A 49895-nucleotide genomic window follows, 5' to 3' on the forward strand; every position below is an offset into this window, starting at 1 on the left:
AAAACTGCTGAGCGCCTCCCTGATTACAGAGCTTCTTTGCTCGGCCTTTTTCCTCGGGGGTAAATGCGATTGCCCTGTTTCTTGCTCCTGAAACAAGAAAAACAGGTGAACGAGTGCTTGAAGCAGCGCACGCATTAGCGCCAAATTTTACAAAACGAATTTTCTGCCACCGGCTTGACGGCTTGACGGCTTGACGGCAAGGCGGGCGGCAGCGCAAGCTTCGGAAAAATTGATCTGGGCGCGTATGGCTGAAATCAATCTGGCGGCACTCCTGGGCGGCGTGGGCCTTTTCCTTCTTGGCATGACCATGATGAGCGGCGGCTTGAAGCTGTCGCTCGGACCCGCGCTGACTCGCCGTTTGCGCGACTGGACCCACGGACGCGTGCGCGGCCTGGTGTTTGGCAGTGTCGCCACCGCGCTGATGCAATCTTCCACGGCCACCACGGTAGCCACCATTGGTTTCGTCAATGCCGGCTTGTTGCCACTGGGACAGTCCCTATGGGTAATTTTCGGGGCAAATTTGGGCAGTACCGTCACCAGTTGGCTGATTGCCTTGATCGGCTTCAAATTCAAACTGGAGGCGGCCGCCTTACCAGTGATCGGTCTGGGGGTTTTGCTACATCTTTCGGGCACGCAGACACGGCGCGGCGCGGCGGGCAGCGCGCTGGCCGGGCTGGGGCTGCTGTTTCTCGGTATCGGTTTCTTGCAGCAAGGTTTTGCCAGCAGCACCGAACATCTCGATTTGCAGCGCCTCTCCGGTTACGGCCTGTGGTCGCTGATCGCCTTCGTACTCGCCGGCATGCTCCTGACCGTACTTTTGCAGGCGTCCGCTGCCACCCTTGCCATTGTGTTGACGCTGGCCGAAGCCGGGGTACTGCCCCTGAGCGAAGCAGCGGCAGCGGTGATCGGGGCGAATATCGGCACGGCGGTGGGGATTTTATTCGTGCTCGTTGGGGCCACCCCCAACGCCAAGCGTGCGGCGATTGCGCACGTCGCCTTCAATGCAGTGACTGGAATCGTCGCCACGCTGGCCCTGCCTTTGTTGTTGTTTTTCATCGAAACCTTACGCCAGGCACTGGGCATCGGCCCGCAGCCGGCGCTGAGTTTGGCGCTTTTTCATACCCTGTTCAAATTGCTCGGCGTCACCCTGATGTGGCCACTCGCCAAACCACTCACCCGTTTTCTCAAACGCCGCTTCAAAACGGAGGAAGAAAGCCTGGGCAAGCCGCGCTATATCGACCGCAGCGTGGCCAAAACGCCTTCGCTTGCGGTGGATGCCCTGCACCGCGAAATCGCCCGCCTGGGCGACATCATCCTCGAACAAAGCCGTCGACGCTGCCTGCCAGATGCGCAGAATTGGCCAAACAACAACCCCTTTCCCACGCTCGCTCGCGCCATTGTTGCCTTCGTCAATGACCTCAACCAACGCCCTATGCCGGAACACACCGCCAGCGAACTGGCGCAATTACTGCGCAGCCACCGTTACTACGATAACTGCCACGAACTCTATGGCGAACTGAACGGCCTGCACGGCCATATCGCCGCCTTGGCGCACCCAAGATTGGCAAGCGAAAGCGAAGCGCTCGCCGCGCTGGCTGCCGATCTGCTCTGGCAGCTCGACCCCGCGCGCAATGATTTCCAAGCGCCCGCCGCTGAGCTGTTACAAACTTTCGAAACCCCCTATCAAGCGCTCAAAGCCGGGCTCTTGCAAGCCGGTGCCGCCGGTGCGCTCGACATCGAGCACATGGATCAGCTGATGAATGCCTTGAGCGCCTTGCGCCGACTGCTCACCCAGGCCCACAAGGCCGCCGCCCTGCTCAGCACCCTCAGCCCGGTACCGGCGGACATTGGCGAGACGGGAGACAACGCTGACGGCAACGATAATGAAGGGCACGACAGCAGTAAACACAAAGCCCACCCCTCAGACGGAAACTGACCGATGCCTAGCGAACACGCCACAGCCCCCTCTCCAACACAGGCCCAAAAACAGCCCCAAAAACAGGCCCAAAAGTGCGCCCAGCTCGCCATTTTCATCGGCGGCATTCGCCCATTACCGCTTTCTGGCCGCCCCACCGGCATCTATAAATCGCCCTTGACCGCGCCCGTTTTGCTCGGCACGGAAGGCTTTGCTGGCGACCAGCAGGCGGATAGGCGAGTGCATGGCGGCCCGGAAAAAGCAGTGCATCTCTACCCCGCCCGCCACTATGCAAAGCTCGCAGCGCGTTTTCCAGACGCCGCAACAGCGCTGGTGCCGGGTTCGCTGGGCGAAAATTTATCGACTGCGGATTTAGACGAACACGACGTGCGTATCGGCGACATCTGGCAGCTCGGCGAAGCGCTGCTGCAAGTTTGTCAGGCGCGCAGCCCGTGCTGGAAAATCGACGAGCGTTTCGGGGTAGACGGCATGGCGCAATTCATCGAAGAAAAGCACCTCACCGGCTGGTACTGGCGCGTGCTGCAAAGCGGCCAGGTTGGACCGAGCGACGTTTTAACCCTGCACACCCCGGCCCTGCAAGCCCCCAGCCTGCACGCCGCGCTTGTCTTGTGGCAACAACACCGCCCGCCACTGGAAGCCTTCGCCGCCCTCGCCGAAACCCCGGGCATCGCCACCCGCTGGCAAGAAAAAATACGCCAGCGCTTGCACTATCTACGCAAGCTAACGTAGTGCGTCGTTATTCTTTGGACTGAGACGACGGTTGGTGCAGATATCTTTCTGAAAAATGTCATTGGCCTTGGCGGCCCAGACGAAGGACCTTAAATTCCCCTGAAAAAATGCTCATGCCACCGACTATTCGAGAGGAATTAGCAGCAGATGCCCCGGCCATTGAAGCCACCACGGTTGCGGCCTTTCTGGATGCGGCGCACACCAGTCATACCGAACAGCACATCGTCAATGCACTGCGGCACTCTGGTGCACTGACGATTTCCCTGGTTGCCGAACTTGACGGCGTACTGGTCGGCCACGTTGCCTTGTCGCCGGTGAGCATCAGCGACGGCAGCACACACTGGTTCGGACTGGGCCCAATCTCGGTCTTGCCCGCATACCAAGGCCACGGCGTCGGTTCCGCGCTGATGGCAGCGGCGCTGCTAGCCCTGCGCCAGCATACAGCCCAGGGGTGCGTGGTGCTGGGTGATCCCGGCTACTACGGCCGTTTTGGCTTTCGTGCCGCCCCTGATCTGGTTCTCCCGGGTGTGCCGCCCGAGTATTTCCAAGCGCTGCACCTTGGCACCGCGACTGCACGCGGCATTGTCAGCTACCACCCGGCGTTTGAGGTTACAAGCTAAGGTGCCACGTCAGGGCGGCTTCCCTGTTGAACACAAGATCAGGCACTTTTATTTGCGTTCAAGTGCCATCGACGGCTTCACCGGTAAGCGTCCAGCCAGCCACAATCCATCGCGCATATTGAGCCCCAGCAGGGTGATATTGGCAGCACCAGCGAGCAGTTCCAGCGCCTGCAAAACGTAGAAGGCCCCATCGAAACCGTTGATGAGGTCGGCCGCGAAAATATCCGCTGCCTGTTAATTGCTGAACGCGATCACGACGAGGCTTATGTAGCAGATTAAGCCTATTGCACCAGCGCATCCGTCCAAGCGCCTGGACGCATTCCAAGAAAAAACCGGCTCCATAGGAAAGCCGGTTTTTTCTTGCCTGCCACCCATCAGGTGGCAGGTGGGTGAGGATCAGTGGAACTGCTCTTCTTCGGTCGAACCAGTCAGTGCCTTGACGGAGGAGGAGCCGCCCTGGATGACGGTGGTGACTTCGTCGAAGTAGCCGGTGCCGACTTCCTGCTGGTGCGAAACGAAGGTGTAGCCTTGTTCGCGGGCGGCGAATTCCGGTTCCTGCACCATATCAACATAGTGCTTCATGCCTTCGCCGCGCGCGTAGGCGTGGGCGAACTTGAAGGTGTTGTACCAATTGACGTGGATGCCGGCCAGCGTGATGAACTGGTACTTGTAACCCAGCGCCGAGAGTTCTTCCTGGAAGGAGGCGATCTGCGAGTCGTTGAGGTTCTTCTTCCAGTTGAAAGAGGGCGAGCAGTTGTAGGACAGCAGCTTGCCCGGGCAGGCGGCCTGAACGGCCTGGGCGAATTCACGGGCGAAGCCGATGTCGGGCACGCCGGTTTCGCACCAGACGAGGTCAGCGTAGGGCGCATAGGCCACGCCGCGGGAGATCGACTGTTCCAGACCGTTCTTGACGCGGTAGAAACCTTCTTGAGTGCGCTCACCGGTGAGGAAGGGCTTGTCGTTCTCGTCGTAGTCGGAGGTGATCAGATTGGCAGCTTCGGCATCGGTACGGGCCAGAATCAGCGTCGGCACGCCCATGACGTCGGCGGCAAAACGGGCAGAGATCAGTTTTTCGACGGCTTCGCGGGTTGGCACCAGCACCTTGCCGCCCATGTGGCCGCACTTCTTGGCGGCAGCCAGCTGGTCTTCAAAGTGCACACCGGCAGCACCGGCGGCGATCATGTTTTTCATCAACTCGAAAGCGTTCAGCACGCCACCGAAACCGGCTTCGGCATCGGCAACGATGGGCAGGAAGTAGTCGATGAATTCCTTGTCGCCCGGGTTAATGCCACGCGACCACTGAATTTCGTCAGCGCGCTTGAAGGTATTGTTGATGCGGCGCACCATGGTCGGCACGGAATCGTAAGCGTACAGCGACTGGTCCGGGTACATGGTTTCGGAAGTGTTGCCGTCGGCAGCAACCTGCCAGCCCGACAAATACACGGCTTCCAGACCAGCCTTGGCCTGTTGCATGGCCTGACCGGCGGTAATGGCACCGAAAGCATTCACATAACCCTTCTTGGCACCGCCATTGACCTTGTCCCACAGAACCTTGGCACCGCGCTGGGCCAGGGTGTATTCCGGCTGCAGGGAACCGCGCAGACGAACCACGTCGGCGGCAGAATAGCCGCGCTTGACGAGCTTCCAACGGGGGTTTTCAGCCCAGTCTTTTTCCAGGGCGGCGATTTGCTGTTCGCGAGTGCTCATGTGTCTTCCTTAGTGATCAGGGTGGGGAAATCTCAAAAAAGTCATCGACTTCAGTGATCGACAACGTGGGCAAAGTATAGAGCGTTTTTTGCAGGGCAGCAATAGTCTTATATAAGACACAAGACAAAAAAATTTGCTTACAAATCAAGTCGATGGCTTTTTTATTTCACAATACGGAATACAAAACCCATTGGCGGAATGCAGTGCACCAAATAATCTTGCAGCAAATTTGTGGCACCTGCTTGACGACTACCCACAAACAAGTATCGTATTCGTTAATTTTTAAACATCTGGAGATTCCAATGAACTTTTTTTGGCGCCTCTACGATTGGAACGAACGCACTTTCTGGAATTCTCTGACCAAGAAATTGATGAGTTTTCTGGTGCTCTTCGTCATCGATCTGGGCTATCTACTCATCTACTTCCGCGAAAAACAGGCCATCATGGCGGAGTTGTCGCAGTCCAATGTCGCCCCGGCGGCCCTATCACGGGTGGCCGAAGGTCTGGATCATGCGTTGTGGCTCATGATTTTGCTGACCGTTGTCGCACTCTGCTGGAACGTGATGCAAATTGCTTATATCCGCTTTCTCATCCTGCGCCCGGTGCGCATGATTGCGCAAATTTTTGATGAAATCGGACGCGGCGAAGGGGATTTTTCACGCGACCTTCCCACCATTACCCATGACGAATTGCGCACGCTGGCCGAGGCCTACAACCGCTTTGCCGACAAAATGCGCGAAATCATCAGCGAGGTGCGCCGCGCCAGCGTCGACATCGCCCGCGAAGCCGTCGTGGTGCGCCGTACCGTCTCGATTACCGCCCAAAACGCTGACGCACAAAGCAGTCTCGCGCAATCGGTATTTTCTGCCAGCAGCGAGGCGATCAAAGCCATTCATGAAGTCTCCAACTCCACCGAGATGATTTCGCATGACACCGAGCACAACCTCTCGACCGCGCGCAACGCCTTGAGCGAAATGCAAAGTTTCGTCGGCAAAGTGCACCAGGTCAGCGACAAACTCACCTGCTTCAACGGCACGGTCAGCCAGTTGGCGGAGCGCTCTAACAGCATCCGGCAAATCGCCAGCCTGATCAAAGATATTGCCAACCAGACCAATCTGCTCGCGCTGAACGCCGCCATCGAAGCCGCCCGCGCCGGCGAAATGGGGCGGGGTTTTGCCGTGGTCGCCGACGAGGTGCGCAAACTCGCCGAACGCGTCGACGTCGCGACGCAAGAAATCACCGCCAACATCAACGGCATGGCAGAACTTGTGCAAGAAACGCAAAGCGAAAACGCCGCGATCAACACCGACATCACCCTTGCCCGCCAAGGGGTGGAGCAATCCGCGGCTGAATTCGAAAGTATGGTCGGCAATTTTGAACGCACCGGCGATCAGCTCAACCAAATTGCTTCCGCCATGGAAGAGCTCACCGCCACCAACGGCCAAGTGCATGATTCGGTGCATGAAGTGCAAACCTTGTCGAGCAAGGTCGCCAGCAACATGGCAGACTCCGGCTCCACTTCGCAAATGCTCAGCCAAGCGGCGGAAAGCGTGCAGGAATTGGTTTCACGATTCAAAATCGGGCGTGGCGCATTCGATTTTAACGTCGCCCAAGCGCGTAATTTCCGTGACCAGGTTCAGGAAAAACTGGCCGCGCTTGCAGCAGAAGGCGTCAATATCTGGGATCAAAATTACCAGAACATCGCCCGCACCAACCCGCAGAAATACGAAACGAGCTACTGTGCAGCCTTCGAGCGCCAGCTGCAACCCCTGCTGGAAAACACCTTGCAAAAACTGCAAGGCGGTATTTTTGCCCTGATTATCGACACCAAGGGCTATGGCGCGATTCACAATCTGAAATTTTCCAAGCCGCTCACCGGTGATTACCAGGTCGATCTACTCGGCAACCGCGCCCGACGGATCTGGGACGACCCCACAGGCCAGCGTGGCGCAAAAAATACGGCGCCGCTGCTGGTGCAAACCTACGCGCGCGATACCGGTGAGATTCTCTCCGAAATCAACCTGCCAATTTATATCGGCGGGCGGCACTGGGGCACGGTGCGCGCCGGTTGTGACAGCAAGGTATTGCTGGAAAGCTGATTTTTCCTCGAGCGCTCTGAGATTTCAGGTCGGCATCTGCAAGGGGTGACGGGCAACCAGCACCCCGTCTTCATCGGCGTAAAGCCACTCGCCGGGTGTAAAGCGCACGCCGCCAAAGCACACCGCCAAATCACGCTCGCCTACGCCTTTTTTGAGCGTTTTTTGCGGATGGGTATTGAGCGCACGCAGGCCGATATCGATGCCGTTGATATCGGCCGAATCGCGGATGCAACCGTAAACCACCACCCCTTCCCAGCCGTTTTTCTGCGCCAGAATCGCCAGTTGATCCCCCACCAACGCGCAACGCAATGAGCCGCCGCCGTCGATCACCAACACCTTGCCCTGCCCTGGTTCATTCAATAATTCGCGCACCAGGCTGTTGTCTTCAAAAACCTTGAGCGTGACGATTTGCCCGGAAAAAACCGGGCGAGCGCCATAGCGCTGGAACATGGGCGCGACGACGTGCACCGCCGTACCTAATTCAGATTCATAGTGATCACACAAATCGGGAGTTTTGAAATTCATGGTGGTTTTCAGTCCGTAAAAATTTATCCTTGGTTTAATCGGCAATGGCGATTTCCTGCGCCTCTTCGGCAAAATCCAGGCGCACCTTGTCTTCGGCGTCGACATCGACCGTTACCTTGCCGCCATTGGCCAAACGACCGAACAGCAATTCATCGGCGAGCGCCGCGCGGATGCTGTCCTGAATCAAGCGGCTCATCGGGCGCGCGCCCATCAGGGGGTCAAAACCTTTTTTCGCCAACATGTCTTTCAAGGCATCGGTGAAATGCGCCTCTACTTTTTTCTCATGTAACTGTTCTTCCAGCTGCATAAGGAATTTATCCACCACGCGCAAAATAATGGCGTGATCCAGGCTGCGAAAGGAAATGAGGCTGTCCAGGCGATTCCGAAACTCTGGCGTAAATAAACGCTTGATTTCCGCCATTTCGTCGCCGGTTTCCTTCTTGCTGGTAAAGCCCATGCTCGATTTTTGCAAGTCAGCGGCCCCCGCGTTCGTCGTCATGATGATGATCACGTTCCGAAAATCCGCCTTGCGGCCGTTATTGTCGGTGAGCGTGCCGTGATCCATCACTTGCAGGAGGATGTTGAAAATATCCGGGTGCGCTTTTTCGATTTCATCGAGCAGCAGCACGCAATGCGGTTTTTTGCTGATGGCTTCGGTCAGCAAGCCGCCCTGATCAAAGCCGACATAACCCGGCGGCGCGCCAATCAAGCGCGATACCGCATGGCGCTCCATGTATTCCGACATATCGAAACGCTGCAATTCGATTCCCAGGCAAAACGCCAACTGGCGCGCCACCTCAGTTTTGCCCACACCGGTCGGCCCGGAAAAAAGAAAACTGCCGATCGGTTTACCCGGGTTCCCCAGGCCGGAGCGCGCCATTTTGATCGCTTTTGCCAAGGCTTCGATAGCGGCATCCTGACCAAAAACGACATTTTTCAAGTCGCGATCAAGATTTTTCAGTGCGCTGCGGTCATCGGCAGAAACATGCTGCGGCGGAATGCGGGCAATTTTGGCAACGATTTCTTCAATATCGCTTTTGCCAATGGTTTTTTTCTGTTTCGATTTCGGCAAAATGCGCTGCGCGGCCCCTGCCTCGTCGATCACATCGATGGCTTTGTCCGGCAAGTGGCGGTCGGTGATATAGCGCGCCGACAATTCCACCGCCGAGGTCAGCGCTGTCGTCGAATACTTGATACCGTGGTGAGCTTCGAAATGGGTTTTCAAACCTTTGAGGATATCGACGGTTTCAGCCACCGAGGGTTCGGGAATGTCGATTTTCTGAAACCGCCGTGCCAAGGCGCTGTCTTTCTCGAAAATCCCGCGAAACTCGGTGTACGTCGTCGCCCCGATACATTTCATCTGCCCGGAAGACAGCGCCGGTTTGAGCAGGTTGGAGGCATCGAGCGTGCCGCCGGAAGCCGCCCCCGCACCGATCAGGGTATGTATTTCATCGATGAATAAAATCGCCTGCGGGTTATTTTGCAAAGCTTTCAGCACTGTCTTCAAACGTTGCTCGAAATCGCCGCGATATTTCGTCCCGGCCAGCAAAGCCCCCATATCCAGCGCATACACCTGGGCCTGCGCCAGAATTTCTGGCACATCGCCCTCCACCACGCGCCGCGCCAGACCTTCGGCAATCGCTGTTTTACCCACCCCAGCCTCGCCCACCAGCAAGGGATTATTTTTGCGCCGCCGGCACAACACCTGGATCATTCGCTCCAATTCGTCGTGGCGCCCGATCAAAGGATCGATCCGCCCGGCCTGCGCCTGAGCGTTCAGGTTGTGGGTAAATTGCTCCAACGGACCCACTTCCGTTTTATCACCGGGAGCTTCCGCACTTTCTTCCGGCACGGCCTTGGGCGCTTGCACCTTGCTGATGCCGTGAGCGATGTAATTCACCACATCCAAACGACTAATGCCTTGTTTTTGCAAGTGGTAAACCGCGTGCGAATCCTTTTCGCCATAAATCGCCGCCAATACGCTCGCCCCGTTGATTTCTTTTTTACCGGAGGATTGGGCATGCAAAATGGCCCGCTGCACGACACGCTGAAAACCCATGGTAGGCTGCGTGTCGTAATCCCCTTCTCCGTTGATGGTCGGCGTGTGTTCTGCGATGAATTTTGCCAGTTCGCGGCGCAACACCTCCGGTTGCGCGCCACAGGCACGCAATGCATCGGCAGCAGAGGGGTTATCCACCAGCGCCAAGAGTAAGTGCTCGACGGTAACGAATTCGTGGCGCTTCTGGCGCGCCTCGACAAAGGCCAGATGCAGACTGACTTCGAGTTCCTGTGCAATCATCAATTTTCCTCCATGAGGCAGGCCAGCGGATGCTGGTGCTGGCGCGCAAAGGCGCTGACTTGTTCGACCTTGGTGGCGGCGACATCGCGGGAAAAAACACCGCAAACGGCGCGCCCTTCACGGTGTACTTTGAGCATGATGCGCGTCGCCTGTTCAGTATCGAATGAAAAAAAACGTTGCAGCACGGCAATGACGAAATCCATGGGGGTGTAATCGTCATTGAGTAAAAGCACGCGGTACATTTTGGGCGGTTGCAGTTTGCTGCGCAGGGCTTCAATCTGCCCGCCTTCGAGAATTTTGCTGGCCATGCACGGATTCTAACCATTCCCGCCAGGCAAAGTGTATGGAGTCTGCGTGCGAGCTTGTTTTTTAGTGCAAAAATGCTGCGCTGCGCCATTCAATTTTGTTGACGGAAAATCCAAGTCGCGTAAAACTCCCCCCGTTCGATTCACATTGCATCGCAGGTGCATCACGTACCAGGACGCTAGGATCAAACAGGGAGACGGGGCAACCCGGCAATTCGTTCGTTTTTTGTAGGAAATCAGCACATCATGGCAATCGGTACGGTCAAATGGTTCAATGACTCCAAGGGTTTCGGCTTCATCACGCCGGACGACGGCAGCGAAGACCTTTTCGCGCACTTCTCGGCCATCAACATGAATGGCTTCAAAACCCTGAAAGAAGGCGAAAAAGTATCTTTCGAAGTGGTTCAAGGACCGAAGGGCAAACAGGCGTCGAATATCCAACGCGCCTGATCAGGCAAGACCCGCTCACCCCCCGGTGAGCCAACGCGCCTCGTAGTTTTGCTACGGGGCTTTTTTTCGCCCCTCTTTTTCTGAACAAGCTTTCTGCCAGGCGAAAAATGGGCATTAAAAAAACCCGGGGAAACCCGGGTTTTTGTCGTGAAACAGCTTCGTTCGCCCGGCTTACAAATAACCCGCACCGAACAAACCATAAACAACGAAGCCCCCCAAAAAAACGCTGAATACAGCCGCGAGATAACGCGTCTGCGTCAGTTGCCGGTTGATGGAAGCGCGTAAAAGAGCAATCTCTTCGTTACCTTGTTGTTCGGTCATGGTTTTCTCCCTGAAGCTAGGCATCGACACTTCTGTGTTTGATTTTGTCTTACATCAAAAACACAGGGACGCTTCGGACTATAGAAAATCCACCAGCATTTTTCAAGGATGCCGAACGACTTTCAATAGATCATTTCAGCATATGCAGAAAGGAATTTTCTGACAGCCTTTCCAGACCCTGAGCCAGCCTGGCTTGCGCGCAACTCACAGGGCAAAAACATGCTTACCACGCAGGGCCGGTGCGCCGTCAACAATGCTTAAGAGGCGGGCGATATTGGGATGTTTGCCGGGGTGCGCCCGCTCATCTTCGACCTGCTCGGCAAAAAGCTCCAGACCTTTTTGGGCGGCCTCACCGTTGATCAAGCCGTAGGTTTGCAAGAGGTGGTTGTAAATCGTCAGCGAGCCTTGGCTGCCGGCTTTATTTTCGATGCAGGCGACCTGCTCCCCTGCCGCGTTCAACAAATTGAGGGCCGCCACATGGGAGATTTTGGGTAATTTTTTAAGATTTTCAGCAAAACTCATCGCCCTGCTCCAATGAAAAAGCCGACCGCAGTGGTCGGCCAAAAAAGAAAGAAAACGCTCAGATCCGCTTGGCGAGCTCGGCTGCTTTACCGGTGTAATCCCAGGGGGTCAGCTTTAACAGCTCTTGCTTGGCGGATTCCGGAATGGCCAGGGTCGCCACGAAAGCCTGCATCCCCTCGCGCGAAACGCGGGTGCCGCGGGTCAGTTCCTTGAGTTTTTCGTAAGCGTTCGGCACGGCATAACGGCGCATGACGGTTTGAATCGGTTCGGCCAAAAGTTCCCAGTTGGCGTCCAGATCGGCTTTCATGAGCGGTGCATTGATTTCGAGTTTACCCAGGCCTTTGAGCAAGGAGTCGTAGCCCAACAGGGTGTAACCGAGGCCAACTCCCATGTTGCGCAGCACCGTGGAATCGGTCAGATCGCGCTGCCAGCGGGAAATAGGCAGTTTTTCGGCGAGATGCTTGAGCACGGCGTTGGCCAAACCGAGATTGCCTTCGGAGTTTTCAAAATCGATGGGATTGACTTTGTGCGGCATGGTCGAGGAACCGATTTCGCCGGCCTTGACCTTTTGCTTGAAGAAGCCGAGGGAAATATAGCCCCAGACGTCACGATCCAGATCGACCAAAATGCTGTTGCCGCGGGCAAAAGCATCGAACAGTTCAGCCAGGGCATCGTGTGGCTCGATCTGGATGGTGTAGGGGTTGAAAACCAATCCCAGCGATTCGACGAAGCGCTGGGCGAAGCCCTCCCAGTCGTAACCAGGATAAGCCGCCAGGTGCGCGTTGTAGTTACCAACCGCACCGTTGATCTTACCCAAGAGCTCGACACCGGCGATGCGGGCGCGGGCGCGCTGCAAGCGGTAAGCGACATTGGCCATTTCCTTGCCCATGGTCGAGGGGGTGGCGGGCTGGCCGTGCGTGCGGCTCATCATCGGGATGTCGGCGTAGGCGTGGGCGAGTTCGACAAGTTTTTCGATGACCTTATCGAGCATCGGCAACAGGGCTTTTTCGCGTGCGCCTTGGCACATCAGGGCGTGCGAGAGGTTGTTGATGTCTTCCGAGGTGCAAGCAAAGTGAATGAATTCACTGACTTTTTGCACTTCGGCATTGCCTTGGGTATTTTTCTTGATCCAATACTCCAGCGCCTTCACGTCGTGATTGGTCACCGCCTCTTCGGCCTTGACCTCAGCCGCCTGCGCCGGGCCAAAATTTGCCACCAAGGTGTCGAGTTCGGCGATCGTCGCCGGCGAAAAGGCGGGAATTTCAGCAAAATGCGCATCCGCAGCCAGCGCTTTTAACCACTCAATTTCCACCTTCAGGCGCGCACGAATCAGGCCAAATTCAGAGAAGTGTTCGCGCAGGGTATCGACTTTGCCGGCGTAACGGCCGTCGAGCGGGGAAATTGCAGTCAGGGGATTGAAATCCATCACGAGTCCTTGTTGTATAGCCGCACCGAAAAAGAGCCCGTCATTTTACCCGCCGGGCCGGGGGCTAGGCCATAGGTTATAATCGGCCTCCCGCATTCACGAGTCTGCAATGAAGCTGATCGGCACCCATACCAGTCCCTATGTGCGCAAAGTGCGCATCGTGCTGGCGGAAAAGAAAATGGAGTACGACTTCGTCGTTGAATCCCCCCGCGAACCCGGCAGCACCCTGCTCGACATCAATCCGCTCGGACGCGTGCCGACCCTGGTGCTCGATGACGACACCCCGCTTTTTGATTCGCGGGTAATCGTCGAATACATCGACAACATCACGCCCAACAACAAGCTTTTTCCCGGCACCAACCGCGAGCGCACCGAAGTCAAGCGCTGGGAAGCACTGGCCGATGGCCTGTGCGAAACGGCGATCAACATCGTGCTGGAAAACCGGCGTCCGAAAAAAGAGCAGAGCCCGGACTGGATCAGCCGTCAGCAAGATATCCTCACCCGCACCCTGGCCTTCATGGAAAGCCAATTGGGTGACAAGAGTTTTTGCCTGGGCACGCATTTTTCCTTGGCCGACATCGTCGTCGGCGTCGCCCTGGGTTATCTCGATCTGCGTTTTGAAGCGCTGCACTGGGCAGAAAACTATCCCAATCTGGCCCGTCTAAACGAAAAACTCCTGCAACGCCCGGCCTTTAGCGAAACCGTTCTGCACGATTGAATTTCGCATCGGTTTGCCGCTGCGCCGGCCAGACAAGCGGCGCAGCCTGCTGCGCCCCCACCTGCCTCAAACAATCACCCCACCGCCCAAGCACACCCGGCTTTCGTACACCACAAGGGATTGCCCCGGGGTGAGCGCCCATTGGGGTTCGGCGAATTCGATCCTGCCGCGCTCGGCGGATAGCTGCGCGATATGACAGGGCTGATCGGCCGTGCGATATCGCGGCTTGGCGGTATAAACCCAGTTGGTGCGCGGCGCTTGCGGAGAAATCCAGCTCAGTTGTTCCACTTCGACGTTATTTTTCAGAAGCGCCGGGTGATCGTGCCCTTGCACGACATAGAGCACGTTGTTCGCCATGTCTTTAGCGGCGACAAACCAGGCCTCGTGCTCACCGCCGCCGGCCTGGCCCTTTTCCTTCAAACCGCCGATGTGCAAACCCTTGCGCTGCCCGAGGGTGTGGTACATCAGGCCATCGTGCCGACCCAGGATTTTTTCGTCATCGAGGCGGCGAATTTCGCCTTGTTGCGGCGGCAGGTAGCGCGATAAAAATTCCTTGAACGGGCGCTCGCCAATAAAGCAAATACCGGTCGAATCTTTTTTGGCCGCCACATGCAGCCCGGCCGCCTCGGCTATTTTGCGCACCTCGCGCTTATAAATATTGGCGAGTGGAAACAGGGTTTTCGCCAACTGCGCCTGGTTCAGGCGGTAGAGAAAATAGCTCTGATCCTTGCTGCCGTCTTCGGCCATGAGCAGCTGAAATTCGCCGGCAAATTCGCGCACGCCGGCGTAGTGGCCGGTAGCGATTTTATCTGCGCCCAATCGCATGGCGTGCTCGAGAAAAGCCTTGAATTTGATTTCCGAATTACACAGCACATCCGGGTTTGGCGTGCGCCCAGCCTGGTATTCGCGCAAAAATTCGGCAAAGACGCGCTCGCGGTATTCGTGGGCAAAATTGACGACTTCGACATCGATGCCCAGGGTATCTGCCACGCTCATCACGTCGATCAAATCCTGGCGCGAGGAGCAATAGTCCTCGGTGTCATCGTCTTCCCAGTTTTTCATGAACAGACCGATCACATTCCAGCCCTGTTCTTTCAGCAAATACGCCGCCACCGAGGAATCCACCCCACCGGACAAACCCACCACCACCGTTTTCTTAGACATCAGGCCCAGCCCCTTTCTTCCAGTCTTCAAGCGGCAAAATCACTGCCGCTTCACCATTATTCACAAACCAGGTATCGACGACGAAACGCGCGGCTTTGTCGGCGTTTTGTTCTTTGTCATCGGCAATTTCTTCGATCACCGCCGACCAATGACTCGGAAAAAACAGCAAAAAGTAGCGCACATCCGGGGCCAGCACCCGATGCCAGCGCAACATACCGGCGTTCTCCAGCACATGCAGCAAACGCGTGCTCGAAATGGAATGATCGATGCAATCCATTTTCCCCGGCACATGGCCGTCGGCATAGTTACCGGCGCGGTCATTTTTAATCTCGGACTGCTCACCTGCCCAGCGATAGAGTAAACCCATGGCCTGCGCCAGCTGTACCCGCTCCGTGGGCGCATCGTTTGCCGCGCCCAGCAGGCGGCGGATTTCATCCAGACGCTCCTGCGAATACCCAATCTCTGCCTGCCCAACGCAAGAGTAACCGTGGCAGATGCTAATACGCGTCTCGGCCTGCGCACTCGTCGCAAAGAGCGCGGCAACCAGCACAAAACAATAAAAGGCGCGCAACATCAAGCGAAATACGCCAACACATCGAGCGGGTAACGCCGCCCGGCCAGATAATCGTCGCAACAGCGCTGCACCAGCGGGCTGCGGTGGTGCGCCGCCTGGGCAGCGATTTCTCCCAGGCTCAACCAGTGCGCAGCGATGATGCCGCTATCGAGCGCGCGCGGCAGGGCATCGCCCAATAGCTCGCCAGTAAAGGCAAAACGCAAGTAACTTAAATCCTTGTGCGGATGCCGCCACTGATAGACCCCCACCAGCGCCGTCGGACGAAAGGGGTAAGCGGTTTCTTCCAAAGTTTCTCGCACCACGGCCTCGAGCAGGGACTCCCCCGCTTCCAGGTGGCCGGCCGGTTGATTGAAAGCGCGGCCGTCATCGGTGTCTTCTTCAACCAGCAAAAACCTTCCGTCGCGCGCAATGACCGCGGCGACCGTAACATGGGGCTTCCAAACCATCCTGCGCGATCAGCCTTCTCCATACGAAGACGTTATTGTAGCCGCTGATTTCGGCTAAAATCCCCCGTTTCAACGAGAGTTTCACGGAGAGTTCCACCATGTCCATGTCGGATCGCGACGGTTTCATTTGGCAAGATGGCAAACTCGTGCCCTGGCGCGAGGCGACCACCCACGTTCTCACCCACTCGCTGCATTACGGCATGGGCGTTTTTGAGGGGGTACGCGCTTACAAAACCGAGGCCGGCACCGCCATTTTCCGCCTCAAGGAACACACTGAACGCCTTTTTCGCTCCGCCCACATCTTCCAGATGCAGATGCCGCACAGCATCGAGGAAATCAACGAAGCACAAAAGGAAGTGATCCGCGCCAACAAGCTCGAAGCCGGCTATCTGCGCCCGCTCGCCTTCTACGGTTCGGAAAAACTGGGGGTTTCGCCCAAGGGTGCCAAGGTGCACATCATCATCGCTGCCTGGCCCTGGGGCGCTTACCTCGGCGAAGACGGCATGCAGCGCGGCATTCGCATCAAGACCTCGTCCTACACCCGCCACCACGTCAATATCACCATGGTGCGCGCCAAGGCTTCCGGCAATTACATGAACTCCATCCTCGCCAACAACGAAGCGCTGGGCGATGGCTACGACGAAGCCCTCTTGCTCGACCCGGAAGGCTATGTCTGCGAAGGGGCCGGCGAGAACATCTTCATCGTCAAGAACGGCAAGCTCTACACGCCGGATCTCACGGCCTGCCTGGAAGGCATTACCCGCGCCACGGTCATGCAGCTGGCACGCGAAATGGGCGTCGAGGTGATCGAAAAACGCATTACCCGCGACGAAGTCTATTGCGCCGACGAAGCTTTCTTTACCGGCACCGCCGCTGAAGTGACGCCGATTCGCGAACTCGACAACCGCCAGATCGGCCCCGGCCACCGTGGTCCGGTCACCAAAGCCCTGCAGGAAAAATATTTCGACGTGGTCTATGGCCGCTCGGCAGCGCACGCCGACTGGCTGGCCTACGTTTAATTTCCGGAGTCCCTCATGTCCGACACCTCCATGACCTCACGCATCAACGTGACCAGCGCCGACCTGCCCGTGCACTGCCCGCCGCCCAACGCACCGCTGTGGAATCAACATCCGCGCGTTTTCCTCGACGTTTTGCACACGGGCGAAGCCGTTTGCCCCTATTGCAGCACAAGCTATGTGTTCACCGGCGAAAAACCGAAAGGTCAGCACTGAAAACCGCTACGCGTAACAGCACGGCGGGGGTTTCAGCCCGCCGTTTTTGCATCCCGAAAGCCTTTGCATGCGCCGCGCCCTGATCGTCGCCCCCAGCTGGATCGGCGACAGCATCATGGCCGAACCGCTGTTTGCCCGCCTGCAAGAACGCCACCCCGGTGTGCAGTTAGACGCCCTCGCCCCGCCCTGGGTGGCACCGGTGCTGCATCGCATGGCGAGCATCCGCAAGGTCATCGACAACCCTTTCGGACACGGCACTCTGCGCTTGAAAGCGCGCTGGCAGCTCGGACGACAACTGGCCAAACAGGCTTACGACAGCGCCGTCGTCCTGCCGAATTCATTGAAATCAGCGCTCATTCCGGCTTTTGCTGGCATTCCCCAGCGCATCGGTTTTACCGGCGAAACGCGCTACGGCTTGATCAACCTGCGTCACAAGCTGGATAAAGCCGCCCTGCCCTTGATGCTGGAACGTTTCATGCAACTTGCTGAAACGCCCGGCGCGTCGCTTACACGCCCCCTGCCCTATCCCGTGCTGCGCTCAACGCCGGAAGATCAGGCCGCCACCTTCGCCGCGCTGCGCATGGTCCGCCCGGAGAAAGTCGCCGCGTTCTGCCCCGGTGCCGAATACGGCCCGGCCAAACGCTGGCCAGCCGCGCATTTTGCCGAACTCGCCCGGCAACTCGCCGCGCGCGGCTATGTTTGCTGGTTGTTTGGCTCACCAAAAGATCAGCCTATCGCCGCCGAAATCGATGCCCTCGCGCCCGGCTGCTGCCGCAATTTGTGCGGAGCGACCACGCTGGAACAGGCGATCGACCTGATTGCTGCCGCTGATTTTGCCGTGTGCAACGATTCCGGCCTGATGCACGTTGCCGCCGCCGTCGGCCGTCCCTTGGTGGCGCTCTACGGTTCCTCTTCTCCCGGCTTCACGCCACCCTTGTCGGATCAAGCCAAAATCCTCAGTCTCAACCTGGCCTGCAGCCCGTGTTTCCAACGCGTCTGCCCGCTCGGCCACCTCGACTGCCTCAACAAACTACTGCCCGCCCAGGTTCTGGCGGCGTGCAGCGACTGGATGCCCGCATGAGTCAAATTCCCGCATTCACCACCCCGGAAGCCGTAGAAAGCGCGTTTTACGAAGCCATTGCCGCGCACGATGCCGATACGCTGATGCGTTACTGGTCAGACGACGAAGAATTGCTCTGCGTACACCCCACCGGCGTGCGCCTGACCGGGCAGGCTTCGATCTACGAAAGCTGGCGCTCGATTTTTGCCAGCGCCACCTTGCGCCTGGAATACGAAACCCTGGCCTGCTGGCAAGGTAGCGTCATGGCGGTGCACCACCTCACCGAAATCATCTACCTTGCCGACGACCCCAACCCGCACGGGCCGCTCTACGTCACGCATTACTACATGCGCGGGGCGCACGGCTGGCGTCTGGTCTGCCGCCACGCCTCGCCTGCCGACGACGGCCACCAGGCCATGGCTGATGCCCTACCCCACACCCTGCACTGATTTTACGGAGCCTCACCATGTCCAACCTGCCTGCTGAAATTTTCAAAGCCTACGACATCCGCGGCATCGTCGATCAGAGCCTGACTCCGGGCGTGGTACGCCAAATCGGCCAGGCGCTCGGCTCACTCGCCCGCGAACAAGGGCAAACGGCAATCGCGGTGGGCCGCGACGGCCGCCTCTCCGGACCAGCCTTGGCCAATGCCTTGATCGATGGCATTTGCGCTGCCGGCTGCGATGCAATCGACATCGGTTGTGTTCCCACTCCGCTCACCTATTTCGCTGCTTACGAACTGGGTTGCGACTCCTGCGTTTCCGTTACCGGCAGCCACAATCCGCCCGATTACAACGGCCTGAAAATGGTCATCGGCGGCACCACGCTCGCGCTGGAGGCCATTCAGGCGCTGAAAAAACGCATCGAAAACGCTGCTTTCACCCACGGCCAAGGCCAGCGGCGCAGTGCCGAGATCAAAGCGGCCTACATCGATAAAATCGCCGCCGACCTTCGTCTCGCACGCCCCATGAAAATCGTCATGGATTGCGGCAACGGTGTTGCCGGTGCGGTCGCGCCAGAACTGTTCAAACGCTTGGGTTGCGAGATCGTGCCACTGTATTGCGAGGTTGACGGCAATTTCCCCAACCACCATCCCGACCCCTCCAAGCCAGAAAACCTGGCCGACGTGATCCAGGCGCTCAAGGACACCGACGCCGAAATCGGCATCGCCTTCGACGGCGACGGCGACCGCCTCGGTGTGGTCACCAAGGACGGCGAAATCATCTATCCGGACCGCCAGCTCATGCTCTTTGCGGCCGACGTGCTCACGCGCGTACCCGGCGGCACCATCATCTACGACGTCAAATGCACACGCCTGTTGGCGCCGTGGATACGCCAGCACGGCGGCGAACCCCTGATGTGGAACACCGGCCACGCACTGGTGAAAGCCAAACTCAAAGCAACCGGCGCGCCGCTGGCCGGCGAAATGAGCGGCCACACCTTCTTCAAGGAACGCTGGTACGGCTTTGACGACGGCCTCTACACCGGCGCTCGCCTCCTGGAAATCCTCAGTCGCTCGGCAGACGCCAACGCGCCACTGAAAGCCCTGCCCAACGCTCCCGCCACGCCGGAACTCAACATCAAAATGGCCGAAGGCGAACCTTTCGTCCTGATCGATCGCCTGCAAAAAGAAGGCCGTTTTACCGCTGCCCAAGACATCATCACCATTGACGGCGTGCGTGTGGAATATGTCGATGGTTTTGGCCTGGCGCGCCCTTCCAACACCACCCCGGTCGTCGTCCTGCGCTTTGAAGCCGACACTGCCGCCGCGCTCGAACGCATCCAGAGCGATTTTCGCCAGGCGCTGCACGCCGTCTGGCCCGGCCTTGACCTGCCGTTCTAAGCCGCCACACCAATGCCAGCACTCCCCCAGCCCCCGGCCAGCCCGCTCGCCCGCATCGCCGCCTTTTTGCTCAGCGCCGGTCTCATTGCCGCGGGGCTGATGTTTTCCCTCGTATTTTTCATCATTGCCGCTGTCGCTGGCCTGCTCATCGGCGGCTGGTTCTGGTGGAAAACCCGCCGCCTACGCCGCGACCTGCGCGCCTTCAGTGAAAACCTGAACGCCGCCACAAGCCAAGAAACCCCCAGCTCCGGCAAAATCATCGAAGGCGAATTCCAGCGCGACAACTAAGACACAGCGCGGAGACGCGGCGCGCGGGCCAAGCAAAATAAATCACAAACAAGAACAATTCTTGTTTACAAAGCAGCAGACCACCTTTATGATGAGAACCATTCTCAACAAAGGAGGCATCATGCACAGCTTGCTACTCAACACCAGTGTTGCCGCTCTCATGCTCTGGCTGGCCTTGGCCGGCATTGGCGCCTAAAGGAGCGCGCGATGCCTCACCCCAATCTTTGGGCCGCAGTGCTCGGCCAGTTGCTGATCCACGAAGAAACCGGCTGCCGCCACTCCGCCTTGCACGCCGCCCGCCTGCTCGATCATTTGTGCGAGCAGGAAATCGACCCGCAAATCCGCCAGCTATGCGAGCGGGCCAGCCAGCGTCTGGATCACTCAGGAAAACCACATGCTTGCGCCGCTTGAAAACCGCGCCATTCTCGAGCGCGAACCCTGCGCCATGGAGGAGGCGGCAGACGCCGACAGGCAGCTGCACGATGAAAACCAGCAACTGCGCGCGGCTTTGCAGCGTGCGCGCCAGCGGCAAAAACGGCTGTTATCGCTTGGCGGGCGGCGCAGCCTCCTTTTGCAACAGGAAATGTACCGCCTCGAACAACGCTGCCGCCACTACCAGCAGCGCGTACACGAACTGGAGTCAGGGCTGGCCATCGTCGAACTGGCGCAACAAGTGATCGCGCTCAAAGAATTCATCCGCGAACTCGGCCACAGTTGCCGCCACGCACTGGCTGAAAGCCCTTAAAAAAAGCAATCAAACGATAGAAAACGACAGTTAGTTATTGACAATGGTTCTTATTTAGACAACAATACACCACCTCGCTGAACGACTCTTACCATGCCCAGCCACAGCCCTTTACCCACCCCCGCCTCTTCCGCCGCGCCACCTGCCGCACTGCCGCGCTTTGACAGCACAGAACTCCTCAAAGGGGCCACCACCGTCGAAATCCAGCATGCCGGTCAGCGCTATTTGTTACGCGTCACCCGCGAAAACAAACTCATCCTGACCAAATAGGTTTTTCTCCGAACAGGTTTTTCTCTCCGTTGTAAGACCTTTCCCACAGCCAGCCCGCCGACATGCCAGCAAGCCAGTGGTTTTTTCTGCTCCGGGCCGACAGCATCCCGATTTTTCGCCCATGAGCTACGCCCTTTCCCGCCCCAGTACCACCCAGCGCAGCAGTTTGCTGGGCATCGTCATTGCTGCCCACGTCGGCATTGTGCTGCTCATTCTCGCGGCCAAAACGATCGCTCCACAAATCATGGAGATGCCGCTCATCGTCGATCTTCTGCCGCCGCCACCGATCGAAAAACCGCCCGAAGCAAAACCCCTGCCGGTCGCCGCCCCGGTTCCCGTCAAACCGCAGCCACGCCCGCAGCCACAACCGAAAACACCGCAGCCGGTACTCGAAACCACGCAAAGCAGCGCCCCCGCCGAAAATGCACCGACGGCACCGCCCGTCGTCGAAGCCCCCCCGCCGCCTCCCGCGCCGGCCGCCGTCACACAAGCCCGTTTCGATGCCGATTACCTGCGCAATCCGCCACCGCCCTACCCGCCCTTATCGCGGCGCATGGGCGAAGAAGGCAAAGTCATTTTGCGCGTCCAGGTCACGCCACAAGGCAGCGCCTCGGAAGTCGAAATCCGCACCTCCTCCGGCAGCCCGCGCCTGGATGAGGCGGCGCAAAAAACCGTGCGCAACTGGAAATTCATCCCCGCCAAGCAAGGCGACACCGCCGTGCAAAGCTGGGTTCTCGTCCCGATCATTTTCAAGCTGGAGCAGTAAATCATGCAGGAAACCGTACAGGAAAACGCCTTCGGACTGGCCCACCTCTGGGCGCAAGGCGACACCGTTTCGCACGCCATCGCCATTCTCATCATCATCATGTCGATGACCAGCTGGTATCTGATTCTTGCCAAATCCCTCGATTGGTGGCGTCTGCGCAAAGCCTCCAAGGCGGTCGCCTCGTTCTGGGCCGCCAAGAGCGTCAATGAAGGCATCGAACAACTGCGTGCGGCCGGTGAAGACAGCCCCTACGCCCAGCTGGCCAGCCAGGCCAATTGTTGCAACTGCGACTGCGAAGCCGTGAGCGGCCGCCTGGTGTCGCAGTTCGATCCTTCCGAGCAGATGGAGCGTGCCTTGCGCCAGCAACTTGCCACCACCCAGGCCGGCATGGAAAGTGGCCTGACTTTCCTCGCCACCACCGCCGCCACGGCACCCTTCGTCGGCCTGTTCGGTACGGTGTGGGGGATCTACCACGCCCTCATCGCCATTGGCATGAGCGGCCAGGCGGCGCTGGAAAAAATCGCCGGCCCGGTGGGCGAAGCGCTGATCATGACGGCCGCCGGCCTCGCCGTCGCTCTGCCGGCCGTATTCGCCTACAACACATTTACCCGTACCAACCGCCTGATTTTGGCCGACCTCGACGCCTTCGCGCACGATCTGCACGCCTTCTTCACTGTCGGCAAACCGCTGATCGCCACCAGCGCCCAGATCCACCCGCTGCGTGCCCGCGCCGCGCAAGGAGCCGCCTGACATGGCCATCGGCAGTTTCAACGGCACCGGCAGCCAGATGCCGACCGCAGAAATCAACATGATCCCCCTGATCGACGTCATGCTGGTGCTGCTCATCATCTTCATGATCACCGCGCCGCTGATGACGCACTCGGTCAAGGTCGACCTGCCGCGTGCCTCGAGCACACCGACACCGGAAAAGCCGATGACCCTGCAGGTCGCCATCACGGCCGACAACCGTGTCTTCGTCGGTAGCGAACCGGTCGATGGCGCGCAGCTCGAAGCCCGTTTCCGCGAGGCCGTCGCCCAGGACAGCAACGTCGAATTACACCTGAAAGCCGACCGCGACAGCCGCTACGAAAGCGTCGCCGAAACCATGAGCGCCGCCCGCCGTGCTGGCCTGAGCAAGATCGGTTTCGTCACCCAGCCGACACACGAATAGGCCGTAGCGTAACGCCACACGCCCCTGGCCGCCCCGGGGGCGTCGTTTTTCCATTCCCTTAAATTTTCCTCCAACCTTTCCGCTCCAGCCAGCCGTGGCAATGCCAGCCAGAGAAACCGTATGGAATTCAAGACATGTCTGCCCACAAGGAATTTGCCCTAAGCCCGCTGACTCTGGCCCTTCTCGCCACGCTGAGCGGACCGGCGCTCGCCGACAAAGCGCTCGGTGAAATCACCGTCAGCAGCGGCAAGACGCTCGGTGCCCGGCCGGTGTTGCGTGACGAAATCATCGCCACCGAATCGATCGGTGCGCGCGAACTGGAAAAAACCGGTGCCACCATGCTCACCGAGGCACTCGACAAGCGCCCCGGCATTTCGGTACAAACCGAATGCTCGATCTGCAACGTGCGCAACGTGGTGCTGAACAACCTGCCGGGGCGTTACACCACGCTCCTCATCGACGGCATCCCCATCTTTTCCTCCGTCTCCAGCGCTTACGGGCTGGACAGCGTCAGTCTCGGCGGGGTCGAGCGGATCGACATCTCGCGCGGGGCCGGCACCAGCCTGATCGCCCCGGAAGCCCTGGCCGGCTCGGTGGACATGGTGACGCGTCGGCCAACAGCCAACGAATTCAAGGCGGTGCAGCAGTTCGGCAGCTTTAGTCAGGCCAATACCGAACTCTTCGCTGCCCGCGCGTTCACCGGCGGCGCACTCACCGCCAACCTCAACTACAACACGCACGACACGGTGGATGCCGACGGCAACAAGGTATCGGAGTATTCCGGCTACGCGCGCAAGCTCGGTGGCATCGGCTTCTTCCTCGATGACCTGGGCGGTTTCAAGATCCGCGGCCGTCTCGATCTGGTTGACGAAAAACGCATGGGCGGTGCCATGGGCGACAACTACGGCAAGGTCAAACGCGACGAAAACGGCAACCCCTTCCGTTGGAACAAGGGCAAAAATGCTTCCCCCAATCCCGGCGGCTGGCTCGCCGTCGGTGCGGACGGGGTGGTAGGCACGGCGGATGATGCTTTCGTTCCCTACAACGGCGGCAAGGGCGGCATGTCGGAGATCATCTTCACCGACCGCCAGCAGTTCGTCACCAGCGCCACACACGCCCTGGGTGCCGGCAACCTGCGTCTCGCCCTCGGCCTTGCCAAACACAAGCAGGATTCCTACTACGAACATTCGCTCTACAAAGCCGAGCAGACGCAGTACTACCTGGAAGCCAGCACCCAGCAACCCATCGGCACGACGCTCGTCACCGGCGGCCTCACCTACCGCTACGAAGACTTGAAGAGCAAGGGCGCGATGGCCGATGGCACTCCCAACGACGGCATCGACAACTACGAATACAAAACGCCGGGGGTCTTTCTGCAGGCTTACCACGCCTTTCTCGACGGCGAAGTGGAAATCAATGGCTCGGTACGCTACGACGATCACAACATTTTTGGCGGCATCACCAGCCCACGCTTCAATGTGCTGTGGAATCACAGCCACGAACTGAACAGCCGTTTTGCCGTAGGCCGCGGCTTCCGCGCCCCCACCTCCTTCTTCGAACAGGATCACGGCATCCTCGACACCTCGCGCATCGTGCGCGAAATCAAGGAAGCCGAAATTTCCGACAACGCCTCCTACGCTCTCTCCTACGCCGGCGACCGCCTGGCCTGGGTCGGCTCCCTGAATTACAACCGCATCAAGAACATGGCGCTGCTCGATTCCGGTGCCACCGACGTAATGGGCAGGCCCATCACCGTCTTCACCTCTGCGAAAAAACCCGTCACCGTCGTCGGCGGTGACCTGACCCTCACCTACAAATTGACGCCCACACTGGAAACCACAGTGGCTGGCGAACATTTCAAATACCGTTTCACGGAACCCGGCACCCTTGCCTTCGCCCGCCCGGAAACCCGCGCCTACCTACGCCTGGATTACGAAAACGGGCCGTGGACCGGCATGTTGCGCGGCACCTGGACCGGCCCGATGGACCTGAAAAAGTTTTACGACTACGCCAACACGCCGCGTTACAACTTCGACGGCACGCGCAAGATGAACAAAAGCCCGGCCTACTGGACGCTCGACCTACGGGGTGAATATCGCCTCAACAAGCAATGGACGGCCTTTCTCGGTATCGATAACCTGACCGATTTCAAGCAGTCGGACAAAGAAAGCATGTTGTGGGTCGATCGTCACGGCAACTTCGATGTCACCCAAATCTGGGGACCAAACCGTGGCCGTTTCGTCTATGGCGGCCTGAAACTGAGCCTGTAATTTGACCAAGCCAGCGCGTGAACTACTACCGAAAAGCGCTTCCTGCCGCCCTTGCCCTCGCCCTTGCCCTGAGCCTTCCAGGGTATGCCGGGGTGTCTCCGGCGCTCGATTTCGAGCTCTCCGATGGTCAGCGCTTCATACGCCTGGCAACGCTCCCCGAACGCCCTACCGTCGTCAATTTCTGGCGTGCCGACTGCCCTCCCTGCCTGCGCGAACTGCCGCTGCTCGCCGCCTTCGCCAATCAAGGCACTGCCCGCGTCATCACCATCGCCTTGCAACGCCCAAATGAAACTGCCAACGCCCCGGAGCACGTCCTGAACGCCCTGCGCCCTCCTTTACTCGCCCTGCACGGCCCCAGCGAACCGCGTGGCCTGCTGGCCCGTTTCGGCAACCGCAGCGGTGCCCTGCCCCACACCGTCATCCTCGATACACAACGCCGTCGTTGTGCCCAGCACAGTGGCGAGATCAATGCCCACTGGCTACAGCAGCAACTCGCGCTTTGCGCAGCACAGAAAGCCCCCAGCCGATGAACACCTCCACCGCCCCGGCCATCCTCCTTGTCGGCCACCCCAATGTCGGCAAGTCAGTGCTCTTTCACCGCCTGACCGGTGCCTACGTCAACGTATCGAACTACCCGGGTACGACGGTCGAAGTCACCCAGGCGCCAGCGCGTTTTGACGCCAGCGCCACGTTACTCGACACGCCCGGCGTGCTCGCCCTGCCCTCGCGCAGCGACGATGAACGCGCCACCATGCGGGCCCTGCTCAACGAACCCAGCCGCTGCCTGGTGCAGGTGGGAGACGCCAAAAACCTGCGCCGAACCTTGACCCTGACCGCACTTCTTGCTGAATTGGGCGTTCCCATGGTGCTGGCCCTGAACATGCACGACGAAGCCATGGCGCGCGGCGTGACGGTGGATATTCCGGCGCTGGCCGAAGAGTTGGCCATCCCGGTACTGGCCACCGTCGCCACCGGCGGTGAGGGCATGGGCGAACTCACCAGCAGCATCGCCCGCGCCGCCGTGCCCGACCCCCTGTTGCATTACGACCCGCTACTGGAAGAAGACATTACAACACTGGCCGCCGCCATCACGGCGCACGCGCCGCACCCCGGCCTGGCCGCCCGTGGCCTCGCCATTCTCTTTCTCGGCAATGACGCGGAGGTGGATCACTGGTTGCGCCAGCACGCCGGACCGGCCTATGCCCAGCTCGAAGCGCTGCGCCACACCGCCCGCCAGCGCGCCGAAGAAGACCTGCCCGGATTGCTCGCCCGCCAGCGTACCGAAGCGGCCGACGTACTTACCACCAGCGTCAGCCAGCGCGCCGTGCGCAGCTCACCACTGCTCGCGCAGCGCATCGGCCAAGCCGTGGTGCACCCCTTGTGGGGGATTCCCATCCTGCTCGGCGTGCTTTACGCGGTCTATCTCTTTGTCGGCGTCTTCGGGGCCACCACACTGGTCGGCCTGCTCGAGGAAGATCTGTTCGACGGCATTCTCAACCCGGCGGTCACCGATTTTGTCGCCGCGCAGATCGGCAACAACTGGCTGAGCGATCTGCTGGTCGGCCAGTACGGCCTATGGACCATGGGCATGACCTATGCGCTGGCGCTGATCCTGCCCATTGTCAGCACCTTCTTCATTGCCTTTGGCATCCTCGAAGATTCCGGCTACATGCCGCGCCTGTCGGTCATTGCCAATCGCATCTTCGCCCGCATGGGCCTCAACGGGCGCGCCGTGCTGCCGATGGTGCTGGGGCTGGGCTGCGTCACCATGGCGACGCTCACCACCCGCATCCTGCACAGCCCGCGAGAGCGCCTGATCACCATTTTCCTGCTGGCGCTGGCCATTCCCTGCTCAGCCCAGCTCGGAGTCGTGCTCGGCATGCTCGGCGGCGTCTCTTTCTCGGCCCTGCTGGTCTGGGCGCTGGCCATGGTCGGCGTACTTTTCCTGGCTGGCTTCCTGGCCGCCCGCCTAGTCCCCGGCCGGCGCATTCCCCTGGTGACGGAGCTGCCACCGATGCGTCTGCCGATTGCCGGAAACGTCCTGAAGAAAACCACCGGCCGCCTGAAGTGGTATCTGATCGAGGTCATTCCGCTGTTTCTGATCGGCACTTTCCTGATGTATCTGCTCGACCGGATCGGCGTCCTGCCGGCCATCATCGAAGCCGGCGAGCCGCTGGTCAGCGGTTGGTTGGGCTTACCCAAGGAAGCCTCTGCCGCCTTCGTCATGGGCTTTTTGCGCCGCGATTTCGGGGCCACCGGCCTGTTCATCCTGGCCGATGCCTTGAGCCCCGTGCAGGCCATCGTCGGCATGATCACCATCACCCTGTTCATTCCCTGCTTTGCGAGTTTACTCATGATGGTCAAGGAGCGCGGCCTGAAAACTGCGCTCGCCATGCTCGCCATCATCATCCCCTTCGCTTTCTTTATCGGCGGCCTGTTCAACATCGTGCTTACCGCGCTTTGGTAAACCTTTTCGCCGCCCCAAGCCTTCTGAGCCCGCCCCCATGAGCCCCCAACACGACCCCCGCCTGCCGCTCGCCTTCATCACCCCCGGCGAAGAAGTCCGCCTGACCAAGATCGGCGATGAAATCGACGCTTTGCAGCGCGAGCAACTCACCGCCTACGGGCTCGCCGAAAACCGCCCCATGCGTGTCCTGCAGCAAAAACCCATGACCGTCATCCTTGCCGAAGAAGTCGAGCTCGCCCTCGAACACAACATCGCCCGGCATATCTGGGTGGTACGCTAAGGCTTTATGCAAAAACCTCACCTCCGGCCATGAGCGGTCAATTTTCCCTACTCAAGCAAAAACGTTTCGCCCCATTTTTTACTACGCAATTTCTCGGCGCGTTCAACGACAATTTATTCAAAAATGCGCTCGTCGTGCTGCTGATTTTTCAGGCCGCGCAATGGACGACCCTGGCCCCTGAACTGCTGGCCAATCTGGCGGCAGGCATTTTCATTCTGCCCTTTTTTCTTTTTTCCGCCACGGCTGGGCAGTTGGCGGACAAATACGACAAAGCCCTGCTCACGCGCATAGTGAAAGTGCTGGAAATGCTCATCATGGGGGTGGCGGCAGTGGGGTTTTTTCTCGGCAGCCTGAACATTCTGCTCGCGGCGCTGTTTCTGCTGGGGCTGCATTCGACGCTGTTTGGGCCGGTGAAATACGCGATCTTGCCGCAACATCTGCACGACGATGAACTCATCGGCGGCAACGGCCTGGTCGAAGCCGGCACCTTTGTTGCCATTTTGCTGGGCACCCTGGCTGGCGGCCTGCTCGCCGGATCGGTGAGGCATCCGGCCTGGATCGCCGCCGGCGGCTTCATCGTAGCGCTGGCCGGCTATGTGGCAAGCCGGGGAATTCCTGCCGCGCCGCCGCCCGTGCCGCAGTTGCGGATCAGCCTCAACCCCTTGCGCGAAACCTGGCGCAATCTGGCCTTTGCGCAGAAAAACCGCAGCGTTTTTCTCGCCATCCTCGGCATTTCCTGGTTTTGGCTCTACGGTGCGCTCTTGCTTGCGCAGTTTCCGGCCTATACCCGCAACATACTCGGCGGCAACGAACTGATGGTGACGCTGCTGCTCGCCACCTTCAGCCTCGGCATCGGCGCGGGTTCACTATTGTGCGAGCGCCTTTCCGGCAAACAGCTGGAAGTCGGCCTGGTCCCCTTGGGTTCGATCGGACTCACCCTCTTTGGCCTCGATCTCTACTTCGCCTCGCCGCTCGATCTCGCCGGCAACGGCGTGCACGACAGCTTGGCGCTGCTCAGTGTGGCCGCCGTCTGGCGCGTACTCTTTGATCTTCTGCTGCTCGGCGTTTTTGGCGGTTTCTTCATCGTGCCGCTCTACGCGCTGGTGCAACTGCGCAGCGCGCCGGAACAGCGCGCCCGCATCATCGCCGCCAACAACATCCTCAATGCACTTTTCATGGTGGTCGGCGCGCTGGGGGCCGCAGCCCTTCTCGAGGCCGGCCTTGGCATCCCCGCCTTGTTCGCGCTGGCAGCACTCTTGAACGCCCTGGCCGCCCTCTGCCTCTGCGGCCTGCTGCCGGAATTTTTTCAGCGCTTCATCGCCTGGTGGCAGAAGGCAGCTTTTTTCAACTCGGGCAAAGAAGATTCTTGAAACCGCCGTCCTTCAACTCCAACTGACGCATGGCACGCGCCGCGAGCTCACGGTCGTGGGTGACCATGATGAGGCTGGCCCCTTGGCGCTCGACATGTTCGAGCAAAAGTTCGAACACCCTGCTGGCGGTATGGCTATCCAGGTTGCCCGTAGGTTCGTCGGCCAGAATGCAGGCTGGACGGCTGACCAGGGCGCGGGCAATGGCCGCACGCTGGCGCTCGCCGCCGGAAAGCTCGCCCGGGCGATGTTGCAGGCGATGCCCCAGCCCTACCGCTGCCAACATATCGGCAGCGGCAGAAAGTGCGGCAAAGCGCTCCTGGCGGCGGATCAACAGGGGCATGGCGACGTTTTCCAGCGCAGAAAACTCCGGCAACAGATGGTGAAACTGATAGACGAAACCCAGATGCCGGTTACGCCAATCCCCCCGCTCAGTTTCAGATAACTCCTGCAAAGAACGCCCCTGCAGCAACACCTGCCCGCTACTGGGCGCATCCAGACCGCCCAGCAAATGCAATAAGGTGCTTTTGCCGGAGCCGGAGGCACCGACGATGGCCAGGGTCGAGCCCGGCGCAATCGTCAAATCGATGTCTTGCAGCACCGGCACCTCCAGCTCGCCGCTGCGAAATACCTTGCCCAGGCCTTGGGCTTGCAAAATCCACTCACTCATAGCGCAGCGCCTCCGCCGGATTCACCCGCGCCGCCCGCCAACTCGGGTAGAGCGTGGCCAACAGCGAGAGCACGAAGGCAATCACGATCACCCCCCAAACATCGCCCCATTGCAGGTCGGACGGCAGATCCGAGATGTAATACACATCCTTCGCGAGGAAATGCACGCCCAGCAGTTTTTCAATCGCCGGCACCACCACGTCGATATTAAGCGCCAGCGCCACGCCGCCGACCACGCCCAGCACCAGACCGATCATGCCGACCAGCGCACCTTGCACCATGAACACCGCCATGATGGAACGCGGGCGCGCACCGAGTGTGCGCAAAATCGCAATGTCCGCTTGTTTGTCGGTCACCGCCATCACCAGCGTCGACACCAAGTTGAACGCCGCCACCGCCACGATCAGCGACAAGATGATGAACATCATGGTTTTTTCGATCTGCACGGCACGAAAGAAATTGGCGTGGCTCTTCGTCCAGTCGTGCAGATAGGCATCGGCATCGATCATGGTGGCGAGTTCGCGGGCAATGCGCGGGGCGGCGAACAAATCCTCCACCTTTAGGCGCACGCCACTCACCGTATCGCCCATCTGGTAAAGGCGCTGCGCATCTTGCAGATGGATCAGCGCCAGCCCCGAATCGTATTCGTACATGCCGACTTCAAAAATGCCGACCACCTTGAAAGCGCGCACGCGCGGCACCACGCCAGCAGGCGTTACCGTGCCTTGCGGGGCGATCAGCGTCAGCTTGTCGCCAACAAACACTTTCAGGGAACGGGCCAGGTCGCCTCCCAGGACAACACCGAAAGCACCCGGCTGCAACGCATCCAGGCTGCCGCTGGTGATGTGCTGGCGAAAATCGGCAACACCGTCTTCCAGTTCCGGCTCGATGCCACGAATGAGCGCCCCCTTGACCCCGCCGTCGACCGAAAACATCCCTTGCGATTGCACGAAGGGGGCCGCTTTCAGCACTTCCGGGTGGCGCTTGGCCTGCTCGGCGAGGGCCGGCCAATTCGACAACCCCCCGTCGATGCCAGTGATCTGGATATGCGAAGCCACCCCAAGAATGCGTGTGCGCAATTCCTTCTGAAAACCGTTCATCACCGATAGCACGACGATCAGCGCCGCCACGCCAAGGCCGATGCCGGCCATGGAAATCAATGAAATGAAGGAAATGAAATGATTGCGCCGCTTGGCCCGGGTATAGCGCAGACCGATCAGCAATTCATAGGGCAACGACATAACAAGGCCAAGAGCTGAGAAAGGCGCTATGGTACATGCTCCGGGCGCTCTGGCGAGGGTGCTAAACTCGCCGCTTTGCTTTTTTCGGCCTCCCTCTGGCCCATTTTCTCGTCGTGCATCTCACCCTCATCATTCCTGAACTGCTCTGGCCCGAACCGGGCGATGCACTGACACTCGCGGATCTGCCGGCCGAACATTTTTCCTGGCTATTTTCCCGGGCAAACTTTTCCTGCCAGCCGGCAGAGTCCTACGAAAACCTTCTGCTGCAGGAATTCCAACGCCTCGACGGACAACTCGCCGTACTGCGCGGGCGCGGTGAAAACCCGCCGCTATATTTGAACGCGCCCAGCCTGTGCGCCGATCCGGTGCATTTACGTTTTCACCAAGAACGCATCGTGCTCGCCGATGCCGGCGCCTTTGATCTCGATGCAGAAGAAAGCGCCGCCTTCATCCAAGCTCTGAATACAGAGTTTTCTGCCCTCGGCTGCTTTCATGCAACAAACGCCAAACGCTGGTATCTCGAGCTGCACAAGCCCATCCCCCATCCCGCCGCGCCGCTCTCCCGCGTCGCCGGTCGCCGCTTGGATGGCGAGGTGGACGGCAAAACCACGCCGCTCTACCGCTGGCTGAACGAGGTGCAGATGTTTTTACACCAACACCCACTCAACGCCGCACGTGCCCAGCGCGGCCAAGTGGCGGTCAACAGCCTGTGGTTATGGGGCGAACAAAAGCCAAGCGCCAGGCCGGCCCCCTCAAACGCCCCCTCCAACACAGCACCGCCCTACGATCAGGTTTTTGCCCAAGATCCCATCGCGCGCGGGCTGGCCCTGGAAGCGGGCATTTCTCTCAGCGATTTACCGACATCAGCGCACCATGTTCTACAAGAAAACCGCCAACGCCCGCTGGTTTATCTCGACACCCTGCGCCCCGGCGTGCTCTACGAAAACCCGGACGACTGGCAAAGCGCGTTCGGCCGGCTAGAACAAGACTGGCTGAGGCCGCTGCGCGCGCAACTGGGCAAACGAGTCCGCCGCCTCGATCTGATCGCCCCCTGCATTTATGGCGTTTTACGCGCGACCTTACAAGGCAACGCCCGCTGGCAGTTCTGGAAAAACCGCGCCCCCTATCAGCCGCAGGCACTTGCCCAAGGTTTGGCACAGCATTGATCCAAACCATGAGCCGCCCTAGCGCGTGCGTCATGCGCCTGTCGCAGGCTTTTCGCCGCTGCGGGCCAGGCGCAAGAGCACATTTTTACGCGCCAAATTCTTTCTCCGCGAGGACAGCACCTTGACCCGCATCACCACCCGCTCCGCACCGCCACGCACGGCCTGGCAACTCGAACAGCAAGGCGTGCATCCCCTGCTCGCCCGCCTCTACGCTGCGCGCGGCATCCGCGATAAAGGCGAACTCGATTACGACTTAAAAGCACTGCTGCCGCCCGCCAGCCTCACCCATGCCAACGCCGCCGCCGAACTGCTCGCCGATGCGATCGAGGCAGAAGCGCGCCTTCTCATCATCGGCGATTACGACTGCGACGGTGCCACCGCCACCGCCGTCGGTATCCGCGCCTTACGCGCGCTCGGTGCCGAGGTCGATTTCCTGCTGCCGGACCGCTTCAAGCTCGGCTACGGTCTGTCGCCCGCCATCGTCGATCTGGCCGCCGAACAATCGCCCGATCTCATCATCACGGTGGATAACGGCATCGCCAGCCTGGAAGGCGTGGCCCGCGCCCAGGAACTCGGCATCGCCACCCTCATCACCGATCACCACCTGCCGGGCGACGAACTGCCTGGTGCCGAATGCATCGTCAATCCCAACCAGCCTGGCTGTAATTTTGCTTCGAAAAATCTGGCCGGCGTCGGCGTGCTGTTCTACGTCATGCTGGCGCTGCGCGCGGTGTTGCGCGAACGCGGCTATTTCACCGAACGAGTCGAGCCCAATTTCGCCAATTTGCTCGATTTAGTGGCGCTGGGCACCGTGGCCGACGTGGTGAAGCTGGATCGCAACAATCGCATCCTGGTCAGCCAGGGTTTGCAGCGCATCCGCGCCGGGCGTCTGCAAGTCGGGCTGAGCGCGCTGTTCAAAGCCGCCGGACGCGATCCCAAACGCGCCACCACCTTCGATCTCGGCTTCACCCTGGGGCCACGTCTGAATGCTGCCGGGCGTCTTGCCGATATGCGTCTGGGCGTTGAATGCCTGATTACCGACGACCCCGGCCGCGCCCTCAACATCGCGCAAGAGCTGAACGCCCTCAACCAGGCCCGGCGCGAAATCGAGGCCGACATGCAGGCGCAGGCCCTCACCCTGCTCGAAACCATGGATCTGGACAATGCCGCCCCTGGCATCGCCCTGTTCGATGCCGACTGGCACGAAGGCGTGGTCGGCATTCTTGCCTCGCGCATCAAGGAAAAACTGCATCGCCCGGTATTTGCCTTCGCGCCCGGCGAAAATGGTGTCATCAAAGGTTCCGGACGCTCCATCCCCGGCCTGCATCTGCGCGATGCGCTCGATCTTTTGAGCAAACGCGCCCCCGGGCTGCTTTTACGCTTCGGCGGCCATGCCATGGCGGCGGGTACGACACTGAAAAGAGAGGATTTTCCGCGCTTTCAAAGTCTTTTCGCCGACATCGCCGGCGAACTCTTAAGCCCCGCCGACCTCACCCGCAGCCTGGAAACCGACGGCGCGCTCGAAGCGGGCTACGTCAATCTGGACACCATCCATCTCCTGCAAAACGAAATCTGGGGTCAGGGTTTTCCCGCGCCGCTCTTCGTCGATGAATTCATCGTTGAACAACAGCGCATCCTCAAGGAAAAACACCTCAAACTCACGCTGCGCAAAGGAGCCCAGTGTTTTGAAGCAATTCAGTTCAACTTCAACCAGCCCGCGCAAGACCGCACGCGGGCGGTTTTTCAGGTGCAAATCAACGAATACCAGGGGGTAGAAAACCCGCAACTGCGCATCGAACACCTGGAAAATCTGACATGAAACGCCCCGCCCGCCCTGCCGCCTTGTGGCACACTACGCGCCCTGCGCAAAAGTATTGAGCACCCTCGCTTACGCACTGTTTTTTAAGGAATTTTCATGAGCAAACTCCCTGCAAACCTGCGCTACAGCGCTGCCCACGCCTGGGTCCGTGAAGAGACTGACGGCAGCGTCAGTGTCGGCATCACCGATCATGCGCAAGAGGCGCTGGGCGACCTGGTGTTTGTCGAACTGCCCGCCGTCGGCGCACATTTTGCGGCGGATGCGCAAATTGCCATCGTCGAATCGGTAAAATCGGCCTCCGATGTTTATGCGCCGCTTGCCGGCACGGTGAGCGAAATCAATAACGAAGTGCTGGACAACCCGGAACGCATCAATGAAAACGCCTACGACGCCTGGCTCTTCAAACTGCGCCCGGATGACAGCGCCCGCGACGGGCTGCTCGATGCAGCGGCCTACCTGAAAAGCACCGGCGATTGAGCCTGGATTAAGCCTAGATTCAAGCCGGCTCTGGCGCATTTGAAAACTCGCTCAAACCCGGCCTGTGCAGGCCCTTTGACAGATTCAGGGCAAACGGGCTTGTCACGCACAGCAGCGCATTGATCCGCCCATGACCGAAACCGCAATTTCCCCCTCACGCTGGCCGCAAGTGCCGGCCTGTTACGGCTGGCTGTCGCTTGACCGGCGCGGGCAATGGCGTCTGCAGGGTGAGCCGGTCAACCATCTCGGGCTGATCGCTTTTTTGAACCAGAACTACCAGGTGGGAAAAGCAGGCGAACGCGGTGCCTGTTTCGTGCAGAATGGGCCGCAAAAAGTCTATGTCGAGCTTGCCGCAGCGCCTTGGATTTTTCAGCGCAAAGAAAAAAATTTCATCGCCCACACCGGCGCGCCGGCAGGAAAAATCCATGCCATTTTCCTCACTGCCGAAGGCAGCCTTTATCTGCACTGCGCCCTGGGTTTCGGCCTGCTCGACGACCGCGACCTCGCCAGCTTCTTAAGCGAATGCGCACCCAATGAGGAAACCCATTGGCTCACCCTGATGGCTGGGGAAGCACAGATAATTCGCTGGCAGGGGATTCAAATCACCCGCATCGAAGCCGACGAACTCGCGCAGCGCTTTGCTTTTAATCCCCAGCCGCAGGGCTGAAAAGCCAAGAAAAACTCAGCCGTCCTCGTCGACTTCGTCATTTGCCTGCAGCCACCAAAGCAGGTCTTCGCCTTGCAATGGGGTCGGAATCATCTGGTTTTTCTTCCAGCGAAAAACCGGACCAAAGGGAATGTAGCGAGCCAGCACCTGGCCTTGACGGCTCACACCAAAAAAAGGCCAGCCGGAGCGAATGGCTTCCCGGATTTGTTCGTGTGTCATCTTGAGTACCTCGGTAGAACGCTGAGGGTTTTCAGTATCCTCCGTGGGCAGCGGCTGGCGCAAGCGCAATGACGCTTTCCAGCAAATCCGCCAAAACCTGCGCCGTGCTGGCAAAACGGTCGCGATCCGGGTTGTATTCGACGATTTCGAGCGCCGTAAAACCAGGCAAGCTGGCAATCCAGGCCAAGGCCGTGCGCAAATCTTCAGCGCGCAAACCCTCCGGTTCGGGCGAGCCGACACCCGGGGCCCATGCCGGGTCGATCGCATCGAGATCGAGCGTCACGCCAAACGCTGCACCGCCGGCAGTAACGATGCCTAAAGCACGGTCCAGACCGGCCGCAAAACCTTCGCTGGCCAGTTCCGCCGCCGTAATCACCTGCACACCCAGACGTTCGAGCAAGCGGCACTCTTCCGGCTCAAAACTGCGCGCCCCAAAAACCACGCTGCGCGCCGGATCGATCTGCCGCTCGGGTAAACCGAATTGCAAAAATCGTTTATCCCCCTGCCCCAGCAGGCAGGCCAGCGGCATACCGTGCACGGCACCGGTATAACTACTGGCCGGCGTATGGCTATCGAGATGCGCATCGATCCACAACAGCCCCGGTGCCTGCCCCAAATGCCGGGCAACGCCGCTCCACGTACCAATCGCCACGGAATGATCGCCGCCAAGAACCAACGGAAACTCGCCTGCGGCCAGTGTTTCTTCAACTGCCGCTGCCAGCTTGCGACAGAGGCCGGCGATGCGCTGTGCACTCGTTCCCGCCTGCGGCGCAAACAGTGTCGCCCCCCAATGTATCGCGTGCTTTGCACTCAAGGTTTGCCAGGCCTGCGAATGGTGAAAGGCCTGCGGCCCCGCCGCGCAGCCGGGATCTTGTGCGCCCGCGCCGCTGGCCGCACCGATGATGCGAAAATCCCGTGCGGCCCTTTTGCTGCCGCGTCCGACAAGCTTTTCCACCGACTTTTCCACCGATACGCTCCGATCTGACCGGGGCTTTCCCGGTAATTTGCTTTTCCTTTGCCCTACGGCTAGGATCAAGCCTTCCACGCACCCACCCTAAGGAGTTCATCCATGAAGGTCAAGGCAACGATACAGCGGGGGACACGCTACCTGTGTACCAAAATCGGTCAAATCGTCATTGCAGTGGAACAGGTGGCCGTCGTCAAAGGCTTGGCGATGTGGGAGGTAGAACAGGAAATCGCTGCCGGCATCAAAAAACGCCTGATCGTTTCACAACGCGCCCTCCTGCCCTTGCCGGCATAAAACACTCTCCCAACCCGGCGGGGCTGCATTGACCCCGGCCAATAAAACCTGCATCTGAAACCTGCATCCGCATGCCCGCCGCCAGGCTTGCCCTTGCCCCTCAAGCAACACCGGGCAAACGCTTCATACCCCAGCGCACTGAGGCAGCCCGTGTACGACACAGCCAAAAAAATCGACACAGCCAAAAAAAAATCTTGTCAAACAAAGCTCTCACAAAAATCAAGCCTGACGCCCCCCCCTTGCATGCGGTGCTCCAGGGTGAACTGGATGCTCTTGCCGCCGCGGGCCTGCAACGCCGGCACCGCATCCTGCAATCGCCCGGCGGGCGGGAAATCGAGGTTGACGGGCGCAAACTCATCAACTTCGCCAGCAACGATTACCTCGGGCTGGCGCAGCATCCGGCGCTGGTCGCCGCCATGGCGGACGGCGCGCAGCGCTGGGGCGCGGGCAGCGGCGCGGCGCATCTATTGAGCGGCCATCTCGCGCCGCACGCTGAGCTGGAAGCGGCGCTGGCGCACTTCACCGGCTTTCCCCGCGCACTCACTTTCAGCAGCGGCTATCTCGCCAATCTTGCCGTCACGCCCACCTTGGCCGGGCGCGGCGCTGCGGTTTTTGCCGACAAACTCAACCACGCCTCCCTGATCGACGCCATGCAACTGGCGAAAACCCAGGGCGCGACGGTGCAACGCTATCCGCACGCCGATCTGGCCACCCTGGAACGTCTGCTCGCCGCCAGCACAGCCCAACGCAAACTGATCGTCACCGACAGCATTTTCAGCATGGACGGCGACCTCGCGCCACTGCCCGCCTTACTTGCGCTGGCCCGCCAGTACGAGGCTTTCCTCATCGTCGATGACGCGCACGGTTTCGGCGTGCTCGGACCGCAAGGCCGAGGCGCTCTGGCGCATTTCGCCCTGCCCGCCGACCCGCGCCTGATTCTCATGGGAACGCTGGGCAAGGCCGCCGGCGTGGGCGGCGCTTTCGTTGCCGCTTCGGAAGAGGTGATCGAAACCCTCATCAGCCGCGCCCGCAGCTACATCTTCACCACCGCCAGCCCGCCGGCGCTGGCCTGCGCCCTGTGCGAAAGCCTGCGTCTGATTGAACAGGGAGACGCTCTGCGCAGCGCGCTGTTCGCCCGCATCCAGGAGTTACGCGACGGCTTGCGCGAATTGCTCGACGCCTCGGCTAAAACCTGCGCCTGGCAGCTGCCCGCCTCCCTGAGCGCCATCCAGCCGCTCATCGTCGGCCGCAACGAGGATGCCCTGCATCTGGCGCAAGCCTTGTGGGACAAGGGATACTGGGTGCCCGCCATCCGCCCGCCGACGGTGCCGCAAGGCAGCGCCCGCCTGCGTATTTCGCTATCCGCCGCACACACGGCGGCGGACATCACCGGCCTGCTGGCGGCTTTGCAGGCGCTGGCGCAGCGAGGGATGTGAAATCACACCGGCACGCCCAGCACGACGTGGCTGGCCTTGATCAGGGCGGTGGCCGGCGCGCCGGTCTGCAAGCCCATTTCCTGCGCCGCTTCGTTGGTGATGACCGCGTGCACGACCGTGCCGCCGGCCAGGGTCAGGGCGACTTCAGTATTGACCGCGCCGGGGTTGATCCGGCTCACCGTCCCCGATAGCTGGTTGCGCGCAGAAAAGCGCACGTCGGGCGTGCCGCACAGGAGCATCACCCAGGGCGCCTTGACGTAGGCGATCGCCGCGCCGCCGACCGCCAGACCGAGCGATTCGACGCTGGTTTCAGTGACCACGGCGACGATGCGGTCGCCGCCCGGCAGGCTCAGTTCGACTTCGGCATTGACCGCGCCGTGGTTGAGGGCGCTGACTTTTCCACGAAAAACGTTACGGGCGCTGACTTGCATTTCGTTCTCTCCTGATGAATGGGTCGCCGGACTGGCGACGGCAACCACTTTAGGCAAACCGGCGTTCACCTGACAACCATAGCGCCCGCGTTTTTCGTGTGTTTTTTCGGCTACACTGCGGCTTCGCTATATACGCCGGTACATAACCCCCGATGCCTTCCTCTGCTCCTCGCCTGCGCGGCACGCTCGAAATCGAGGGCGTGCTCGGCACCTTTCTCGGCGACACGCGCATCCGCCTGCTCGAAGCCATCGACCGACATGGCTCGATCTCGCAGGCGGCGAAGGCGGTGCCGCTGTCGTACAAGGCAGCCTGGGACGCGGTGGATGCGATGAACAACCTGGCCGAGGAACCGCTCGTGGTGCGCAGCACCGGCGGCAAGCAGGGCGGCGGCACCCGGCTCACCGCGCACGGCCGCAGCATGATTGCGCTCTACCGCGCCCTGGAAGCCGAATACCAGAGCGCCCTGGAGCGCCTGACGGCCAATCTGAACCAGCACCAGCACGGCGATTTCCAGGCCTTCCGCCAGCTTTTGCAGCGTTTCGCGGTGAAAAGCAGCGCCCGCAACCAGTTTGCCGGGCGCATCGCCGGGCTGACGCCAGGAGAAGTCGATTACGAGGTGCGTATCGCGCTGGACGGCGAAAACACGCTGGTCGCAGTCATTACCGGCGAATCGGCGGAAAACATGGGGCTGTGCCTGGGGCTGGAAGTCAGCGCCCTGGTGAAATCCTCCTCGGTGCTGCTGTTCAACGACCCCACCCTGAAAACCAGCGCCCGCAACCAGTTCTGGGGCGAGGTGGCGCGCATCCACGAAGGCCCGGTCAACGCCGAGGTCACGCTGGCCCTGTCCGGCGCTCGCACGGTCTGCGCCGTCGTCACCCGGGACAGCCTCAACACGCTCGGGCTGGCCGTCGGACGGCCCGCCGGGGCGGCCTTCAAAGCCTCATCGGTGATTCTTTGCCGCCAATGAACCCATTTTTTTCATCTCACCCGGAGATATTCATGAAACGCCTGCCCGCTCTTCTTCTTTCCCTGCTCCTCAGCGCGTTCGGCGCGCAAGCCGCCGAAGTCCAGGTGGCGGTCGCCGCCAACTTCACCGCGCCGTCGCAGCAGATCGCCGCCGAATTCGAGCGTCAGACCGGGCATCACGCCGCCCTGTCGTTTGGCGCGACCGGCAAGTTCTACGCCCAGATCAACAACGGCGCGCCCTTCGACATCCTGCTCGCCGCCGACGACACGACGCCAGAAAAGCTCGTCAAGGAAGGCCAGGGCATCGCCGCCAGCCGCTTCACCTACGCCGTCGGCACGCTGGTGCTGTGGTCGGCCAAGGCTGGCCTGGTCGATGACAAGGCCAGCATCCTGCGCAGCGGCAACTTCAACAAGCTGTCCATCGCCAATCCGAAAACTGCGCCCTATGGCCTTGCCGCCGTCGAAACTCTAAACAAAATGAAGCTTCTCGATGCGCTGCAAGCCAAATTCGTGCAGGGCGAGAACATCGCCCAGACCCTGCAATTCGTCAGCACCGGCAATGCCGATCTGGGCTTCGTCGCCCTCTCGCAAGTGTTCAAGGACGGCAAGCTGAACAGCGGTTCGGCCTGGATCGTGCCGGCCGACATGCACGAACCAATCCTGCAGGACGCCGTGCTGCTCAACAAGGGCAAGGACAATCCGGCAGCCAGCGCCTTCCTCGAATTCCTGAAATCGCCCTACGCCCACGCCGTCATCAAGTCCTACGGCTACGCGCTGCGCTGATCCGGCGAGCCGTCACCAAAACGCCGGGCATCCCGATACCCCTTACCCACCGCCATGCTGCCCACTGCCACCGACCTGCAGGCCCTCTGGCTGACCTTCCGCCTCGCCGGCACGACCACCCTGATCTTGTTCATCATCGGCACGCCGCTGGCCTGGTGGCTGGAGCGCAGCCCGAGCTTCTGGAAAAAACCCGTCGGCGCGATCGTCGCCCTGCCCCTGGTGTTGCCGCCCTCGGTGATGGGTTTTTATCTGCTGGTCACACTCGGCCCGCACGGCCCGGTGGGCCAGATGACCCAGGCGCTCGGCCTGGGCACGCTGGCCTTCACTTTCTGGGGGCTGGTGATCGGCTCGGTGGTGTATTCGCTGCCCTTCATGGTGCAGCCGCTGCAAACGGCTTTCGCGGCAATCGGTCCGCGTCCGCTGGAAGTCGCCGCCACCCTGCGCGCTTCGCCGCTCGACGCTTTTTTCAGCGTAGTCGTGCCGCTGGCCCGGCCCGGCTTCATCACCGCCGGCATTCTGAGTTTCGCCCACACGGTCGGCGAATTCGGTGTGGTGCTGATGATCGGCGGCAACATTCCCGGCGTCAGCCGGGTGGCTTCGGTGCAGATCTACGATTACGTCGAAGCCATGGAATACGCCGACGCGCACCGCCTGGCGGCGATTCTGCTGGTGTTTTCCTTCCTCGTCCTGCTGGCGATGTACACCTGGAAACCCGGCGCGCGGCAAGGGGGCATCCATTGAATCTGCCGACCCATTCCATGCCGCCCGCAATGGGTAGCGAAAACACCCTTTGCGCGCGTTTTTGCTTGCAGCGAGCGCAATTCAGCTTGAATGTCGCCCTCGATCTGCCTGGACGCGGCGTCAGCGCCCTGTTCGGACCTTCCGGTTCGGGCAAAACCACGGTGCTGCGCTGCATCGCCGGCCTGGAGCGTACTGCCGAAGGTTTTCTCAGCTTTCGCGGCGATATCTGGCAAGACGGCGAACGCTGGCGCGCGCCGCACACCCGGCCCATTGGCTACGTTTTTCAGGAGGCCAGCCTGTTCGCGCATTTGTCGGTGCGTGGCAACCTTGAATTTGGCCGCCAACGCAACCGCCATCCCAACGGGCGCATTGCGCTCGAACAGGCCATCGAGCTTTTGGGCATTGAAACTCTACTCGAACGCAAACCCGACAAACTCTCCGGCGGCGAACGCCAACGCGTCGGCATTGCCCGGGCGCTTGCCGTCGACCCTGAGCTGTTACTGCTCGATGAACCGCTGGCCGCACTCGATGTGGCGCGCAAAGGGGAAATCCTGCCCTACCTCGAACGCCTGCGCGATATGCTGAGCATTCCCATGCTCTACGTCAGCCACGCACCGGACGAAGTCGCACGGCTGGCCGACCATCTCGTCGTGCTCGATGCTGGTCGCATCCGCGCCGCCGGCCCGCTGACCGAAACGCTTGCCCGTATCGACCTGCCGATCGCCCTCGGCGAAGATTTGGGCGTCGTCCTCGAGGCCCGCCTGGGTGCGCACGATGAACACTGGCACTTGAGCCGCATCGATTTTTCCGGCGGCAGCCTGTGGACGCGCCAACAAGCGCACGCCCCGGGCAAAACGCTGCGCCTGCGCATTTTGGCAAGCGATGTCAGCCTTGCCCGCGAAAAACCCAGGGCCAGCAGCATTCAGAACAGCCTGCCCGCCGTCATCGACCAACTGGCGGCCGACACACACCCCGGCCTCATGCTGGTGCGTCTGCGCCTGACCGGGAAGCCGGATGAAAACCCTGGCACAAGCCACCTGATCGCTCGCCTCACCCGCCGCGCCGTCGATCAGCTCGGCCTCCAGCCCGAACAAAACGTCTGGGCGCAGATCAAATCGGTGGCGCTACTCGAATAGGGGAAAACAGCCCCTCCCGCCCGCTTTTTGCCTCCACCGGGCTCAATCGCTCAACTCGATCTGCCCGCTCACCTGCGTCGTCAACTGGCTTTCGCCAGCCTCCAGGGGAGCCGGCGCTGCTTCGGCAGCCAGCATCATTTTGCTCGCACGCATGATCGGCATCGGCATGTGGCCGCCTTGCTGAGAAACATTCAATTGCTTGATTTTCCAGGATTTCCCCAAAGCGCCAGCAATCACTTCGGCACGCGACTGGAAGGCGGCAATGGCATCGCGCGTGGCGGCATCTTCGGCCTTGCGCCGGGTTTCCGCCGAGGGCATCTGCACCACCTGAGCCAAGGCCAATTTACCTTGCTGCAACTCACCCAATAAGCGAGATACCGCCGCCAGATCGCGGGATTCCAAGATCAATTCGCTACGCATGCGCCAGGTTTCGATTTTTTGCTTATCGCCATAAATCGGGTAGGTCGATTGATTGCCGCTCTTCACCGACACCTCCGGACGGCTGCGGATCAACTTGAGGGCATCTTCGATCTCACGATTGACCTGACGGGCGATTTCGGCAGGATATTTACCCTGCACTTCGCTATAGACTGTTGCGCGCACCTGATCATTTACCGCCGGACGCGCCGCCTCTGCCGCCAAATCGACCGTGGCACCGGCAAAGAGCGGCGTAACCAGAAAATGACTGGCTGCCAAGCCGATAAAAAACGGGGAAAAACGACGCACAGCAGCAGACATGACCGACTCCTGAAAAACACAAAAACGGCATAGTAACCAGCCTCTGGCGCGGCCTTGTGGAAAAAAAGGTAAAAACTTGTTGCACAAAAACGAGCTAGCTCGTTTTTGCTTGTTCCCACCCCTGCCTTTTGTAATACTTGCCGCCCATGAGCCCTGCCATTCCTCTTGCCGCCACCGAACACCGCCACGACAACCCGGTCGAAGGCACCCGCCGCCTCATTGACGGTGCCGAACGGGTGCTCTACGACGGTTACTGGATCAAGGTCTACACCGTCCCGGCAGATACGCTGGAAGCCAAAAAACGCCTCATCGACGCGCTCACCCGCCGCCTCTTCAACCACACCGAGCACGGCCTGAACATTCCCGGCACCCGCTTGAATGAAGCGCGTCTGGCCTTCGAGCAGGAAGCCGACCCGGCCCGCCAGCGTATCAAGGGGGCGATGCTCGCCGGCGCTTTGTTCAACCGCGCGGCGGATATTTTTCGCAAACTGGTCGAACTGCAAAGCTGCGGCATCGAAATTTTGAGCGACAACCCGCTCATGCGCGAATGCGGGCGCTGCCTGCTGGAAGCCATGGAGCTGGGCAAAAACGTGCTGCACCGCAGCGGCGAAGAAGGTATCGACGAGCTCTGGGGCGAGCCTTTCCGCGCCTTTTCGATTCCGCTGGAAGATTTTTACGAGAGCCGCTACATCAAGATCGGCCAAACCATGCGCGACATCGACCGCATCGCCACCGCCATGATCGGCAACCTGGCCCGCTTACCCGCCTTTACTGCCGCCGAACCGGCCATCATCGAGTTGGCCAGCACGGCCAAAATCAAAACCGAAACCTTACGCACCGACCCGGATATTTTCGATGTCTGGGCAAGCATGGTGACCGCCGGCGAACGCCTGACTAATTTGGTGCCGCAACCGATTGATGCTGCCAGCTGCAGCGTTTGTCATGATGCGATGGAAGGTTTGCACCTGCTGCGCCAGGGACGCGATCTGATTTTCTACATCACCCGCGCTCGCACGCCGATGCCCAAAAGCACCCGCGAATACATTGACCGCTGTGAAATCTACCGCGAAACCGGGCACGCCCCGCTCACTTTTTTCTGCCACGATTGAGTCAAAAGCCAAGCAAACTGTTTGGCGCAGCAGCGAATTTAAGCTTGAAATTCAAACACTTCAGTTCGCCACGCAGCGATTGCGTCCGCCAGATTTAGCCTGATAGAGCAATTCATCCGCCAGGCGGAAAGCTTCCTTGACCCAGCCTTCTGCCGGCATGACACGAATGGCCCCGGCAGAAATCGTCACATAGCCGCCGGCGTTTTGTTCGTGCGGCAGTTTGAGCGCCGCCACAGCCTCGACCATCAATTTACCGGCGCGTTCATGCACTTCGGGGCCGGCCTCAGGCAGGATCACGCAAAATTCCTCGCCGCCATAGCGCGCCGCAAAAACACCGCTGGCCCAAGCTTCCGCATTGATGCGCTCGGCCGTTTCTTCCAGGCAGGCCGCCACTCGGCATAAACAGTCGTCGCCCGCCAGGTGGCCGTAATGGTCGTTGTATTTCTTGAAATTATCGACGTCGATCATCAGCAAACCGAAGGCATAGCCGTTTTGCACGGCGCTTTCCCACAAGAGATCGACGCGTAAATCCATCGCCCGGCGGTTATACAAGCCGGTCAAACCATCGTGATTGGCTTGATCCTGCAGGCGGTTATTGGCCTGCGCCAGACGGGCTCGCAAGGTGGCGATGCGGCTCATGGCCTTCATCTTGGCTTGCAGCACGCTCTCGGCGACGCCCTTGGAGATGAAATCGTCGCCGCCGGCTTCGATGGCGGTCACCAGATTATCGTCGCTGTCGGTGGCGGTGACGAAGATGATGGGCGTCCACGCCCATTGCTCATGGCCTTCCAGGCTGCGGATGCGGGTCGTGGTCTCGAAACCGTTCATACCCGGCATTTCGATATCCATCAAAATGAGATCGAAATCTTCTTTCTGAAACAGGTCGATCGCCGTCGGGCCGTTGATGGCGTGACGCACTTCGTGCCCGAACGACTCCAGGCGTGCCGTCGTAATCATGGCGATCGCCCGCGAATCGTCTACCAGGAGAATTTTCATCGTTATAGGTTCCTCCGACCAAACCCGGACAAGGATACCCGCTGCAAACGCTTATGAATAGCAGAAAAACATGCCTCCATCCTCTTTTGCCAGAAAAACCACACATTTCATTTACAGTTCTTGACAGTACAACGCCAGCCCACGCCTTACCATGCGCGCTTTCCTGCGCCAGAGCGCGCTTTTATTTGCCATGACCACACCGCCTTCACTCATCCAAGCCATTCGCAGCGGCCGCCTCAATACCTTGCGCCGCCTGTTCGATGCTGGTTTGCAACTCGATCCGAGCGATATGCAGGGCGATGCCGGGCTGGCCATGGGCATGGCTTGCCACATGGGGCACAAAGACATCGTGCGCGAATTATTCACGCGCGGCGTGCCGGTCAATCTGGCGAACAATCGCCTGGCCACCTCCCCTTTGAGCATGGCAATACGCGGCAAACAGCCTGAAATCGTGCGCCTGTTGCTCGAATTGGGGGCGGATTTGGCAGACGATCAGCCTTGCGGCTTATCGACCAATGAAATCATGATCGCCCGCTGGAAAGCACAGCGCGACGGCTATGCCAAACTCCCCGAGCTCGCCCCTTTTACGCTCCCGGAGATCGAAGAAATCGATCTCTCTGGCTGCGCCGGGGTGGACACCTCGGTGCTGGAGAGCGACGCTCTGCGCCTGGGACGCGATATGCGCTAAGTGCCAAGCGGCGCGCCAGGCGTCATTGGCGCGTAACAATCCCCAGGTAAATTACAAAATTTGCCGACCACTACAAAAATGACGCCTATACTTGCGCCATCCTTTCCGGAAATGCGCGCCATGATTCCGCTTGCCCCGCCTCGCTTCCCGCCGCAAAACTACCTCAATCGTGAGCTCTGCCTGCTCGCCTTCAACCGCCGCGTACTCGCCCAGGCGGCCGATGAACGCATCCCGCTGCTCGAACGGCTGCGCTTTCTTTCCATCGTTTCCAGCAATCTCGACGAATTTTTTGAAATTCGTGTCTCTGGCCTGAAAGAACAAATTCGCTCGCACATGCCGTTGGCAACGATCGACGGCAAAACGGCACAGGAAACCTTCCGCCTGGTGGCCAAGGAAACCCACGCTATCGTGGAAGAGCAATATGCTTTGCTCAACGACGTCATCTTGCCGGCACTGGCCGCTGAAAGCATTCGTTTTCTCCCGCGCCCGGCCTGGAATGAAGCGCAGCGCGAATGGATACGGCAATTTTTCCAACGCGAAATGGTGCCGGTGCTCACCCCCATCGGCCTCGACCCCTCCCATCCTTTCCCGCGCGTGCTGAACAAAAGCCTGCATTTCGCGGTGGAACTGGAAGGCAAGGATGCTTTCGGACGCAGCTCGAAAATCGCCATCGTGCAAGCCCCGCGCGTGCTGCCGCGCGTCATTCAGCTGCCGGAAGAGCTTGCCGGCTGCGCTTACGGTTTCGTTTTTTTGTCGTCCATCCTGCACGAATTCGTCAGCGAATTATTTGTCGGCATGAACGTGCTCGGCTGCTACCAGTTCCGCGCCACACGTAATTCCGATCTCTTCGTCGATGAAGAAGAAATCACCAACCTTCGCACCAAGCTGCAAGGCGAATTACCGCAACGCCACTTTGGCGACGCCGTGCGCCTGGAAGTGGCGAACAACTGCTCACCCACCATCACCGACTTTTTGCTCGCCCAATTTGGTTTGCAGGAAATCGATCTCTACCGCGTCAACGGCCCGGTCAACCTGGTGCGCCTGATGCAGGTACCGGACCAGGTGGACCGCCCGGACATGAAGTTTCGCCCCTTCCTGCCCGGCATTCCCAAGCTCTTGGGCAAAGGCAGCAACATTTTTGCCAGTATTCGCCGGGGGGACATTTTGCTGCACCACCCCTATCAATCTTTCGCACCGGTGATCGATCTGCTCAGCCAGGCGGCAATCGACCCCAGCGTGGCGGCGATCAAGATGACGGTGTATCGCACCGGCACCGATTCAGTACTCATGGAATCGCTGATTCGCGCCGCGCAAAACGGCAAGGCGGTGACGGTGGTGCTCGAACTGATGGCGCGCTTCGACGAAGAAGCCAATATCGGCTGGGCGACCAAGCTCGAACAGGTCGGCGCGCATGTGGTCTATGGCGTAGTCGGCTACAAAGTGCACGCCAAGGCGCTGCTCATCGTGCGCCGCGAAGACGGACAGCTGCGCCACTACGCCCATCTGGGCACGGGCAATTACCATCCGCGCACCGCCCGCCTCTATTCCGATTTCGGCCTGCTGACGGCCAATGAAGAAGTCACGCACGATGTCTCCGAAGTGTTCAAACAGCTCACCGGCCTGGGCAAGGCGCGCACCTTGAAGCATCTGTGGCAAGCGCCATTCACCCTGCAACCGAACATCGTCGCCGCCATTCAGGCCGAAGCGGAAGCTGCCAAGCGCGGCGAAAAGGCACGCATCATCGCCAAGATGAATTCCCTGGTCGAACGCGAGGTGATCCACGCTCTCTACGATGCCTCGCAAGCCGGGGTGATGATCGAACTCATCGTACGCGGCACCTGCGTACTGCGCCCGGGCGTGCCGGGTTTGTCGGAAAACATCCGCGTCTGCTCAGTCATCGGCCGTTTTCTTGAACATCACCGGGTGTTTTATTTCTACGCCGGTGGCAAAGAGGCGGTTTATCTCTCTTCCGCCGACTGGATGGAGCGCAACTTTTTCCGCCGCATCGAACTCGCTTTTCCGCTGCTCGACGCCAAGCTGAAAAAACGCGTCATTCATGAGGGCTTAAAGCCCTATCTCATCGATAACCAACAAAACTGGGACATGAACGGCCAAGGCAGCTACCAAAAACGACGCAAACCGCGCAGCAAACCACACCATGCACAAGGCGAATTGATGCTGCTCTTGGGCGGCTGATGCCTCATCCCCGGGAAGGCTGGCAAACGGCATTGAACGGGGGGCATTGAACGCGGATTTACACAGAGCAAATCGGATAACGCGGATAAAACCCTGAGCAAATGCCTTTGATCCGCGTTCATCTGCGTTCATCCGCCCAATCCGCGTCAAGGATTTTCCTGAACGAATCCCAATCGTTCGAACTGAACCAAGGTGCTTGCTGCGTCTTATTTTTCTTCTTTGGGGCTGCCCGGAAAACCCGTGAACATCGAGCGGGTCTGGTTTTGTAGCTGGTCTTGCATGGATTGGAACATTTTTTTCGATTGATCCATGTAAGTCGACATGACGTTCTTCATCGCCGGCTGCTGGAAGTTGAGAAACTGATTCCAGAAATCGGCCTGCACGTTGGAGGCTTCGCTGCCATAAACATGCCGCGTTTGTTCCTGCAGTTTTTGCTGAAACTCGATGAAGGTGCGCATGTTGTTTTCCAGGTAGCGGCCGAGCATGTTTTGCGAGGCGCTGCCGTAGAAGCGGATGAAGCCGGAGAGCAGTTCGCAGGAAAAGAGCGGCACGCCGCCGGTTTCTTCTTCCAGGATGATCTGCAACAGGATGCTGCGCGTCAGATCTTCGGCGGTTTTGGCATCGACGACCTTGAAACCTTCGTATTTCAAGACCAGCTCCTTGACATCGCCCAGCGTGATATAGGCGCTGGTTTTGGTGTCATACAGGCGGCGATTGGGGTATTTCTTGATTAAACGAAGCGAATCCGACATGCCAAATGCCTCAAATGTCTTTGTGTGCAATGCAGCATTATACCCCGATCCGGCACACCGGCGCAGGACGGCTCGGTTGTGCTGAAAAACGGCAGTGAACGCGGATTTGCACGGAGCAAACCCGATGTCGCGTAGAGGTGGACTTGCCCGCGACACACGGCGAATCGCAGAAAATGCCGCCCTTTCCCTTGTTCCTCCCCCGCGAATCGGCGAAAATCCCCGGTTTCTGCCCTCCCGCTTCCGCCAAGGATTTCCCCTATGTCCACCACCTCCGCCGAACCGCAACAAGACGAAAACCACATCATCGCCGAACGCCGTGCCAAGCTGGCCGAATTGCGCCAAGCCGGCCCGGCCTTCCCCAATGATTTTCTGCGCGAAAATCTGGCCCAGAAGGTGCACGACGCTTACGGCGAAAAAACAGCGGAAGAACTGGCCGATTTGCCGGTCGAAGTAAAAATTGCCGGGCGCATGATGTTGAAACGGGTCATGGGCAAGGCCGCATTTGCCACGCTGCAAGACGTTTCCGGGCGCATCCAGATTTACGTGGCACGCGACAAGGTCGGCGAAGACGTATACGCCGCCTTCAAAACCTGGGATCTGGGCGACATTCTCGGCGTCGTCGGCAGCTTGATGCGCACAAAAACCGGCGAACTGACTATTTCCATCAGCGAAATTCGCCTGCTCACCAAGTCGCTGCGCCCCTTGCCGGACAAATTCCACGGCCTCGCCGACCAGGAAATGAAGTACCGCCAGCGTTACGTCGACCTCATCATGAACGAGGAAACGCGCTTCGTTTTCCGCGC

General features: G+C 59.7%; 55 protein-coding genes. 37 read left to right on the forward strand and 18 right to left on the reverse strand.

Annotation, left to right across the window (positions count from 1 at the left end; genetic code table 11):
• Positions 1 to 244 precede the first annotated feature (244 nt).
• The 3 genes from ACM62Q_RS06430 (at position 245) to ACM62Q_RS06440 (ending at position 3285) form a co-directional block, all read left to right on the forward strand.
• Entirely contained in the window at positions 245 to 1936 is a 1692-nt protein-coding gene (locus ACM62Q_RS06430; protein WP_415034731.1) for a Na/Pi cotransporter family protein, read from the forward strand.
• Between the two features lie 3 nt (positions 1937 to 1939).
• The gene (locus tag ACM62Q_RS06435; RefSeq protein WP_415034733.1) at positions 1940 to 2665 is read left to right on the forward strand and encodes an MOSC domain-containing protein; all 726 of its coding nucleotides are present in this window, start codon (positions 1940 to 1942) and stop codon (positions 2663 to 2665) included.
• A gap of 113 nt (positions 2666 to 2778) precedes the next feature.
• Entirely contained in the window at positions 2779 to 3285 is a 507-nt protein-coding gene (locus tag ACM62Q_RS06440; RefSeq protein ID WP_415034735.1) for a GNAT family N-acetyltransferase, read from the forward strand.
• Positions 3286 to 3681: 396 nt separating this feature from the next.
• Here ACM62Q_RS06440 and aceA read toward each other — a convergent pair whose 3' ends face one another.
• Positions 3682 to 4992: an isocitrate lyase gene (gene aceA / locus ACM62Q_RS06445; RefSeq protein ID WP_415034737.1), complete on the reverse strand. Its 1311-nt coding sequence runs from the start codon at positions 4990 to 4992 to the stop codon at positions 3682 to 3684.
• Positions 4993 to 5294: 302 nt separating this feature from the next.
• Here aceA and ACM62Q_RS06450 point away from each other — a divergent pair, with 302 nt between their 5' ends.
• Positions 5295 to 7091, forward strand: a complete 1797-nt coding sequence (locus tag ACM62Q_RS06450) for a methyl-accepting chemotaxis protein (protein WP_415034739.1) — start codon at positions 5295 to 5297, stop codon at positions 7089 to 7091.
• A gap of 24 nt (positions 7092 to 7115) precedes the next feature.
• On the opposite strand, the gene rraA is transcribed toward ACM62Q_RS06450, so the two are convergent.
• The 3 genes from rraA to clpS are packed head-to-tail and all read right to left on the reverse strand — an operon-like array spanning position 7116 to position 10223.
• Positions 7116 to 7616 (reverse strand): ribonuclease E activity regulator RraA, encoded by a 501-nt coding sequence (gene rraA, locus ACM62Q_RS06455; RefSeq protein WP_415034741.1) that lies wholly within the window; start codon positions 7614 to 7616, stop codon positions 7116 to 7118.
• A 34-nt stretch (positions 7617 to 7650) separates the two neighbouring features.
• Positions 7651 to 9915, reverse strand: a complete 2265-nt coding sequence (gene clpA, locus ACM62Q_RS06460) for an ATP-dependent Clp protease ATP-binding subunit ClpA (RefSeq protein WP_415034743.1) — start codon at positions 9913 to 9915, stop codon at positions 7651 to 7653.
• The gene (gene clpS, locus ACM62Q_RS06465; RefSeq protein WP_415034745.1) at positions 9915 to 10223 is read right to left on the reverse strand and encodes an ATP-dependent Clp protease adapter ClpS; all 309 of its coding nucleotides are present in this window, start codon (positions 10221 to 10223) and stop codon (positions 9915 to 9917) included. The genes clpA and clpS overlap by 1 nt, the downstream gene beginning before the upstream one ends.
• A gap of 243 nt (positions 10224 to 10466) precedes the next feature.
• Here clpS and ACM62Q_RS06470 point away from each other — a divergent pair, with 243 nt between their 5' ends.
• Positions 10467 to 10670 carry a cold-shock protein gene (locus tag ACM62Q_RS06470; RefSeq protein WP_028994647.1) on the forward strand — a complete coding sequence of 68 codons (204 nt, stop codon included), beginning with the start codon at positions 10467 to 10469 and terminating at the stop codon, positions 10668 to 10670.
• Positions 10671 to 10841: 171 nt separating this feature from the next.
• Here ACM62Q_RS06470 and ACM62Q_RS06475 read toward each other — a convergent pair whose 3' ends face one another.
• The 3 genes from ACM62Q_RS06475 to purB form a co-directional block, all read right to left on the reverse strand.
• Positions 10842 to 10991 (reverse strand): hypothetical protein, encoded by a 150-nt coding sequence (locus ACM62Q_RS06475; protein WP_415034747.1) that lies wholly within the window; start codon positions 10989 to 10991, stop codon positions 10842 to 10844.
• Between the two features lie 204 nt (positions 10992 to 11195).
• The gene (locus tag ACM62Q_RS06480; RefSeq protein WP_415034749.1) at positions 11196 to 11513 is read right to left on the reverse strand and encodes a DUF2322 family protein; all 318 of its coding nucleotides are present in this window, start codon (positions 11511 to 11513) and stop codon (positions 11196 to 11198) included.
• Positions 11514 to 11571: 58 nt separating this feature from the next.
• Entirely contained in the window at positions 11572 to 12939 is a 1368-nt protein-coding gene (gene purB, locus ACM62Q_RS06485) for an adenylosuccinate lyase (protein WP_415034751.1), read from the reverse strand.
• A 109-nt stretch (positions 12940 to 13048) separates the two neighbouring features.
• Here purB and ACM62Q_RS06490 point away from each other — a divergent pair, with 109 nt between their 5' ends.
• Positions 13049 to 13657: a glutathione S-transferase family protein gene (locus ACM62Q_RS06490; protein WP_415034753.1), complete on the forward strand. Its 609-nt coding sequence runs from the start codon at positions 13049 to 13051 to the stop codon at positions 13655 to 13657.
• A 66-nt stretch (positions 13658 to 13723) separates the two neighbouring features.
• Here the strand turns inward: ACM62Q_RS06490 and mnmA are convergent, their stop codons facing one another.
• Genes mnmA through ACM62Q_RS06505 form a run of 3 tightly spaced genes read right to left on the reverse strand, consistent with a single transcriptional unit; the run spans position 13724 to position 15841 of the window.
• Entirely contained in the window at positions 13724 to 14821 is a 1098-nt protein-coding gene (gene mnmA / locus ACM62Q_RS06495; protein ID WP_415034755.1) for a tRNA 2-thiouridine(34) synthase MnmA, read from the reverse strand.
• Positions 14814 to 15395, reverse strand: coding sequence for a hypothetical protein (locus ACM62Q_RS06500; RefSeq protein WP_415034757.1), 582 nt, complete (start codon positions 15393 to 15395; stop codon positions 14814 to 14816). The genes mnmA and ACM62Q_RS06500 overlap by 8 nt, the downstream gene beginning before the upstream one ends.
• A complete protein-coding gene (locus ACM62Q_RS06505) occupies positions 15395 to 15841 on the reverse strand; it encodes an NUDIX hydrolase (RefSeq protein ID WP_415034759.1) in 447 nt (148 codons plus the stop codon). The genes ACM62Q_RS06500 and ACM62Q_RS06505 overlap by 1 nt, the downstream gene beginning before the upstream one ends.
• A gap of 98 nt (positions 15842 to 15939) precedes the next feature.
• On the opposite strand from ACM62Q_RS06505, the gene ACM62Q_RS06510 reads away from it, so the two are divergent.
• From ACM62Q_RS06510 to ACM62Q_RS06590, 17 genes are all read left to right on the forward strand, one after another.
• Positions 15940 to 16860, forward strand: a complete 921-nt coding sequence (locus tag ACM62Q_RS06510; protein WP_415034761.1) for a branched-chain amino acid transaminase — start codon at positions 15940 to 15942, stop codon at positions 16858 to 16860.
• Positions 16861 to 16875: 15 nt separating this feature from the next.
• The gene (locus tag ACM62Q_RS06515; protein WP_415034763.1) at positions 16876 to 17073 is read left to right on the forward strand and encodes a zinc-finger domain-containing protein; all 198 of its coding nucleotides are present in this window, start codon (positions 16876 to 16878) and stop codon (positions 17071 to 17073) included.
• A gap of 67 nt (positions 17074 to 17140) precedes the next feature.
• The gene (waaF, locus tag ACM62Q_RS06520; RefSeq protein ID WP_415034765.1) at positions 17141 to 18154 is read left to right on the forward strand and encodes a lipopolysaccharide heptosyltransferase II; all 1014 of its coding nucleotides are present in this window, start codon (positions 17141 to 17143) and stop codon (positions 18152 to 18154) included.
• Positions 18151 to 18582: a YybH family protein gene (locus ACM62Q_RS06525; RefSeq protein WP_415034767.1), complete on the forward strand. Its 432-nt coding sequence runs from the start codon at positions 18151 to 18153 to the stop codon at positions 18580 to 18582. The genes waaF and ACM62Q_RS06525 overlap by 4 nt, the downstream gene beginning before the upstream one ends.
• Before the next feature lie 17 nt (positions 18583 to 18599).
• On the forward strand, positions 18600 to 19976 hold the full coding sequence (locus ACM62Q_RS06530) for a phosphomannomutase/phosphoglucomutase (RefSeq protein ID WP_415034769.1): 1377 nt from the start codon (positions 18600 to 18602) through the stop codon (positions 19974 to 19976).
• A 12-nt stretch (positions 19977 to 19988) separates the two neighbouring features.
• A complete protein-coding gene (locus ACM62Q_RS06535) occupies positions 19989 to 20264 on the forward strand; it encodes a hypothetical protein (RefSeq protein WP_415034771.1) in 276 nt (91 codons plus the stop codon).
• 207 nt (positions 20265 to 20471) lie between these two features.
• Positions 20472 to 20675: a hypothetical protein gene (locus tag ACM62Q_RS06540; protein ID WP_415034773.1), complete on the forward strand. Its 204-nt coding sequence runs from the start codon at positions 20472 to 20474 to the stop codon at positions 20673 to 20675.
• The gene (locus ACM62Q_RS06545) at positions 20659 to 21009 is read left to right on the forward strand and encodes a hypothetical protein (protein ID WP_415034775.1); all 351 of its coding nucleotides are present in this window, start codon (positions 20659 to 20661) and stop codon (positions 21007 to 21009) included. The genes ACM62Q_RS06540 and ACM62Q_RS06545 overlap by 17 nt, the downstream gene beginning before the upstream one ends.
• A gap of 93 nt (positions 21010 to 21102) precedes the next feature.
• Positions 21103 to 21279 (forward strand): hemin uptake protein HemP, encoded by a 177-nt coding sequence (hemP, locus tag ACM62Q_RS06550; RefSeq protein WP_415034777.1) that lies wholly within the window; start codon positions 21103 to 21105, stop codon positions 21277 to 21279.
• Positions 21280 to 21400: 121 nt separating this feature from the next.
• A complete protein-coding gene (locus ACM62Q_RS06555; RefSeq protein WP_415034779.1) occupies positions 21401 to 22045 on the forward strand; it encodes an energy transducer TonB in 645 nt (214 codons plus the stop codon).
• Positions 22046 to 22048: 3 nt separating this feature from the next.
• Positions 22049 to 22795: a MotA/TolQ/ExbB proton channel family protein gene (locus ACM62Q_RS06560; protein ID WP_415034781.1), complete on the forward strand. Its 747-nt coding sequence runs from the start codon at positions 22049 to 22051 to the stop codon at positions 22793 to 22795.
• Position 22796: 1 nt separating this feature from the next.
• The gene (locus ACM62Q_RS06565; RefSeq protein WP_415034783.1) at positions 22797 to 23216 is read left to right on the forward strand and encodes an ExbD/TolR family protein; all 420 of its coding nucleotides are present in this window, start codon (positions 22797 to 22799) and stop codon (positions 23214 to 23216) included.
• 134 nt (positions 23217 to 23350) lie between these two features.
• A complete protein-coding gene (locus ACM62Q_RS06570) occupies positions 23351 to 25486 on the forward strand; it encodes a TonB-dependent receptor plug domain-containing protein (protein ID WP_415034785.1) in 2136 nt (711 codons plus the stop codon).
• A gap of 17 nt (positions 25487 to 25503) precedes the next feature.
• Positions 25504 to 26016 carry a TlpA family protein disulfide reductase gene (locus tag ACM62Q_RS06575; RefSeq protein WP_415034787.1) on the forward strand — a complete coding sequence of 171 codons (513 nt, stop codon included), beginning with the start codon at positions 25504 to 25506 and terminating at the stop codon, positions 26014 to 26016.
• Positions 26013 to 27953, forward strand: coding sequence for a ferrous iron transport protein B (gene feoB, locus ACM62Q_RS06580; RefSeq protein ID WP_415034789.1), 1941 nt, complete (start codon positions 26013 to 26015; stop codon positions 27951 to 27953). The genes ACM62Q_RS06575 and feoB overlap by 4 nt, the downstream gene beginning before the upstream one ends.
• A gap of 37 nt (positions 27954 to 27990) precedes the next feature.
• Positions 27991 to 28233, forward strand: coding sequence for a FeoA family protein (locus ACM62Q_RS06585; protein ID WP_415034791.1), 243 nt, complete (start codon positions 27991 to 27993; stop codon positions 28231 to 28233).
• 29 nt (positions 28234 to 28262) lie between these two features.
• The gene (locus tag ACM62Q_RS06590; RefSeq protein WP_415034793.1) at positions 28263 to 29603 is read left to right on the forward strand and encodes an MFS transporter; all 1341 of its coding nucleotides are present in this window, start codon (positions 28263 to 28265) and stop codon (positions 29601 to 29603) included.
• Here ACM62Q_RS06590 and lolD read toward each other — a convergent pair.
• Positions 29578 to 30270 (reverse strand): lipoprotein-releasing ABC transporter ATP-binding protein LolD, encoded by a 693-nt coding sequence (lolD, locus tag ACM62Q_RS06595; protein WP_415034795.1) that lies wholly within the window; start codon positions 30268 to 30270, stop codon positions 29578 to 29580. The genes ACM62Q_RS06590 and lolD overlap by 26 nt on opposite strands.
• Positions 30263 to 31504, reverse strand: coding sequence for a lipoprotein-releasing ABC transporter permease subunit (locus tag ACM62Q_RS06600; protein ID WP_415034837.1), 1242 nt, complete (start codon positions 31502 to 31504; stop codon positions 30263 to 30265). The genes lolD and ACM62Q_RS06600 overlap by 8 nt, the downstream gene beginning before the upstream one ends.
• A 119-nt stretch (positions 31505 to 31623) precedes the next feature.
• Here ACM62Q_RS06600 and ACM62Q_RS06605 point away from each other — a divergent pair, with 119 nt between their 5' ends.
• From ACM62Q_RS06605 to ACM62Q_RS06620, 4 genes are all read left to right on the forward strand, one after another.
• Positions 31624 to 32676 carry a hypothetical protein gene (locus ACM62Q_RS06605; protein WP_415034797.1) on the forward strand — a complete coding sequence of 351 codons (1053 nt, stop codon included), beginning with the start codon at positions 31624 to 31626 and terminating at the stop codon, positions 32674 to 32676.
• 121 nt (positions 32677 to 32797) lie between these two features.
• A complete protein-coding gene (gene recJ / locus ACM62Q_RS06610; protein ID WP_415034799.1) occupies positions 32798 to 34495 on the forward strand; it encodes a single-stranded-DNA-specific exonuclease RecJ in 1698 nt (565 codons plus the stop codon).
• Positions 34496 to 34591: 96 nt separating this feature from the next.
• Complete coding sequence (gene gcvH / locus ACM62Q_RS06615) at positions 34592 to 34972, forward strand: glycine cleavage system protein GcvH (RefSeq protein ID WP_415034801.1); 381 nt, start codon at positions 34592 to 34594, stop codon at positions 34970 to 34972.
• Positions 34973 to 35102: 130 nt separating this feature from the next.
• Entirely contained in the window at positions 35103 to 35639 is a 537-nt protein-coding gene (locus ACM62Q_RS06620; protein WP_415034803.1) for a DUF2946 family protein, read from the forward strand.
• A gap of 15 nt (positions 35640 to 35654) precedes the next feature.
• Here the strand turns inward: ACM62Q_RS06620 and ACM62Q_RS06625 are convergent, their stop codons facing one another.
• Together ACM62Q_RS06625 and ACM62Q_RS06630 are read right to left on the reverse strand one after the other, a co-directional pair.
• Positions 35655 to 35858 carry a hypothetical protein gene (locus ACM62Q_RS06625; protein WP_415034805.1) on the reverse strand — a complete coding sequence of 68 codons (204 nt, stop codon included), beginning with the start codon at positions 35856 to 35858 and terminating at the stop codon, positions 35655 to 35657.
• Positions 35859 to 35889: 31 nt separating this feature from the next.
• Positions 35890 to 36813, reverse strand: a complete 924-nt coding sequence (locus tag ACM62Q_RS06630) for an arginase (RefSeq protein ID WP_415034807.1) — start codon at positions 36811 to 36813, stop codon at positions 35890 to 35892.
• A gap of 114 nt (positions 36814 to 36927) precedes the next feature.
• Between ACM62Q_RS06630 and ACM62Q_RS06635 the strand changes: the two genes are divergently transcribed.
• Positions 36928 to 37119: a hypothetical protein gene (locus ACM62Q_RS06635; protein ID WP_415034809.1), complete on the forward strand. Its 192-nt coding sequence runs from the start codon at positions 36928 to 36930 to the stop codon at positions 37117 to 37119.
• Between the two features lie 194 nt (positions 37120 to 37313).
• Positions 37314 to 38555: an 8-amino-7-oxononanoate synthase gene (bioF, locus tag ACM62Q_RS06640; RefSeq protein ID WP_415034811.1), complete on the forward strand. Its 1242-nt coding sequence runs from the start codon at positions 37314 to 37316 to the stop codon at positions 38553 to 38555.
• 2 nt (positions 38556 to 38557) lie between these two features.
• On the opposite strand, the gene ACM62Q_RS06645 is transcribed toward bioF, so the two are convergent.
• The gene (locus ACM62Q_RS06645) at positions 38558 to 38986 is read right to left on the reverse strand and encodes a TOBE domain-containing protein (RefSeq protein WP_415034813.1); all 429 of its coding nucleotides are present in this window, start codon (positions 38984 to 38986) and stop codon (positions 38558 to 38560) included.
• A gap of 152 nt (positions 38987 to 39138) precedes the next feature.
• On the opposite strand from ACM62Q_RS06645, the gene ACM62Q_RS06650 reads away from it, so the two are divergent.
• From ACM62Q_RS06650 to modC, 4 genes are read left to right on the forward strand one after another with little or no spacing between them, the layout of a single operon-like run.
• Complete coding sequence (locus ACM62Q_RS06650; RefSeq protein ID WP_415034815.1) at positions 39139 to 39954, forward strand: TOBE domain-containing protein; 816 nt, start codon at positions 39139 to 39141, stop codon at positions 39952 to 39954.
• A 32-nt stretch (positions 39955 to 39986) separates the two neighbouring features.
• Positions 39987 to 40736 carry a molybdate ABC transporter substrate-binding protein gene (modA, locus tag ACM62Q_RS06655; protein WP_415034817.1) on the forward strand — a complete coding sequence of 250 codons (750 nt, stop codon included), beginning with the start codon at positions 39987 to 39989 and terminating at the stop codon, positions 40734 to 40736.
• A 54-nt stretch (positions 40737 to 40790) separates the two neighbouring features.
• The gene (gene modB, locus ACM62Q_RS06660) at positions 40791 to 41477 is read left to right on the forward strand and encodes a molybdate ABC transporter permease subunit (RefSeq protein ID WP_415034819.1); all 687 of its coding nucleotides are present in this window, start codon (positions 40791 to 40793) and stop codon (positions 41475 to 41477) included.
• 29 nt (positions 41478 to 41506) lie between these two features.
• Entirely contained in the window at positions 41507 to 42613 is a 1107-nt protein-coding gene (modC, locus tag ACM62Q_RS06665; protein WP_415034821.1) for a molybdenum ABC transporter ATP-binding protein, read from the forward strand.
• Between the two features lie 42 nt (positions 42614 to 42655).
• Here modC and ACM62Q_RS06670 read toward each other — a convergent pair whose 3' ends face one another.
• Complete coding sequence (locus ACM62Q_RS06670) at positions 42656 to 43351, reverse strand: SIMPL domain-containing protein (protein WP_415034823.1); 696 nt, start codon at positions 43349 to 43351, stop codon at positions 42656 to 42658.
• 146 nt (positions 43352 to 43497) lie between these two features.
• Here ACM62Q_RS06670 and ACM62Q_RS06675 point away from each other — a divergent pair, with 146 nt between their 5' ends.
• On the forward strand, positions 43498 to 44460 hold the full coding sequence (locus tag ACM62Q_RS06675) for a hypothetical protein (protein WP_415034825.1): 963 nt from the start codon (positions 43498 to 43500) through the stop codon (positions 44458 to 44460).
• A 60-nt stretch (positions 44461 to 44520) separates the two neighbouring features.
• Here ACM62Q_RS06675 and ACM62Q_RS06680 read toward each other — a convergent pair whose 3' ends face one another.
• Positions 44521 to 45456: a diguanylate cyclase domain-containing protein gene (locus ACM62Q_RS06680; protein WP_415034827.1), complete on the reverse strand. Its 936-nt coding sequence runs from the start codon at positions 45454 to 45456 to the stop codon at positions 44521 to 44523.
• Between the two features lie 151 nt (positions 45457 to 45607).
• Between ACM62Q_RS06680 and ACM62Q_RS06685 the strand changes: the two genes are divergently transcribed.
• Entirely contained in the window at positions 45608 to 46144 is a 537-nt protein-coding gene (locus ACM62Q_RS06685) for an ankyrin repeat domain-containing protein (protein WP_415034829.1), read from the forward strand.
• A 120-nt stretch (positions 46145 to 46264) separates the two neighbouring features.
• Entirely contained in the window at positions 46265 to 48340 is a 2076-nt protein-coding gene (gene ppk1 / locus ACM62Q_RS06690; protein WP_415034831.1) for a polyphosphate kinase 1, read from the forward strand.
• 206 nt (positions 48341 to 48546) lie between these two features.
• Here the strand turns inward: ppk1 and phaR are convergent, their stop codons facing one another.
• Complete coding sequence (gene phaR, locus ACM62Q_RS06695; protein WP_415034833.1) at positions 48547 to 49092, reverse strand: polyhydroxyalkanoate synthesis repressor PhaR; 546 nt, start codon at positions 49090 to 49092, stop codon at positions 48547 to 48549.
• A gap of 258 nt (positions 49093 to 49350) precedes the next feature.
• Between phaR and ACM62Q_RS06700 the strand changes: the two genes are divergently transcribed.
• A partial coding sequence (locus tag ACM62Q_RS06700; RefSeq protein ID WP_415034835.1) for an OB-fold nucleic acid binding domain-containing protein occupies positions 49351 to 49895 on the forward strand: 545 nt, incomplete at its 3' end.

It is taken from the genome of Azonexus sp. (genome assembly GCF_047638095.1).
In the GTDB taxonomy this organism is placed as follows: Bacteria; Pseudomonadota; Gammaproteobacteria; order Burkholderiales; family Rhodocyclaceae; genus Azonexus.

What these genes read in the sequence shown, in the direction of transcription:
- ACM62Q_RS06430 (WP_415034731.1), top strand. Translation starts at nt 245, where the DNA reads ATGGCTGAAATCAATCTGGCGGCACTCCTGGGCGGCGTGGGCCTTTTC.
- ACM62Q_RS06435 (WP_415034733.1), top strand. Translation starts at nt 1,940, where the DNA reads ATGCCTAGCGAACACGCCACAGCCCCCTCTCCAACACAGGCCCAAAAA.
- ACM62Q_RS06440 (WP_415034735.1), top strand. Translation starts at nt 2,779, where the DNA reads ATGCCACCGACTATTCGAGAGGAATTAGCAGCAGATGCCCCGGCCATT.
- aceA (WP_415034737.1), bottom strand. Translation starts at nt 4,992, where the DNA reads ATGAGCACTCGCGAACAGCAAATCGCCGCCCTGGAAAAAGACTGGGCT.
- ACM62Q_RS06450 (WP_415034739.1), top strand. Translation starts at nt 5,295, where the DNA reads ATGAACTTTTTTTGGCGCCTCTACGATTGGAACGAACGCACTTTCTGG.
- rraA (WP_415034741.1), bottom strand. Translation starts at nt 7,616, where the DNA reads ATGAATTTCAAAACTCCCGATTTGTGTGATCACTATGAATCTGAATTA.
- clpA (WP_415034743.1), bottom strand. Translation starts at nt 9,915, where the DNA reads ATGATTGCACAGGAACTCGAAGTCAGTCTGCATCTGGCCTTTGTCGAG.
- clpS (WP_415034745.1), bottom strand. Translation starts at nt 10,223, where the DNA reads ATGGCCAGCAAAATTCTCGAAGGCGGGCAGATTGAAGCCCTGCGCAGC.
- ACM62Q_RS06470 (WP_028994647.1), top strand. Translation starts at nt 10,467, where the DNA reads ATGGCAATCGGTACGGTCAAATGGTTCAATGACTCCAAGGGTTTCGGC.
- ACM62Q_RS06475 (WP_415034747.1), bottom strand. Translation starts at nt 10,991, where the DNA reads ATGACCGAACAACAAGGTAACGAAGAGATTGCTCTTTTACGCGCTTCC.
- ACM62Q_RS06480 (WP_415034749.1), bottom strand. Translation starts at nt 11,513, where the DNA reads ATGAGTTTTGCTGAAAATCTTAAAAAATTACCCAAAATCTCCCATGTG.
- purB (WP_415034751.1), bottom strand. Translation starts at nt 12,939, where the DNA reads ATGGATTTCAATCCCCTGACTGCAATTTCCCCGCTCGACGGCCGTTAC.
- ACM62Q_RS06490 (WP_415034753.1), top strand. Translation starts at nt 13,049, where the DNA reads ATGAAGCTGATCGGCACCCATACCAGTCCCTATGTGCGCAAAGTGCGC.
- mnmA (WP_415034755.1), bottom strand. Translation starts at nt 14,821, where the DNA reads ATGTCTAAGAAAACGGTGGTGGTGGGTTTGTCCGGTGGGGTGGATTCC.
- ACM62Q_RS06500 (WP_415034757.1), bottom strand. Translation starts at nt 15,395, where the DNA reads ATGTTGCGCGCCTTTTATTGTTTTGTGCTGGTTGCCGCGCTCTTTGCG.
- ACM62Q_RS06505 (WP_415034759.1), bottom strand. Translation starts at nt 15,841, where the DNA reads ATGGTTTGGAAGCCCCATGTTACGGTCGCCGCGGTCATTGCGCGCGAC.
- ACM62Q_RS06510 (WP_415034761.1), top strand. Translation starts at nt 15,940, where the DNA reads ATGTCCATGTCGGATCGCGACGGTTTCATTTGGCAAGATGGCAAACTC.
- ACM62Q_RS06515 (WP_415034763.1), top strand. Translation starts at nt 16,876, where the DNA reads ATGTCCGACACCTCCATGACCTCACGCATCAACGTGACCAGCGCCGAC.
- waaF (WP_415034765.1), top strand. Translation starts at nt 17,141, where the DNA reads ATGCGCCGCGCCCTGATCGTCGCCCCCAGCTGGATCGGCGACAGCATC.
- ACM62Q_RS06525 (WP_415034767.1), top strand. Translation starts at nt 18,151, where the DNA reads ATGAGTCAAATTCCCGCATTCACCACCCCGGAAGCCGTAGAAAGCGCG.
- ACM62Q_RS06530 (WP_415034769.1), top strand. Translation starts at nt 18,600, where the DNA reads ATGTCCAACCTGCCTGCTGAAATTTTCAAAGCCTACGACATCCGCGGC.
- ACM62Q_RS06535 (WP_415034771.1), top strand. Translation starts at nt 19,989, where the DNA reads ATGCCAGCACTCCCCCAGCCCCCGGCCAGCCCGCTCGCCCGCATCGCC.
- ACM62Q_RS06540 (WP_415034773.1), top strand. Translation starts at nt 20,472, where the DNA reads ATGCCTCACCCCAATCTTTGGGCCGCAGTGCTCGGCCAGTTGCTGATC.
- ACM62Q_RS06545 (WP_415034775.1), top strand. Translation starts at nt 20,659, where the DNA reads ATGCTTGCGCCGCTTGAAAACCGCGCCATTCTCGAGCGCGAACCCTGC.
- hemP (WP_415034777.1), top strand. Translation starts at nt 21,103, where the DNA reads ATGCCCAGCCACAGCCCTTTACCCACCCCCGCCTCTTCCGCCGCGCCA.
- ACM62Q_RS06555 (WP_415034779.1), top strand. Translation starts at nt 21,401, where the DNA reads ATGAGCTACGCCCTTTCCCGCCCCAGTACCACCCAGCGCAGCAGTTTG.
- ACM62Q_RS06560 (WP_415034781.1), top strand. Translation starts at nt 22,049, where the DNA reads ATGCAGGAAACCGTACAGGAAAACGCCTTCGGACTGGCCCACCTCTGG.
- ACM62Q_RS06565 (WP_415034783.1), top strand. Translation starts at nt 22,797, where the DNA reads ATGGCCATCGGCAGTTTCAACGGCACCGGCAGCCAGATGCCGACCGCA.
- ACM62Q_RS06570 (WP_415034785.1), top strand. Translation starts at nt 23,351, where the DNA reads ATGTCTGCCCACAAGGAATTTGCCCTAAGCCCGCTGACTCTGGCCCTT.
- feoB (WP_415034789.1), top strand. Translation starts at nt 26,013, where the DNA reads ATGAACACCTCCACCGCCCCGGCCATCCTCCTTGTCGGCCACCCCAAT.
- ACM62Q_RS06585 (WP_415034791.1), top strand. Translation starts at nt 27,991, where the DNA reads ATGAGCCCCCAACACGACCCCCGCCTGCCGCTCGCCTTCATCACCCCC.
- ACM62Q_RS06590 (WP_415034793.1), top strand. Translation starts at nt 28,263, where the DNA reads ATGAGCGGTCAATTTTCCCTACTCAAGCAAAAACGTTTCGCCCCATTT.
- lolD (WP_415034795.1), bottom strand. Translation starts at nt 30,270, where the DNA reads ATGAGTGAGTGGATTTTGCAAGCCCAAGGCCTGGGCAAGGTATTTCGC.
- gcvH (WP_415034801.1), top strand. Translation starts at nt 34,592, where the DNA reads ATGAGCAAACTCCCTGCAAACCTGCGCTACAGCGCTGCCCACGCCTGG.
- ACM62Q_RS06620 (WP_415034803.1), top strand. Translation starts at nt 35,103, where the DNA reads ATGACCGAAACCGCAATTTCCCCCTCACGCTGGCCGCAAGTGCCGGCC.
- ACM62Q_RS06625 (WP_415034805.1), bottom strand. Translation starts at nt 35,858, where the DNA reads ATGACACACGAACAAATCCGGGAAGCCATTCGCTCCGGCTGGCCTTTT.
- ACM62Q_RS06635 (WP_415034809.1), top strand. Translation starts at nt 36,928, where the DNA reads ATGAAGGTCAAGGCAACGATACAGCGGGGGACACGCTACCTGTGTACC.
- ACM62Q_RS06645 (WP_415034813.1), bottom strand. Translation starts at nt 38,986, where the DNA reads ATGCAAGTCAGCGCCCGTAACGTTTTTCGTGGAAAAGTCAGCGCCCTC.
- ACM62Q_RS06650 (WP_415034815.1), top strand. Translation starts at nt 39,139, where the DNA reads ATGCCTTCCTCTGCTCCTCGCCTGCGCGGCACGCTCGAAATCGAGGGC.
- modA (WP_415034817.1), top strand. Translation starts at nt 39,987, where the DNA reads ATGAAACGCCTGCCCGCTCTTCTTCTTTCCCTGCTCCTCAGCGCGTTC.
- modB (WP_415034819.1), top strand. Translation starts at nt 40,791, where the DNA reads ATGCTGCCCACTGCCACCGACCTGCAGGCCCTCTGGCTGACCTTCCGC.
- modC (WP_415034821.1), top strand. Translation starts at nt 41,507, where the DNA reads ATGGGTAGCGAAAACACCCTTTGCGCGCGTTTTTGCTTGCAGCGAGCG.
- ACM62Q_RS06670 (WP_415034823.1), bottom strand. Translation starts at nt 43,351, where the DNA reads ATGTCTGCTGCTGTGCGTCGTTTTTCCCCGTTTTTTATCGGCTTGGCA.
- ACM62Q_RS06675 (WP_415034825.1), top strand. Translation starts at nt 43,498, where the DNA reads ATGAGCCCTGCCATTCCTCTTGCCGCCACCGAACACCGCCACGACAAC.
- ACM62Q_RS06680 (WP_415034827.1), bottom strand. Translation starts at nt 45,456, where the DNA reads ATGAAAATTCTCCTGGTAGACGATTCGCGGGCGATCGCCATGATTACG.
- ACM62Q_RS06685 (WP_415034829.1), top strand. Translation starts at nt 45,608, where the DNA reads ATGCGCGCTTTCCTGCGCCAGAGCGCGCTTTTATTTGCCATGACCACA.
- ppk1 (WP_415034831.1), top strand. Translation starts at nt 46,265, where the DNA reads ATGATTCCGCTTGCCCCGCCTCGCTTCCCGCCGCAAAACTACCTCAAT.
- phaR (WP_415034833.1), bottom strand. Translation starts at nt 49,092, where the DNA reads ATGTCGGATTCGCTTCGTTTAATCAAGAAATACCCCAATCGCCGCCTG.